The 44,634-nt window shown below is 40.9% G+C and carries 42 protein-coding genes, 1 tRNA gene, 3 pseudogenes and 1 riboswitch (1 of these 47 cut by a window edge); of the genes and pseudogenes, 10 read left to right on the top strand and 36 right to left on the bottom strand.

Features of this window, described 5'->3' with window-relative positions; genetic code table 11:
• Positions 1 to 353: the 3' portion of a helix-turn-helix domain-containing protein gene (locus tag G7Y42_RS11250; protein WP_165006104.1), read on the top strand. It extends 1,216 nt beyond the left edge of the window; 353 of the gene's 1,569 nt are visible here — the last part of the coding sequence; its start codon lies beyond the left edge, outside the window; it ends in the stop codon at positions 351 to 353.
• 177 nt (positions 354 to 530) lie between these two features.
• Here G7Y42_RS11250 and G7Y42_RS11255 read toward each other — a convergent pair.
• A pseudogene (locus tag G7Y42_RS11255) lies at positions 531 to 653 on the bottom strand (aldo/keto reductase family oxidoreductase); the annotation flags it as partial.
• 540 nt (positions 654 to 1,193) lie between these two features.
• On the opposite strand from G7Y42_RS11255, the gene G7Y42_RS11260 reads away from it, so the two are divergent.
• Together G7Y42_RS11260 and G7Y42_RS11265 are read left to right on the top strand one after the other, a co-directional pair.
• Positions 1,194 to 1,559, top strand: coding sequence for a hypothetical protein (locus tag G7Y42_RS11260; protein ID WP_165038197.1), 366 nt, complete (start codon positions 1,194 to 1,196; stop codon positions 1,557 to 1,559).
• Between the two features lie 59 nt (positions 1,560 to 1,618).
• Positions 1,619 to 3,013, top strand: a complete 1,395-nt coding sequence (locus G7Y42_RS11265; RefSeq protein ID WP_165006102.1) for a recombinase family protein — start codon at positions 1,619 to 1,621, stop codon at positions 3,011 to 3,013.
• An 11-nt stretch (positions 3,014 to 3,024) separates the two neighbouring features.
• Here the strand turns inward: G7Y42_RS11265 and G7Y42_RS11270 are convergent.
• From G7Y42_RS11270 to purC, 10 genes and pseudogenes are all read right to left on the bottom strand, one after another.
• Positions 3,025 to 3,825 (bottom strand): annotated as a pseudogene (locus G7Y42_RS11270) (aldo/keto reductase); the annotation flags it as partial.
• Between the two features lie 105 nt (positions 3,826 to 3,930).
• A complete protein-coding gene (gene purD, locus G7Y42_RS11275; RefSeq protein ID WP_165006100.1) occupies positions 3,931 to 5,211 on the bottom strand; it encodes a phosphoribosylamine--glycine ligase in 1,281 nt (426 codons plus the stop codon).
• Between the two features lie 19 nt (positions 5,212 to 5,230).
• On the bottom strand, positions 5,231 to 6,766 hold the full coding sequence (gene purH, locus G7Y42_RS11280) for a bifunctional phosphoribosylaminoimidazolecarboxamide formyltransferase/IMP cyclohydrolase (RefSeq protein ID WP_165006099.1): 1,536 nt from the start codon (positions 6,764 to 6,766) through the stop codon (positions 5,231 to 5,233).
• Positions 6,763 to 7,341 (bottom strand): phosphoribosylglycinamide formyltransferase, encoded by a 579-nt coding sequence (gene purN / locus G7Y42_RS11285; protein WP_165006098.1) that lies wholly within the window; start codon positions 7,339 to 7,341, stop codon positions 6,763 to 6,765. Before purN ends, purH begins: the two co-directional genes overlap by 4 nt.
• Positions 7,338 to 8,381, bottom strand: coding sequence for a phosphoribosylformylglycinamidine cyclo-ligase (gene purM / locus G7Y42_RS11290; RefSeq protein ID WP_165006097.1), 1,044 nt, complete (start codon positions 8,379 to 8,381; stop codon positions 7,338 to 7,340). Before purM ends, purN begins: the two co-directional genes overlap by 4 nt.
• 27 nt (positions 8,382 to 8,408) lie before the next feature.
• The gene (gene purF / locus G7Y42_RS11295; protein WP_165006096.1) at positions 8,409 to 9,848 is read right to left on the bottom strand and encodes an amidophosphoribosyltransferase; all 1,440 of its coding nucleotides are present in this window, start codon (positions 9,846 to 9,848) and stop codon (positions 8,409 to 8,411) included.
• Entirely contained in the window at positions 9,833 to 12,055 is a 2,223-nt protein-coding gene (purL, locus tag G7Y42_RS11300) for a phosphoribosylformylglycinamidine synthase subunit PurL (RefSeq protein ID WP_165006095.1), read from the bottom strand. Before purL ends, purF begins: the two co-directional genes overlap by 16 nt.
• Entirely contained in the window at positions 12,056 to 12,730 is a 675-nt protein-coding gene (purQ, locus tag G7Y42_RS11305; protein ID WP_165006094.1) for a phosphoribosylformylglycinamidine synthase subunit PurQ, read from the bottom strand. It abuts the gene before it with no gap.
• Between the two features lies 1 nt (position 12,731).
• Complete coding sequence (gene purS, locus G7Y42_RS11310; protein ID WP_165006093.1) at positions 12,732 to 12,986, bottom strand: phosphoribosylformylglycinamidine synthase subunit PurS; 255 nt, start codon at positions 12,984 to 12,986, stop codon at positions 12,732 to 12,734.
• Between the two features lie 15 nt (positions 12,987 to 13,001).
• The gene (gene purC / locus G7Y42_RS11315; RefSeq protein WP_165006092.1) at positions 13,002 to 13,718 is read right to left on the bottom strand and encodes a phosphoribosylaminoimidazolesuccinocarboxamide synthase; all 717 of its coding nucleotides are present in this window, start codon (positions 13,716 to 13,718) and stop codon (positions 13,002 to 13,004) included.
• A 252-nt stretch (positions 13,719 to 13,970) separates the two neighbouring features.
• On the opposite strand from purC, the gene G7Y42_RS11320 reads away from it, so the two are divergent.
• Positions 13,971 to 14,348 carry a hypothetical protein gene (locus G7Y42_RS11320; protein ID WP_165006091.1) on the top strand — a complete coding sequence of 126 codons (378 nt, stop codon included), beginning with the start codon at positions 13,971 to 13,973 and terminating at the stop codon, positions 14,346 to 14,348.
• A gap of 410 nt (positions 14,349 to 14,758) precedes the next feature.
• Here the strand turns inward: G7Y42_RS11320 and G7Y42_RS11325 are convergent, their stop codons facing one another.
• The gene (locus G7Y42_RS11325) at positions 14,759 to 16,555 is read right to left on the bottom strand and encodes an ABC transporter ATP-binding protein (RefSeq protein ID WP_165006090.1); all 1,797 of its coding nucleotides are present in this window, start codon (positions 16,553 to 16,555) and stop codon (positions 14,759 to 14,761) included.
• Positions 16,555 to 17,151, bottom strand: a complete 597-nt coding sequence (locus G7Y42_RS11330) for a MarR family winged helix-turn-helix transcriptional regulator (protein ID WP_165006089.1) — start codon at positions 17,149 to 17,151, stop codon at positions 16,555 to 16,557. Before G7Y42_RS11330 ends, G7Y42_RS11325 begins: the two co-directional genes overlap by 1 nt.
• Before the next feature lie 313 nt (positions 17,152 to 17,464).
• On the opposite strand from G7Y42_RS11330, the pseudogene G7Y42_RS11335 reads away from it, so the two are divergent.
• A pseudogene (locus G7Y42_RS11335) lies at positions 17,465 to 17,578 on the top strand (helix-turn-helix domain-containing protein); the annotation flags it as partial.
• A gap of 118 nt (positions 17,579 to 17,696) precedes the next feature.
• Here the strand turns inward: G7Y42_RS11335 and purB are convergent.
• The 14 genes from purB to G7Y42_RS11405 all read right to left on the bottom strand — a co-directional run bounded on the left by purB (position 17,697) and on the right by G7Y42_RS11405 (position 31,582).
• Positions 17,697 to 18,995: an adenylosuccinate lyase gene (gene purB / locus G7Y42_RS11340; RefSeq protein WP_165006088.1), complete on the bottom strand. Its 1,299-nt coding sequence runs from the start codon at positions 18,993 to 18,995 to the stop codon at positions 17,697 to 17,699.
• 13 nt (positions 18,996 to 19,008) lie between these two features.
• Positions 19,009 to 20,133, bottom strand: coding sequence for a 5-(carboxyamino)imidazole ribonucleotide synthase (gene purK, locus G7Y42_RS11345; protein ID WP_206215461.1), 1,125 nt, complete (start codon positions 20,131 to 20,133; stop codon positions 19,009 to 19,011).
• Positions 20,126 to 20,614: a 5-(carboxyamino)imidazole ribonucleotide mutase gene (purE, locus tag G7Y42_RS11350; protein ID WP_165006086.1), complete on the bottom strand. Its 489-nt coding sequence runs from the start codon at positions 20,612 to 20,614 to the stop codon at positions 20,126 to 20,128. Before purE ends, purK begins: the two co-directional genes overlap by 8 nt.
• Positions 20,615 to 20,774: 160 nt before the next feature.
• Positions 20,775 to 22,082 carry a nucleobase:cation symporter-2 family protein gene (locus G7Y42_RS11355; protein ID WP_165006085.1) on the bottom strand — a complete coding sequence of 436 codons (1,308 nt, stop codon included), beginning with the start codon at positions 22,080 to 22,082 and terminating at the stop codon, positions 20,775 to 20,777.
• Positions 22,083 to 22,084: 2 nt separating this feature from the next.
• Positions 22,085 to 22,666 (bottom strand): xanthine phosphoribosyltransferase, encoded by a 582-nt coding sequence (locus G7Y42_RS11360; RefSeq protein WP_165006084.1) that lies wholly within the window; start codon positions 22,664 to 22,666, stop codon positions 22,085 to 22,087.
• 133 nt (positions 22,667 to 22,799) lie between these two features.
• Positions 22,800 to 22,897, bottom strand: a riboswitch (purine riboswitch).
• Between the two features lie 273 nt (positions 22,898 to 23,170).
• On the bottom strand, positions 23,171 to 24,460 hold the full coding sequence (locus G7Y42_RS11365) for a Gfo/Idh/MocA family oxidoreductase (RefSeq protein ID WP_165006083.1): 1,290 nt from the start codon (positions 24,458 to 24,460) through the stop codon (positions 23,171 to 23,173).
• Positions 24,457 to 25,080: a hypothetical protein gene (locus tag G7Y42_RS11370; protein WP_165006082.1), complete on the bottom strand. Its 624-nt coding sequence runs from the start codon at positions 25,078 to 25,080 to the stop codon at positions 24,457 to 24,459. Before G7Y42_RS11370 ends, G7Y42_RS11365 begins: the two co-directional genes overlap by 4 nt.
• A gap of 7 nt (positions 25,081 to 25,087) precedes the next feature.
• Positions 25,088 to 25,924 carry a carbohydrate ABC transporter permease gene (locus G7Y42_RS11375; RefSeq protein ID WP_165006081.1) on the bottom strand — a complete coding sequence of 279 codons (837 nt, stop codon included), beginning with the start codon at positions 25,922 to 25,924 and terminating at the stop codon, positions 25,088 to 25,090.
• A gap of 15 nt (positions 25,925 to 25,939) precedes the next feature.
• Positions 25,940 to 26,824 (bottom strand): sugar ABC transporter permease, encoded by an 885-nt coding sequence (locus G7Y42_RS11380; RefSeq protein WP_165006080.1) that lies wholly within the window; start codon positions 26,822 to 26,824, stop codon positions 25,940 to 25,942.
• A gap of 18 nt (positions 26,825 to 26,842) precedes the next feature.
• Positions 26,843 to 28,123, bottom strand: coding sequence for an extracellular solute-binding protein (locus G7Y42_RS11385; RefSeq protein WP_165006079.1), 1,281 nt, complete (start codon positions 28,121 to 28,123; stop codon positions 26,843 to 26,845).
• 754 nt (positions 28,124 to 28,877) lie between these two features.
• Positions 28,878 to 29,564, bottom strand: coding sequence for a hydrolase (locus G7Y42_RS11390; RefSeq protein WP_165006078.1), 687 nt, complete (start codon positions 29,562 to 29,564; stop codon positions 28,878 to 28,880).
• A gap of 19 nt (positions 29,565 to 29,583) precedes the next feature.
• A complete protein-coding gene (locus tag G7Y42_RS11395) occupies positions 29,584 to 30,201 on the bottom strand; it encodes a glycoside hydrolase family 73 protein (protein ID WP_165006077.1) in 618 nt (205 codons plus the stop codon).
• A 9-nt stretch (positions 30,202 to 30,210) separates the two neighbouring features.
• Positions 30,211 to 31,032 (bottom strand): M15 family metallopeptidase, encoded by an 822-nt coding sequence (locus G7Y42_RS11400; protein ID WP_165006076.1) that lies wholly within the window; start codon positions 31,030 to 31,032, stop codon positions 30,211 to 30,213.
• Between the two features lie 13 nt (positions 31,033 to 31,045).
• Positions 31,046 to 31,582 carry a hypothetical protein gene (locus tag G7Y42_RS11405; RefSeq protein ID WP_165006075.1) on the bottom strand — a complete coding sequence of 179 codons (537 nt, stop codon included), beginning with the start codon at positions 31,580 to 31,582 and terminating at the stop codon, positions 31,046 to 31,048.
• Between the two features lie 193 nt (positions 31,583 to 31,775).
• On the opposite strand from G7Y42_RS11405, the gene G7Y42_RS11410 reads away from it, so the two are divergent.
• On the top strand, positions 31,776 to 32,738 hold the full coding sequence (locus G7Y42_RS11410; RefSeq protein ID WP_165006074.1) for a Gfo/Idh/MocA family oxidoreductase: 963 nt from the start codon (positions 31,776 to 31,778) through the stop codon (positions 32,736 to 32,738).
• Between the two features lie 66 nt (positions 32,739 to 32,804).
• Here G7Y42_RS11410 and G7Y42_RS11415 read toward each other — a convergent pair whose 3' ends face one another.
• Positions 32,805 to 33,761 (bottom strand): aromatic acid exporter family protein, encoded by a 957-nt coding sequence (locus G7Y42_RS11415; protein WP_165006073.1) that lies wholly within the window; start codon positions 33,759 to 33,761, stop codon positions 32,805 to 32,807.
• A 113-nt stretch (positions 33,762 to 33,874) separates the two neighbouring features.
• On the opposite strand from G7Y42_RS11415, the gene G7Y42_RS11420 reads away from it, so the two are divergent.
• Positions 33,875 to 34,474 (top strand): aromatic acid exporter family protein, encoded by a 600-nt coding sequence (locus tag G7Y42_RS11420; protein WP_165006072.1) that lies wholly within the window; start codon positions 33,875 to 33,877, stop codon positions 34,472 to 34,474.
• A gap of 78 nt (positions 34,475 to 34,552) precedes the next feature.
• Here the strand turns inward: G7Y42_RS11420 and G7Y42_RS11425 are convergent, their stop codons facing one another.
• Complete coding sequence (locus tag G7Y42_RS11425; RefSeq protein ID WP_165006071.1) at positions 34,553 to 36,055, bottom strand: flotillin family protein; 1,503 nt, start codon at positions 36,053 to 36,055, stop codon at positions 34,553 to 34,555.
• Between the two features lie 13 nt (positions 36,056 to 36,068).
• Positions 36,069 to 36,593: a hypothetical protein gene (locus G7Y42_RS11430; protein ID WP_165006070.1), complete on the bottom strand. Its 525-nt coding sequence runs from the start codon at positions 36,591 to 36,593 to the stop codon at positions 36,069 to 36,071.
• A gap of 165 nt (positions 36,594 to 36,758) precedes the next feature.
• On the opposite strand from G7Y42_RS11430, the gene G7Y42_RS11435 reads away from it, so the two are divergent.
• Positions 36,759 to 37,439 (top strand): DNA/RNA non-specific endonuclease, encoded by a 681-nt coding sequence (locus G7Y42_RS11435; protein WP_165006069.1) that lies wholly within the window; start codon positions 36,759 to 36,761, stop codon positions 37,437 to 37,439.
• A 9-nt stretch (positions 37,440 to 37,448) separates the two neighbouring features.
• On the top strand, positions 37,449 to 37,820 hold the full coding sequence (locus G7Y42_RS11440; protein ID WP_165006068.1) for a hypothetical protein: 372 nt from the start codon (positions 37,449 to 37,451) through the stop codon (positions 37,818 to 37,820).
• A gap of 172 nt (positions 37,821 to 37,992) precedes the next feature.
• On the opposite strand, the gene nagA is transcribed toward G7Y42_RS11440, so the two are convergent.
• The 4 genes from nagA to G7Y42_RS11460 form a co-directional block, all read right to left on the bottom strand.
• Positions 37,993 to 39,141, bottom strand: a complete 1,149-nt coding sequence (gene nagA, locus G7Y42_RS11445) for an N-acetylglucosamine-6-phosphate deacetylase (RefSeq protein ID WP_165006067.1) — start codon at positions 39,139 to 39,141, stop codon at positions 37,993 to 37,995.
• Between the two features lie 74 nt (positions 39,142 to 39,215).
• The gene (locus tag G7Y42_RS11450; RefSeq protein ID WP_165006066.1) at positions 39,216 to 40,052 is read right to left on the bottom strand and encodes a helix-turn-helix transcriptional regulator; all 837 of its coding nucleotides are present in this window, start codon (positions 40,050 to 40,052) and stop codon (positions 39,216 to 39,218) included.
• Positions 40,053 to 40,306: 254 nt separating this feature from the next.
• Positions 40,307 to 41,524: a pyridoxal phosphate-dependent aminotransferase gene (locus G7Y42_RS11455; protein ID WP_165006065.1), complete on the bottom strand. Its 1,218-nt coding sequence runs from the start codon at positions 41,522 to 41,524 to the stop codon at positions 40,307 to 40,309.
• A gap of 171 nt (positions 41,525 to 41,695) precedes the next feature.
• On the bottom strand, positions 41,696 to 41,857 hold the full coding sequence (locus G7Y42_RS11460; protein ID WP_165006064.1) for a hypothetical protein: 162 nt from the start codon (positions 41,855 to 41,857) through the stop codon (positions 41,696 to 41,698).
• A 74-nt stretch (positions 41,858 to 41,931) separates the two neighbouring features.
• Between G7Y42_RS11460 and G7Y42_RS11465 the strand changes: the two genes are divergently transcribed.
• Positions 41,932 to 42,014 (top strand) — tRNA-Leu (locus G7Y42_RS11465).
• Between the two features lie 41 nt (positions 42,015 to 42,055).
• Here the strand turns inward: G7Y42_RS11465 and G7Y42_RS11470 are convergent.
• Together G7Y42_RS11470 and G7Y42_RS11475 are read right to left on the bottom strand one after the other, a co-directional pair.
• Complete coding sequence (locus G7Y42_RS11470) at positions 42,056 to 42,307, bottom strand: hypothetical protein (RefSeq protein WP_165006063.1); 252 nt, start codon at positions 42,305 to 42,307, stop codon at positions 42,056 to 42,058.
• A 334-nt stretch (positions 42,308 to 42,641) separates the two neighbouring features.
• Positions 42,642 to 44,258 carry a hypothetical protein gene (locus G7Y42_RS11475; RefSeq protein WP_165006062.1) on the bottom strand — a complete coding sequence of 539 codons (1,617 nt, stop codon included), beginning with the start codon at positions 44,256 to 44,258 and terminating at the stop codon, positions 42,642 to 42,644.
• Between the last annotated feature and the right edge of the window lie 376 nt (positions 44,259 to 44,634).

Here is a 44,634-nt window from a genome sequence, read left to right on the forward strand (position 1 = left end):
TGACAAAATATCGAAATGTGATCAATCATGCTTTGGATTTTATTAAAGATAACTTTACCGATCCAGACATGTCATTGAATATGGTTGCACAAGAAGTTGCTCTTAGCCCTTCGCATTTCAGTACGGTTTTCTCTCAGTCCCTCGATCAGACCTTTATCGATTATCTGACCGAGCAAAGAGTCGAACGAGCAAAAGAACTTCTCGAACAAACCAATCAGCGACTTTCTGATATTGCCTTTGAGATCGGATACAATGACCCGAATTATTTCAGTTATTTATTCAAAAAGAAACAAGGGGTATCCCCAAAAGAATATCGGAGAAGCGTGACGGAAAAAGAGACGCCGGGTTTATAAACACGAAAAAAGGGACTGTGACAAAAGTCTTGTTACAGTCCCTTCTTTCCGAATAAACGGTGTTCTCCTGCCAACTCCTTGTGCCTCAGAGTTAAACGGCAGGCTCATAACCTCTGATTCACGGTGATCAAACTGCTTGATGCAGAGCAGCTTTTTCCCAACCTCTTCTCTTTATTTTTAAGGCAGGATATTGCCTGCTGCACGGTACAATTCATACCAGTCTTCTCTTGACAGTTCGATTTCTGAAGCATGGGCGATTTCTTCGATTCTTCCCACATTCATCGTCCCTGCGATTACTTGAGCATACGATAAAATAGTCTATGAAAATAAAGGTTTGACACAATTTATTTATCAGGTATAATAATACTTGAAAGTGAATTTAAACAAATATACACCATAAACACAACGTACCTGCGAATACGTTGTGTTTTTTCTTTTTCAAAAAAAGACGCTTACCGCTGCGAAACAGTAAGCGCCATGTCGGCTCTAATGTTTATCTAGCCAATGACTAAATAATGCCAAAGTTAAACCAATTAACAATGGCAAGAGCACGTGCTCTAAAGTGAATTCAAACAAATTATACACCTCCTTCCACAAAAATATCTGTGGAAGCGACGAGCCGACATTTTATTATAGCATAAAAAAAGAAGCGCCCGAAGGCGCTCTGCTGTTTAAAGTTGTAAAAAAGGGGGAGAAGCTACCATAACGTGTATTATAATCCGATTTTGTAAAAAATCAACAGTAAATAAGACTACTCTTTCGAGTAGCCCAAAACGGATGTCATCATCTTGTGGGTTTCAGGAAAAATTCATTTTTATAGATTGTGTAAGATAACGACAAATGTATTTTACAATATTTATTTTCATAGTGTCTATCAATTTTTTTCATTTAAATACAGAAGTAGTTGTTATAAATTCCGCAGAAGGATTCATTATTAATTATAATGATGGCTCTGCTACTACAACAAATAATACAAAAACTACTGAAACATCAGTTACAAATTCTTCAATTGATAATAATTCAATATCACAAAATACAAATAATAATTGGACCATTGCTGAACCTGGTATGGTATTTGTTTCTAAAAAAGGGAAATATTATTCGAGGGTAACTAATCCTCAAAATTATCAATATATGTCTCAATCTGAGGCTGATAATGCTGGATATACTCGTGCTAAAAGAGGAAATGAAAATGCTCAACCATAAAAAAGCCTTCGGGCTTTTCTTTTACAATCATAAGAACATACATTCGAAAGGAGAAAAACATGAAACGAGTAGCATTATATATACGAGTTTCAACGCCAGAACAAGAGAAACACGGCTATTCAATCCAAGCACAAACTGAAAAACTTACCGCATATGCAAAAGCGAAAGATTACTCGATCTACAAAATCTATACTGATGCTGCACAATCAGGAGCCAAATTAGAACGCCCTGCATTGCAAGAAATGATAGAAGATATCGAAAATAAAAAAATAGATGTAGTTATTGTATATAAGCTAGACCGAATTTCTCGCTCACAAAAAAATACAATGTACCTTATTGAAGATATTTTCCTTAAAAACAATGTTGATTTTATTTCTATGCAAGAAAGTTTTGATACAACAACCTCTTTCGGTCGAGCTATGATTGGTATACTTTCTGTTTTTGCGCAACTTGAAAGAGACAATATAACCGAACGTATGTCTATGGGAAGACTAGAACGTGTTAAAAAAGGATATTATATGGGAGGCGGAAATATCCCTTTTGGTTATGAATATAACGAACTTACAAATGTATTAGAACCAGTTGAACCTCAAGCTAACATAGTTAAAAGAATGTTTGAACTAGCTAGTCTAGAACAAAGTATGACAGGAATTGCCAATATTTTATTAGAAGAATACCCCCAATTCAGAACATCGATTAATGATACCACTATTCGTCGTCGGTTAGTTAATCCTGTTTATTTAGGAAAACAAAAATTCAACGGAGAATATCATCAGGCAAATCATCGAGCAATTATTTCAGAAGAAGTATTTTATAAAGTGCAAAATATCTTAGCAACTAGAGCCCATGGTAATGCATTTAGACGTAGTTACCTTTTGTCAGGGATAATTTATTGTGGAGTATGTGGCAATCGATACAGCGCTTATGAAAGCCGTTCTAAACATAATGGTATTATTTACAAAAATAAATACTATCGTTGCAATGCTAGAACATGGAAATACAAGAAAAAAACTGGACACTCTTGTAGCAATCGTTCAATAAAATGTGAGGAATTGGAGAAACATGTAATTGAAATTGTAAAAAATTATGCCTATTCGTATGAAAAGAAAAAACAAAAACAAGTGATTAATATTGAACCGTTAAAACAAGAAATCAAAAAACTTCAAATCAAGCAATCAAAACTATTAGATATGTACTTAGCTGATAAGTTAAATACTGATCTATATGAAAACAAAAATGAGGAATTGGATTCACATATCAAAGAACTGCAAAAACAATTAGAACGTCTCCAAATAAAAAAAGCGAAGGAAGATATTGAAGTACCCATTCAAATAATAAAAAGCACTGACTTTGATCATTCAACACCTGAAGAAATAAAGAAATTGCTACATTCAGTAATTGCAAGAATTGAGGTGACTCTAACTGATGTGCTTGTCTTCTTTTACGATTCATAGACTATTCACACAATCACTTGCATATTGGCAGGATGTCGCAAAATCCAAGCAGAAGCAAGTCCTGTCGGCGTCGTCTGATATTTTTCCGCCATTTTTTCTAAGGTTTGGTTTAGTTCAGGGAATTTTTCATTCCCGATAAATACCCCTTCAAAATGGCCGTATTGGTACGGGGACCATGCTTGGATCGTCATGTCATTCAAGCGAGAATAATCCATTACACTCCCATCATGATCGATACTTGCAGTATCTGTCATATTGACATGGATTCCCTGATCGACCATTTCTGAATGTTTCAGCCCAAACTGCAGTTGGTTGGCGATCAATGGCTGGCGTACATGTTTTTTCAGTAATTCGATCTGCATCGGTTTTTGATTGCTGACTCCGAAAAAGCGCACTTTCCCTGATTTTTCCAGCTCGTCAAACGCTTCGGCTACTTCTTCAGGCTCGACTAGCGTGTCTGGGCGATGAAGCAACAATGCATCTACATAATCCATGTTCAAGCGGCGAAGGCTACCTTCGACTGATTCGATGATGTGTTTTTTCGAGAAATCAAACATGATCCCCGGAACGATCCCGCACTTTGTTTGAATAAATAAATCTTCTCTTTTCAAACTCGTCTTCGCTAAAGCATCCGCAAAGATCTCTTCGCATTCACCGTTCCCGTAGATATCTGCATGATCAAAAAAGTTGATCCCATTCTCATAAGCTGTTTCGATCACTTTGACTGGGTCTTTTGCTCCATTCATACGCATACAGCCTAAGATAACAGAAGAGACCAATTGACCGGTTGTTCCTAATTGTATCTGTTTCATCTTCATTCCTCCTATTTATACATAAAAAGTGTACCACACTATTTATGAAAAGGCTTCACAAAAATATCTTACGCTCTTTTTATTCAGCTGAACAATTAGGATGATTTAAATTCTTTCGCGTACGCATAAATGCTCAATCGCTTTTTCACCGATATCGTTTCGATAGAAGGTGTTTTCTGTATCCTTTTCAGCTAAGGCAGAGTAGATCGTTTGACGCGCTTCCTCAAGTGTCTCACCATAGGCTTCGACTAAATAAATCCGGCCACCTGCACCAACAAGGACATCATCGCGTTCTTTCACTCCAGCATAATATACTGAAAGTCCCTCTTTGGAAAAATCAGGAAGAATCATTCCAGTCTGGTATGCCATGGGATAACCTTTGGCTGCAACAACGACTCCGAGATTGTATCCTTCTTCTTTCCAATCTAATTCAATCGGACGATCATTCAGCAGATCATCGATCACTTGCGCCAGATCACTATTCAGTCTCGGCAAAACCACCTGTGTTTCAGGATCGCCGAATCTAGCATTGAATTCGATGACTTTCGGTCCTTCATCTGTAGCGATCAGTCCAGCGTAAAGAATCCCTGTAAACGAACGACCTGATTCTTTCATACCAAAGGCAGCTGGCTTCAAAATCTTTTCTACGGCTTCATCCACCATGGTCTGAGGGATTTGCGGAACAGGAGAATATGCTCCCATCCCGCCAGTATTAGGTCCTTTGTCTCCATCAAAAGCTCGTTTGTGATCTTGTGAGATCACCATAGGATACACTTCTTCTCCTCGTACAAAAGCCAGCAAAGAAAATTCTTCTCCTGCTAGAAAATCTTCTACCACGATCGTACTGCTACTCTCGCCGAATTGCCGTTCTTTCAGCATCTGTTCCGCTGATCGAAGTGCTTCTTCCACAGTCAGCGCTACGACGACCCCTTTACCTGCTGCCAGACCATCTGCTTTGATTACGATAGGCGCTCCTTTTTCCTCAATATAAGACTTCGCAGCTGCATAAGACTGGAACGTTTGCGCATCTGCTGTTGGTATCTGGTAATCTTCCATCAATTCTTTCGCGAAGCTTTTCGACCCTTCGATCAAAGCCGCCGCTTTCGTTGGCCCGAATATCTTCAGCCCTTCCTGAGAAAAATCATCCACGATTCCGTTCAAAAGAGGAACTTCTGGTCCGACGAAGCTCCAGTCGATCTGCTCTTTTTTTGCGAATTCGATCAGCGCCTGATGGTCTGATTCGCTGATTCCCACAGGTTGGATACCGCTCGTACGCATGCCGGGATTTCCGGGTGCGCAATAAACTGTTTCGACTTTTTCGCTTTCCAGCAATTTTTTCCCGATTGCATGTTCACGTCCGCCAGCACCGATAATCAATAGTTTCATAAGCCGCTCCTTTCTTTGCTCAATGTCTGAAATGTCTTACGCCTGTAAAGATCATCGTCATTCCGTATTTGTTTGCCATATCGATGGAATCTTGGTCTTTGATGCTTCCGCCAGGCTGGATCACCGCTTTTATCCCATGTTTTGCTGCATATTCCACTGAATCGTCCATTGGGAAATAAGCATCACTAGCTAATACAGCATCTTTAGTCTTCGCCCCTGCTTGTTCAATCGCGATCTTGACTGAGCCTACTCGATTCATCTGTCCTGCGCCGATCCCTACAGTTTGATGCTGGTTCGCTAAAACGATCGCATTGGATTTTACATGCTTCACTGCTTTCCAGGCAAAAGCCAAGGCTTTTTTCTCTTCTGCAGTCGGTTGACGGTCTGTGACGACTTTCCACGTCTCTTCTTGTTCCATCGCAAGATCCTGGTTTTGGACAAGCAACCCGCCCAAGACAGTGACTGCTTCATCGGCAATAGTTGCTTCTTGCTGAGAAAAATCGACAGTCATCAGACGAATATTCTTTTTCCCTTTCAGTATCTCTAAGGCTTCTGAGGTGTAAGAAGGTGCAATGATGATTTCTAAAAAGAGCTTATGCATCTCTTCGGCCGTCGATGCATCTACTTCCCGGTTCAACACGATGATCCCACCGAAAATCGAGATCGGATCCGCCTCGTATGCTGCCTGCCAAGCTCCGAGAATCGTATCAGCTGAACCGATCCCGCATGGATTCATGTGTTTCAACGCTACTACTGTAGGTTCCTGATACTCTTTCATGATACGCAGTGCAGCGTCAGCATCTCGGATATTATTGAAAGAGAGTTCTTTCCCGTGAAGCTGTTTCGCTGCTGCAATCGAATAGTTTTCCGGTAATGCTGACTGGTAAAAGGCAGCCTGCTGATGGCTGTTTTCTCCATAACGCAGATTTTGCTTGCGTTCATAGGTCAGCGTCAGTTTTTCTGGTTCTTTTTCTTCAGTCAACTCAGTGAGGTATTGTGCGATCAAGGCATCATATGCCGCTGTATGCCGAAAGACTTTTGCTGCTAATCTTTGACGAGTCGCAAGCGTAGTATGGCCGTTTTCTTTCCATTCGGCTACTATCTCTTCATAGTCTGCCGGGTCTGCTATCACTGTGACGAATTCATGGTTTTTAGCTGCACTACGTAGCATGCTCGGCCCACCGATATCGATATTTTCAATCGCTTCATTCATTGTGACACCTGGTTTCATGATCGTTTCTTTAAATGGATAAAGGTTGACACAGACAATGTCGATCGGCTCGATCCCTTCCGTTTCCATTGCTTGAAGATGGTCTGGAACATCTCTTCGTCCTAGAAGCCCGCCGTGAATTTTCGGATGAAGTGTTTTGACACGACCATCCATCATCTCAGGAAACCCTGTGACGTCTTCGATAGAGATCGTTGTGATTCCTGCTTGATCCAACGCGCGCTTTGTCCCGCCAGTCGAGATGATATCGATCCCGCAATCAACCAATCCTTTGGCAAAGTCGATGATTCCTGTCTTGTCTGATACGCTTATTAATGCTCTTGTCATTTCCTGTATCCCCCATTTTTGATAATCTCTTCGATCACTTCTGGATAGAGTCGATGTTCTACCCTATGGATTTTTTCTTCTAAAGAAGCCAGTGTATCCTGCTGGCTGATTTTTACTTTTTCCTGACGAATGATCGGTCCTGTATCTACACCTCGGTCGATATAATGGATCGTCACACCTGTTTCCGTTACCCCAGCTTCGAATGCGTCTCTGATACCATGTAAGCCTGGAAAAGCTGGAAGCAAAGAAGGATGGATATTGATGATCCGATTTTCGTAAACATCTAGCAAAGTCGACCCGATGATTCGCATGTATCCGGCTAAAAGAATCAAGTCTATCTGTTTTTCTTCCAAAAAATGCAATATCCGCTGTTCATATTCTTTTTTTGAGGCAAATTGCTTAGGAGAAAAACAGTCTGAAACGATCCCTAATCTTTTCGCTCGTTCTAAGACGAAGGCATCTGGCTGATCACAAAACAGCCAGTCGATCTTCGCTGGCAACTGGCGATCTTTAATAAAATCAGCTAACACTTGAAAATTGCTGCCATTTCCTGAAGCAAAAACAGCTAATCTCATTTGCTTTCTCCAGCAAATACGACTTTCTCGTCCCTCATCGGAATAACTTCTCCGATTCGATAAACAGCTTCCCCTGTTTCTTTTATGGTTTGCATCACCTGATCTGCTTCTGAAGCATCCACTGCTAAGACCATCCCGATTCCCATATTGAAAATCTCGTACATTTCATTTTCTGGGATATCTCCATGATTTTGCAGACAGGAAAAGATAGCAGGAATGGGCCAAGTCCCTAATTGTATCTGGGCTGCTGTCTCTTCAGGAAGCATTCTAGGAATATTTTCGATGAACCCGCCGCCGGTAATATGTGCAGCTCCTTTGATTTTTCTTCCCTTCACAAGTGGAAGCAATGCAGAAACATAGATCTTGGTCGGTTCAAGTAACACTTCAGCCAGTGGAGCATCTAACCCTTCGATCACTGATGACAGCCCAAATTGATGCTGTTCAAAGAATATTTTTCTAACTAGCGAGTAACCGTTAGAATGGATTCCGCTTGAGGGCAATCCTAATAAAACATCACCGGGCTGGATATTTTGACCTGTCACTAATTGCGATTTTTCGGCTATCCCTACAGCAAATCCAGCAAGATCATAGTCGTTCCCAGCGTACATTCCCGGCATTTCTGCTGTCTCTCCGCCGATCAAAGCCATCTTTGCTTCTACGCAACCGTTTGCGACCCCTGCAACGACTTTTTCCAGCCTTTCCGGATCGTTTTTCCCTGTTGCCAGATAATCAAGAAAATATAGCGGCTCTGCTCCTTGGGCTAGAATATCATTGACGCACATAGCGACACAATCGATCCCGATCGTATCATGCTTGTCTGCTTCGATCGCAACGGCTAATTTCGTCCCTACGCCATCTGTCCCGGAAACAAGCACTGGCTCTTTTAAGTTAAAAGGCGTCAGATCGAAACAGCCACCAAAGCCGCCTAATGATCCCATCACACCTAAGCGTTCTGTTTTTTTCACATGTTTTTTGATCCGTTCTACCACTTCATAACCGGCTTTCACGTCTACGCCCGCTTTTGCATAAGCATTTTCCATTGGTAAGAATTCTCCTTTCAAAGCTACTTAGAAAAATGATACTTTTTCTTTCAGCGATTCTCGATATTTCTCTTCATAATCGTACAAAGGTGTCGGATAATCCCCATTGAAATAAGCCATACACAAACCAGAATACGGCGCATCCCGATCTAATCCGATGGCATCGATCAATCCATCCTCGCTCAAAAACTCAAGTGAGTCGGCTCCGATACATTGTCTGATCTCTTCTACACTATGGTTCGCCGCAATCAGTTCTTTGCGTGTCTGAATATCGATGCCGTAAAAACAAGGATATTTCAGTGGGGGAGAAGCGATCCTGACATGTACTTCTTTTGCTCCTGCTTCCTTCAATAACTGAACGATACGGCGACTTGTCGTTCCGCGGACGATGGAATCATCGACCATGATGACTTTCTTTCCTTCTACGACACCACGTACCGCTGACAGTTTCATCCGAACGCCCTGCTCGCGCAACTCAGGCGTTGGCTGGATGAATGTACGAGCGATATACTGGTTCTTGACCAAACCGATCTCATACGGAATACCACTTGCCTCAGCATAGCCACTCGCCGCAGATAACGAGGAATTCGGGACGCCTACGACTATATCCGCCGCGATAGGTGCTTCTTCTGCGAGATTTCTTCCCATGTTTTTACGCGCAGTATGGACATTGACTCCCGCAATATCCGAATCTGGTCTGGCAAAATAGATGTATTCCATCGAACAGATCGCCAGCTGCGTGTCTTTCGTATAATGATCAATCGTGAATCCTTCATCATCGATGATCACTAACTCACCAGGACGGACATCACGGACAAAACGTGCCCCGATCACTTCTAAAGCACAAGTTTCAGAGGCGATGACGTATGCTCCGTTTTTCATTTGACCGATCGCTAGTGGGCGGAAACCATTTGGATCAAGCGCGGCGATCATGGAATCTTCAGTAATCAGAAGATAAGCAAAACCGCCTTTCACTTCATTCAGCGCTTCCTTCAATTTGTCCAAGAACACTGGTTGTTCACTTCGTCTGATCAAATGCATCAAGATCTCTGTGTCTGAATTCGAATGGAAGATCGCACCATTTTCTTCTAGTTCTTTCCTTAAAGAACGGGCATTGGTCAAATTGCCGTTATGTGCAAGTCCGATCGATTGATCATAGAATTTGAACAAAAACGGCTGGATATTGTCCACACTGCCATTTCCTGCTGTCGCATATCTCACATGACCGATAGCCGCTTCTCCTGTTAGCTGCTGCAGCTTTCTCTGATCCTTGAAAACCTCAGAAAGCAATCCAAGATCTCGATGCCCTGAGAGCTTGCCACGATCATTTGAAACGATCCCTGCTCCTTCTTGCCCGCGGTGCTGCAAGCTATGAAGACCGAAATACGCTACACTGGAAGCATCAGGATGCCCCCACACGCCGAATATCCCGCATTCTTCATTCAGGCTTTTCACTTCATAAGACATACGATCGCTTCCTCCCAGCATCTTTTAGCCGATTCTGTACTCAAACAGATTTCTCCATCCATTGCGCGCATCGTGAGTGTCTGATCATTCGTTACTTGACCAGCATAGACTGCTTTGTCTCCCATCAACTGTTCGAGTGCTGCCTGATTTTCGGGCGTTACCGACAAGACGAATCTTGATTGTGTTTCTGAAAATAGCTGTGCTGTAGACACATCTAGATGGATCGACAACCCTAGATCGCGAGCGAATGCACTTTCTGCTAAGGCGATGGCTAATCCGCCTTCTGAGCAATCATGAGCACTTTCGATCCAGCCTTTTTTGATAGCTTCTAGCACAAGTTGCTGATTTTCTTTTTCGATTGCCAGATCAAAGTGTTCGATGCGTCCTTCGATCCGTCCCATCTGCATTTTTTGCAGTTCACTACCATTAAAATCATCATAAGTGTCACCTAGAATATAGATAAGATCGCCTGCTTGTTTAAATTCCTGAGTGGTGATATGTGCATGGTCTTCGATCAAACCGACCATCCCGATCACAGGGGTCGGATAAATCGCTTTTCCATCTGTTTCATTATACAAAGAGACGTTTCCTGAGATCACTGGAGTCTCCAGCATCTCACACGCAGCTGAGATCCCGTCTGCTGATGTAGACAATTCCCAGAACACTTCTGGTTTGTCAGGTGATCCGTAATTCAGACAATCAGTAATCGCTAGCGGTCTCCCGCCACTTGCGACGATGTTTCTTGCCGCTTCTGCCACAGCGATCTGTCCACCGATTTCAGGGTCCAGATATAAATAACGGGCATTGCAGTCGGTCGTCATGGCTAAAGCTTTTCTTGTACCGCGCACACGTAATACGGCAGCGTCACTTCCCGGACAGACAACGGTATTTGTCTGGACTTGTGAATCATACGTTTCATAGATCGATCGTTTGGAGGCGATTGTCGGCTGCTTCAACAAATCCAGTAACACTTGGTTCGGATCATCTATAACAGGTTGATAATTCATCATGTTCCGGAATCTAGCGATACGATCTGGTTCTTTCATTTCTTTATGGTAAACAGGCGCATCTTCTGCTAAAGCATCTACCGGCAGATTTGCTACTTCTTCACCCTGATGATATAAGCGATATTGTCCGTCATCTGTTACTTTTCCGATAGTGACAGCATCCAGATCATATTTTTTGAATAGTGTCCGCACCTCGTCTTCCGCACCTGCTTTGACACAGATCAGCATACGTTCCTGCGATTCCGACAGCATCATTTCGTAAGGCGTCATACCCGATTCACGCTGTGGCACGTCGTCTAAGGACAATACGAGACCAGATCCTGCCTTTGAAGCCATTTCCGAGCTTGAAGAAACCAGACCAGCTGCGCCCATGTCTTGGATGCCGACTAAGATATCGGGGTATGTCAAAATCAGTTCCAAACAAGCTTCGAGCAGCAGTTTTTCCATAAAAGGATCGCCGACTTGGACAGCAGAACGCTGCTGCTCTTCTTCCTGACTGAATTCTTCAGAAGCAAACGTGGCTCCATGAATCCCGTCACGACCAGTTTTTGCCCCAACATACATGATCGAATTCCCGACACCTGATGCCTGACCTTTTTGGATATCCTTATGCTCGATCAGACCAACACACATCGCGTTGACTAACGGATTTCCTTCATAACATGGATCAAAATCGATCTCCCCGCCAACAGTCGGGATACCGATACAATTGCCATACCCTCCGATTCCAGCGACTACTTCTTCCAGCAGATATTTCGTACGAGGATTATCCAGTTCGCCGAATCTCAATGAATCAAGCAACGCAATCGGACGTGCGCCCATGCTGAAAATATCGCGGATGATCCCACCTACACCAGTTGCTGCTCCTTCGTATGGTTCGACTGCAGAAGGATGATTGTGGCTTTCTGCTTTGAAAACGACAGCTTGTCCGTCTCCGATATCGACAATTCCAGCTCCTTCTCCCGGACCTTGCAGAACATGTGGCCCATTGGTAGGAAATTTGCGCAGAACCGGCTTGGAGTTCTTATAAGAACAGTGCTCGCTCCACATGACTGAAAAAAGACCTGTTTCCGTGTAGTTCGGCATTCTACCTAGGATATCTTCTTCGATCATCCGATATTCTTCATCGGTCAGCCCCCATTCCGCATAGATTTTCTTCTCTTTGATTTCTAGCGCTGTCGGTTCACTCAATGTTTTCATCTATACAGTCACCTTTCCAAAGTTCTTCAAAATAGAAGCAAAGAATCGTTTCCCGTCTTCTGAGCCAAGCAGTTTTTCCATCGCACGTTCCGGATGTGGCATCATACCGAGTACATTGCCTTCTTTATTCGTGATCCCTGCGATACGTTCGATACTTCCATTGATGTTTTCTTCTTCGTAAGTAAAAACGATTTGATTGTTTTCTTTCAGTTCCTGAAGTGTTTTTTCGTCACAAAAGTAATTGCCTTCGCCATGTGCGACAGGCAGCTGGATGATTTCATCAGATTCATAATCAGAGGTGAACGATGTCTGGTTGTTCACCTTCAGAGGAACGGTTTTACAAATGAAATGCAAGGAGTCATTCCGTCGCAAGACACCCGGTAATAGACCCGCTTCTGTTAAAATCTGAAATCCGTTACAAGTTCCAAAAACAGGCTTTCCTTCTTTCGCAAAACGGACGACTTCTTCCATGATTGCGGAAAAACGAGCGATCGCCCCGCATCTTAAGTAATCCCCATAAGAAAAACCGCCTGGCAGCAGCACGCCATCAAAACCTTCAAGGGAATCTTCGTCATAGCGAACAAATTCCGCCTCCGCATGCATGATTTCACGAATCGCCCATAGCATGTCTGCATCACAATTCGATCCTGGAAAAACAATGACTGCAAATCTCATGCTACGCTTCCTCCATTTTTTCGATTTCGTAACGATAAGTCTCCATATTGACATTTGCCAGCAATTTGTCGCAGATCGCTTCGATCATGTCTTCCACTGCTTCTTCCGTTTCTTCAAGACGGATCTCAAAATACTTTCCGATACGAATGTCTTCAATGGCTTGATAGCCCATTCGATGCACCGCTTTTTTCACAGCTTCTCCTTGAGGGTCTAGAACTGAATCTTTGTAGGTTACATAAACTTTAACAAAATACATCTTTGTCGCTCCTTTTTATAAAGTGATTTTATTCAAACGGTCCAACACTTCCTGATATACCGGAACCAAGTCTCCGATCTGTCTGCGGTAGACGTCTTTATCCATATGTTCATTTGTTTTTTTATCCCATAAGCGGCATGTATCAGGAGAGATCTCGTCTGCAAGAAGGATTCGTCCTTCAGAGGAACGGCCAAATTCCAGTTTGAAATCCACCAGTTGGAGCCCGATTTCATCGAATAACCGGATCAGCAGCTGATCAATCTGCAATGCTTGTTTCTTCAATTCAGAAATTTCGTCATCTGAAGCAAGATCCAAGAAACGGATATGATCATGATTGATGAACGGATCGTCCAAATGATCGTTTTTATAATAAAATTCAACGATCGGCTGCTTCAATTCTTGACCTTCTGGAATAGCAAGTCGTTTTGAAAAGCTTCCGGCAGCGATATTTCGGACAACGACTTCAAGAGGAATAATTTGAACTTCTTCTACCAATTGTTCGGTTTTTGATATCTTTTTGATAAAGTGGTTTTCTATCCCCTGCAAAGTCAGATATTGGAAAATCATGCTTGTGATCTGATTGTTCAGTTCTGCTTTCCCTTTGATCTGATCTTTCATCCCACCATTGAGCGCAGTTGCCTGATCGAGATATTCTACCCATACTGCTGATTCTTCACTGGTACGATATATTTTTTTTGCTTTTCCTTCATACAGCATGTCTTTCTTTTCCATTCCGACATCTCCTTGTTTGTTTACATTTTAATCCTATCAGTCTTTTTTTGTTCGCCTTTTCACTTTTGATTCTAACAACCATCGAAAATCAAATCAACACAAAACTGTACATTAACCACATTAAAATTATCTAATGTTCGTGTTTAAAGCAAAAGGAGCTTCTTTAGACTGATCGCGAAGCGTTTACACTTCAAAATAAACATGCTATAGTAAAAACAAAAGACGAAGAATCGAATAAGGAGGCACTCGTTCATGGCGGATGTACTAGATCAAGCACAGCTTTTTTTGACAGAACTGTCAACAGATGAAAAATCCCGTTTGTATAACGACCTGTTAGCGATCAAAGATGTTTACTTATGTAATAAAGACACTAGTTTCTATACTTTTCGAAAAATCTGGCGTGCAGCTAGACGTTCGACAGAATGCCGGAAAAGGACCTTTCACTATCAAACCGAGAACAACCAGGAGCTGACGATCCATCAGATCCATGAACAACGATTATTCAAGAATCACTATCGCATCCAGATTTTATTCAATCAGCAAGAATTCGACTATCACTTCATCGAGCAATTACTGCAGCAGCTTTATGCACAGCATTTCAGCTACAGCAGTCAAATCTCTTATGCTTGACTCATACAAACCAAAAAGGATCGACGCAGCTCACGAATGAGCACGTCGATCCTTTTTTAGTTTCAAGCAGCAGATAATCTGCCATTGACATTTATTCTGTCATTTTTCTTTTTAGATGACATTTCATTCAATCATGTTCAGAAAATCGTTATTTTCTGTAAGGATGTCCCAGTGACACCTTATTCTAGACGGAATTGGAAAGATAGCCCATCTGATGCACCTCTTGTGTTATCTGCAAGTTTAGTTAGTTTTGTGTTGACATCTTTAGTCTTGTCACCTTTTTTAATGTAAGCCGTCCAACTGTTGAAGTATCTGTAGTAATAGCGCCTATTCTACCTATTTTTTCTTTATCATCTAAGAACCGAAACCAAGCCATCACTAGTTTATTCTAGTGTTTCATCCACTAAATATTAAGCAGTTCTAAGTTCGTTTACCTTAAATTGTTCAGAAACGTATTTAGCATACGTATTATGTTTACTTACTAATTCATCATGCTTTCCTGAACCAGTTACTTTCCCTTTTTCAACAAAGTATATACTATCAGCATCAACAATTGTGGCCAATCTATGGGCAATAACCAGAGTGGTTCTCCCTTTCATTAAATTAGATAGTGCCTCTTGAACCTTCATCTCAGATTCTGAATCTAAGCTAGCGGTAGCTTCATCTAACATCAGTATTTTTGGATCCCGTAAGAAGGCACGTGCAATTGCAATACGTTGTCTTTGACCTCCAGAAATTTTAACCCCACGTTCCCCAACTTCAGTATTCAATTTATCTGGCATTTCTTCTACAAATTGACGAGCATATGCTAATTCCAGCACGTTCCATAATTGTTCATCTGAAAAATCCTCTTCTAAACCATACGTCAAATTATCTCTGATTGTTCCCGCCATAATCGCAGAATCCTGTGATACATAACCTATTTGACGTCGATAATCAGATAATTTGATATCTTTTATATTGATATCTCCAAATTTAATCAGACCTTCTGTGGGTTCATAAAATCGTTCAAGCAAACTAAAAATTGTTGATTTTCCACCACCTGAAGGACCAGCAAAAGCGATCACTTGATTTGGTTTAGCAGTAAAAGAAATATCTGTTAAAACAGTTTCATCTGGTGCGTCTTCATAAGAAAATTTTACATTTCTAACAGTTAATATCTCCCCAGATAAATCAATCTCTTTCCCACTTTTAAAATCTTCTGGGTCTCTAGATAATAATTCTTGAACTCGTCGAGTAGACCCAGCTGCTTTAGCTACTTCTGAAAATAAAGTTGCAATGATTGGCATTGAACCAATAAGATTAAATAGATACATTAAAAAACTCATCAACGTTCCAATTGTCATAACACCAATAGCAATTCGATGCATACCATATGCTAAAATTCCGAACACCATACTCATAAAGACCATCATCATAATTGGTTGCATGGACGCATCAAATATGGCTTCTTTTTTTCCTACATTAAATAAACGATCCACTTCATTTGCTGCGCGAACCTGTGCTTGTTTTTCTGCATTAGATGTTTTGACTAGGCGAATCTCACTCAATGTTTCAGTAGCAATCCCATTAAATTGACTCATCGCATCTTGTCGAATATGACTAACTTTCGAACCAAACGCCATCACTGGAATCATGAAAAGAATGACAATTGGAACAGCAATCACCATAGCGAGTGACATATGCCAATCCATTTTAATCATCATATATACTGTACCAATAACTGTAATAATGCTGGCCACTGTTTGAGGAAAAGTCACAGCTAACAATTGCTTGACTTGATTAGTATCATTTACTACTCGACTGGACATTTCACCAGCTTTAACGGAATCAAAGTAGGAAACCTTTAGAGTAGTTAGTTTGTTCCACAACCGTTTACGCATATTTTGTATTACATTTTCTCCAAAAATCCCTAAGATCGTTCCTCCTAAAGCAGAAATAAGCGCCGAAAGTACAAATAATCCCACAACTTTACCTAATAAATTGTAATCTACTCCCTTTTGAAAATTATTAACTAAACTTGAAGCAAGTTTTGGAACATAAACTTGTACACTAGAAGAAATTACAAGAAATATCATTCCTATTACAAGTAGTAAATATTTAGGTTCTGTTAGCTTAATTAATCCTAAAAATTCTTTCAATGAAAATTTTGTATTGTCCACTCTTACAGAAACATCAACAGGTCTTCCGCCTCCACTTACTGCCATTACTTTCTACGCCCTTTCTTCCATCCTTCAAAACCACCGTATTCCCCATTGAATCCACCGAATCCGCCAAATCTATGTCCCATCATCTGTTCTCTCGCTCTGCCAAATCTGGCGGACATTTTTCCAAAATGTTCCCAATTTTTATCATCGCCAAAAATAGCTTCAATTTTATTTAGAAATTTTTCACTAGAAATATTGTTTTCTAGGCGTTCTAAATATTCATTTAGAGAATCGAGTTCTTCATCTGAAAAGCCATTAAACATTTCATCTTTAAATCCGTTAGAAATATTTCCTTGAGCGTTTAAACTTTCTCTTCCGTTATCGGTTAATACAACTATTGTGACACGAGCATCTGAATCAGACTTCACTCTCTTGACTGCTTCAACAGACTCTAGCTTTTTTATGATCTGTGTAACACTAGATGGTTTTATATCTAAGTATTCAGCAATTCTCCCAGCAGTTACCTCATCTTCGGAAGCAAGTAATTTTAATGTTTCAAAAGTATTATCTGGTTTTTCTTCTAGACTAGAGGCAAAAATTAAATATGGTTGTTGAGCAATTTTTAATAGCTTGTCTAAAATATCAGTTTTTTTCATGATTTCCTCCAATAAACAACTTAATTAATTTAGTTTCACTAAAAACTAACAAAACAAATAATAAACTATTTAATTTCTTTTGTAAATAGTAAAATAAATAGTTTTTTATAGAGATAAGATAATAAAAAAGAACGTGTACATAAAATGGTCCATTTCTAGATACTCTCTTTTTTGCTCTATTTTTCAAAAAATCAATTCATTTTGTGTTCATAAACTTATAACAAAATCTATGTTCAGTTAAGCCGTATTGATAAAGTTATATTACAATATAATTAATGAAGGAGTGATTTTTTTGAAAATAGGATACGCCCAATTATCCAATGGAACACCCATTAAGGCAATTGCAGAACGTTGGAATGTTTCAAGAACAACAATTTATAGATATATTGACAAGATAGAGAAAACAAAAACAACAACTTCCAGTTAAATGCTGAGAAACTGTATACAGAATAAAAAAAGATAGCATGGCCAACGAATAACAGTTGTCCATGCTACTTTTATTATCTGCTCAACTTTAATGATCTACCAAATAAAGTTCCGTCGATTTATTCATCCAATCCTACACGTTTGAAGATCACGTCGACATTTTTCAAATGATGATGATAATCAAATGCATCTGCCAGATCTTCTTTTGTCAAAACGGATGTGATCGCAGGATCTTCTTCCAGCAATGGACGGAAAGGTACTTGATGATCCCAAGCATAAGCAGTTTTAGGCTGCACCAAGTCATAGGCTCCTTCTCTAGACATCCCTTTATCGATCAGTTTCAGCATGACACGCTGACTATAGATCAGGCCAAATGTCGCATCCATGTTCCGTTTCATATTTTCAGGGAAAACAGTCAGATTCTTCACGATGTTCCCGAAACGATTCAGCATATAATTCAATAAGATCGTCGTGTCTGGTAAAATAATACGTTCAGTAGACGAATGCGAAATATCCCGCTCATGCCATAGCGAAACATTTTCGTATGCTGTGATCATGTGCCCGCGGATCACTCTCGCTAAGCCAGCCATATTTTCCGAGCCGATCGGATTTCTTTTATGCGGCATGGCAGAAGACCCTTTTTGTCCTTTTGCAAAAAATTCTTCTACTTCGCGCGTTTCTGATTTCTGCAGACCGCGAATCTCAGTTGCGAACCGTTCGATACTTGTCGCAATCAAGGCCATTGTAGCGAAATATTCCGCATGAAGGTCCCGGGGAAGGACTTGCGTAGAGATTTCTTGCGGACGGATTCCTAGATGTTCACAAACATATTCTTCGATAAAAGGCGGGATGTTGGCAAATGTTCCTACTGCACCGGAAATCTTGCCTGCCTCTACACCTTTAGCAGCATGTTCGAAGCGTTCGATATTGCGTTTCATCTCAGAATACCACGTGGCAAGCTTCAATCCAAAAGTAGTTGGTTCAGCATGGACGCCATGCGTCCGCCCCATCATCACCGTGTATTTATGTTCTTTTGCTTTTTCGCCGACGATTTTCGTGAAACGACGAAGGTCTTCTCTCAAAATATCGTTTGCCTGCTTGATTTGATAACCATATGCCGTATCCACGACATCCGTACTTGTCAGACCGTAATGGACCCACTTGCGTTCTTCACCTAATGTCTCGGAAACCGCACGTGTGAATGCCACGACATCGTGCCGCGTTGATTGTTCGATTTCCAGGATACGATCGATGTCGAATGATGCGTTCTCACGGATTTTTTTTACGTCTTCTTTCGAGATCTCTCCTAGTTCAGCCCAAGCTTCATCTGCCAGGATTTCTACTTCTAGCCAAGCTCGGTATTTGTTTTCTTCTGTCCAGATCCGGCCCATCTCAGGTCGTGTGTAACGTTCTAACATGCTTTTTTCTCCTTTAATCCCAGATATTCGTTTGTCTGATTTCTTCCAAGGTCTTCGGTATATCTTCTGTCAAAATCGTGATATGACCCATTTTACGCCCTTTTTTCGCTTCTTTTTTACCATAGAAATGAAATTGCCAAGCAGGTTTTTTCTCGATCAGATGATAACTTTCCAATAGTTGTTCACCTAAAACATTCACCATCACAGCATTGCTCAACAGTCGAACGTTTGGTTCTAACGGCCAGCCGCAGATACCGCGGATATGCGCATCGAATTGGCTCATCGCGCAGGCTTCGATCGAAAAATGACCAGAATTATGAGGACGCGGTGCTAATTCATTGACATATAATCCCCCAGCCTTCGTTAAGAACATCTCTACTCCTAAAACGCCTGATAAGCTGACAGCCTCGGCAATCACGCGAGCAATCCTCTCTGCTTCTTCGATGACTTCACTTGCGACTGCGGCAGGTGCGATCGTTTCATGAAGGATATTGTTTCGATGGATATTTTCGACAACAGGGAACGTGGTATATTCTCCTTGGCCATTCCCTGCAACCATGATGGAGATTTCCTTTTCGAAAGGAATCCAAGCTTCAAGTACACAAGTCCCTTCTCTTAACAAATCCATGGCTGGTGCAAGGTCTGCACGGCTCTTCAACACATATTGCCCTTTGCCGTCGTACCCGCCTCTAGTGGTTTTCAGGACACATGGATAACCGATTCCATCGATCGCATCTTGAATATCAGTAGGACTCACGATTGTCGCATAAGGCGCGATCACGATATTGTTCGTTTCTAAAAAAGATTTTTCCAGCAGCCGATCTTGTGTGATCGCCAAAAGATCCGTCCCTTGCGGAATAAATGACATTGGCAGGATAGCATTCAGCGCTTCAACACTTACATTCTCAAATTCATAAGTAATTACTTCTGTTCTTCTAGCGAGTTCTTCTAGTGCAAAAGTGTCGTCGTAAGCACCTTCGATATGCCAGTCTGCAACTTGTGCGGCCGGGCAGCCGTTCACTGGGTCCAGCACTCCCACTTTGAAGCCCATTTCCTTTGCACTAATCGCCATCATCCGACCTAACTGACCGCCACCGACGATCCCGATCGTTGATCCAGGCAACAATGGTTTAACCAAGTTGATCACTACTTTCTATAACAGTTTCAGCCAACATTGAACGTCTTTCAGACAATTTAGCCTCCAATTCTAAATCATACATTGAAAGCATCTCTATCGCAAGTAGTCCAGCGTTAATTGCACCAGCTTTTCCGATCGCTGTCGTTGCTACTGGAACTCCTCCAGGCATCTGTACGATCGACAATAAAGAATCAAGTCCGTTCAATGTTCGTGATTGGACCGGTACACCAATGACAGGCAATGTTGTTTTGGCAGCGACCATCCCGGGAAGATGTGCGGCCCCTCCAGCTCCTGCGATGATGACTTTGATCCCTCTTCCTCGTGCCTCTTGAGCGTACTGGAACATCAAATCAGGTGTGCGGTGGGCAGATACTACCTTTTTTTCGTAGGATACATGGAATTCTTCCAATATTTCGCAAGCAGATTTCATGGTCTCCCAATCAGATGTACTTCCCATAATGACAGAAACTTTTGCAGTCATGTGTTTCTCCTCTCAGATTTTCTACATCCATATTCTAACAATCTGTGTTTTTCATGTCAAAGAATTTTCGAATATTATCCCGAAACAAACGATTATCGTTCGTGTTTAATGAAAAAACAAAAAAAGCCGCGAGTTGTCTCTCACGACTTTTTTCTCTATCTTATTTCTTGAATGCTTCTTCGATGATCTCTTCGTCTTTTTTCAAGCCATTGAATACTAGATTCAAAATGATCGCTGTGATACTACTCATCACGATCCCATTCCCAGTAAACATTTGGACGGTTTGAGGCAGCTGGCTGAACAATGTCGGCATGATATTGAATCCTAGACCAAAACCGATAGAAACAGCTGCGATCAGAAGATTTTTATCATTTGTGAAATCGACTTCTAACAACATGCGAATCCCTTGGACAGCAACCATCCCGAACATCACTAACATCCCGCCACCAAGAACAGGTTCTGGAATAATCTGTGCTAATGCACCGATTTTAGGAAACAATCCTAACACGATCAAGAAGAAGGCAGAAAAATAAATCGGCTTTCTTGTTTTGATTCCTGAAAGTTGGACTAAACCCACATTTTGAGAAAATCCTGTATAAGGAAATGTGTTGAATATCCCGCCAAGGATCACAGCTAATCCTTCTGCGCGATACCCTTTTTTCAGTTCTTCTTCGCCCACATGCTTGCCAGTGATATCTCCAAGCGCAAAATACACGCCTGTCGATTCTACCATGCTGACCATAGAGATGATGATCATCAAGAGGATGGACCAGATATCGAATGTTGGTTTACCGAAATAAAAGGGTTGGGGAACGTGGAATAATGGTGCATCGCCAATCGCACTCAAATCGATCATCCCCATGAAAGCAGCTAAGATACTACCGCCGACTAACCCGATCAATACAGCAATCGAACGGATAAATCCTTTCGCAAGCATTTGGACACCGACGATCAGTAAAATCGTCACAAACGCAAGTAGAAGATTGGTCTTGTCACCGAAATTGGCGGCAGAGGCATCTCCTCCACCCATTTTTTCGATCGCCACGGGAATCAATGTGAGCCCGATCACCGTGATCACTGTTCCTGTCACGATTGGTGGAAACAGTTTTTTGATTTTTGAAAAGAAACCTGCGATCAGCACAACGAACACACCTGATGCAATGATCGAACCGTAAATAGCGCCGACTCCTTCATTTGTTCCGATCAAGATCAGCGGAGCCACCGCTTGAATCGCACACCCTAATACGACCGGAAGACCGATCCCGAAAAAGCGATTCACGGTCAGCTGCAGCAGCGTAGCGAGACCACACATAAAGATATCGATCGAAATCAGATACGTCATCTGCTCTTGATTAAACCCAAGTCCAGTACCGATCAAAAGTGGTACTGCTACTGCACCGGCATACATTGCTAATAAATGCTGGAGCCCCAGTACAGCGGCTTTTCCATTTTGTGTCTCTTTCTCCACGATTATGCGTCCTCCTCAAGAAACTCCACACGTCCGTTTGACAAAGAAGCGATCCGTGCAAGAGAGACTACTTTCAAGCCCATTTCTTCTAGAAGCTGACGGCCGTCTTGGAAAGATTTTTCGATCACGATACCGATACCTTCTACTTCTGCGCCTGCTTGCTGGCATAATTCGATCAGCCCTTTAGCAGCTTGCCCATTTGCCAGGAAGTCATCGATGATCAGTACTTTATCATCTGCTGAAAGAAACTTACGGGAAATCGAGATCGTACTAGTCACTTGTTTCGTAAAGGAATAAACAGAAGCTGTCAATAATTCTTCATCCATCGTCAAACTCTTTGCTTTTCTTGCAAAAATCATCGGTACATTCAATTCTTTTGCGGCAAATAAAGCCGGAGCTATACCAGAAGCTTCGATTGTCACTACTTTCGTAATCCCTTGTTCTTGGAATACTTCAGCAAAGCGTTTCCCCATCTGTTCCATCAAGAAAGGATCTACTTGGTGTGTGACAAAGTTGTCGACTTTCAATACACCTTCACCTAATACACGTCCGTCTTTTTGTATACGTTCAACTAATTCTTTCACTTTATCTGCTCCTTTTCATTTATTGATACCTAACTTTTTCAAAGAAAGTCTGTTGTTTCCTGCTAGTAAGGCGAAAACTGCTTTCTCTAACGAAAAAACACCCTTTCACTCTATAATAAGTAAAAAAGGGTGTAATAGCCACTCTTTTACTTATAGTCCAGCATTTACGGCACTGGCTAGAAACTGTCATCCTTATCATGACGATATATAAGTAGTTATGTAAAACTAAATAACAATGTCAAAAAATGGTGCGTTCACAGGCTGTTGTTCGTCTATTTGAATAAGTAGTGTTGTTTCAAATATTGAAAATAGTCTAACACTACTTTCTGAAACTGACAACTTAGTTTCACTTATTTTTTTTAAAATCTAATATTTTTAATCTTTTTGTCTGGTTTGTTCGGTATTTTCTAAAAAGAAAAGGAAAGACGGGAAAAATAAATCCCCGTCCTTCCTCTATTCCTACGCTTGAACAAATAGCGCTCAACTGTAACTGTCTCTTTAAGGCTATGGACATATCGTCAGCAGATCTTTGACAGTAACCGCCTGCCCTGATGCGATCGAACGGTTTGCCGCTATCCCTGTCAGGATCGACATCGTCCCATCGATATGCGTGGCTGCACGTTGCCATGGGTCAAATTCCGGTATCCCGAACAGATCATTCAATAAAATCGGGTCGCCGCCGCCATGACCGCCTTCGCGCTGTTCGATCGCTAATTCATAAGGTTTGCCGAACATCGGATGGACGACGATAGCATGCACTTCCAGCGCTCCTTCGTCTTCTTTGCTCCCTCCGGCATTTATATAGGATTTCTCTACGACCTTCATTTCGATCCGCCCTTTACTGCCGTTAAAGGAAACATTGAATCCTTCCCAAGGCATGTAGGCGTTCAATGAATAAGTGAGGATCGTCCCGGATTCGTATTTCACTGTTACCCCTAACGTGTCTTCAATAGATACCTCGTCAGAAAAGACGCTTCGATCCCGGATATAACCGCTATCTTTCTCTGCCTTCAGATACATTTCCCGAAGCTCTTCATTAGCTTCCAGATCTATAGCGAAAGGATCAGCTGACTTTGCAGGATCTTCTAAGTTTCTGCTGTAAAAACGTTCTTCTCCACGTTTTTCTGCATTGTGCATGCCATAAAAATTCAAATCACCAAAAGCGAACACTTTCTTCGGCTGGCTATCGAGCCAAAAATTGACTAGATCGAAATGATGGGTGGATTTATGCACCAACAATCCGCCGCTATTGTATTTGTTCCGATGCCACCTTCTGAAGTAGTCTGCACCGTGCTGCGTGTTCAATAGCCATTCGAAATGGATGGAATAGACTTCTCCGATCACGCCTTCATGCAATAGTTCCTTGATTTTCGTATTATGGGGCGCATACCGATAATTGAACGTGACGCGCAAGGAACAACCCGTTCTTTTTTGTACGTCCAAGATCGCTTCTGCTTTTTCTTCATCGATCGTCAATGGTTTTTCGCAAATGACATCATAACCTTTTTCCATTGAGCGTATGATATAGTCATGATGGACACGATCGACCGCTGTGATAATCACACAATCTGGATCGATTTCGTCCAGCATTTTTTCAAATTCGAAATGTTTATAGGTCGGGACTTTTGCCTGTCCGTATTTTTCTGAAATCAGACGATTCGCATAGTCCATTCTTGTTTGCGAGATGTCGCAAAACCCTGCTAATTCACTGGTCTGGCTATACGTTGAAGCAATGGATTCATAAAAGAATCTCGCGCGTCCGCCAACACCGACTTGTACATATCTTTTTTTCATTCTGGTCTCTTCTCCCTTGAGTTTATTTTATAGGCTGCAACGAACGGCAGGCCCGGATACAAAAGCAGCAGTAAAAACGGATGATACTCATACAGCCATAAAAAAATGGCTGTCATTCCTACATAACAGAGGTTCCCTTTGATATCTTTTGTCAATAAATGGAGATTCTTCAGCAGTTTACGATGGATAGATTCCTGTTCATCTCCTTCATAGACTTCGAACATCGTCGTACTACAACTGTGAAACGACAAAATAGCCAAGTAAAGAAACATCGGCAAAGACAAAGGAAATTGCAAGATCTTCACAAAATAATACATATCTAGTAGTAAGAGAAACGCACTCAACTGAAAAACCACATTCACTTTTGTTAGTTGTTTCACTAATTTTTTAGTGATGTCTCTTTTCACTTCAGATAGATAAGCGACGATGAGATACGAACAGAGAAACATCGAAAGAGCGTAAATAAACAGAGCAAGCCACACTGGAATCTCCATCCCATACATCCATAAGCCTGCGATAAGAACAAGGAACACACTATTACCTATCAGGCTTGCCACCAGTACTTTACACATCAGCTCATTCAGTTTATACAAGAATAATTCTTCAATCGGCTTCTTCATTTTTTACCTAATCCTTCAATCCGCTTGTACTGATCCCTTGAACCAGATATTTATTGAAGAACAAGAAGATCAGGAAAACAGGCAGCAGTGACAAAGTCGACATCGCGAACATACTGGCGTAAGTCGTGCTTGATCCAGCATCCGCGAATAATTTGATTGCGATCGAAACAGTATAGGTTCTTGGTCTGTTCAAATAAATCAGCGGACCCATGAAATCATCCCATTTCCAGTAAAACTGAATGATGATCGTGGTAATGATCGCTGGTTTCAGCAACGGAAAGATGATCTTCGTGAATACACTGTACTTGCTACATCCATCAATGATCGCCGATTCATCAAGTTCTTTCGGAATGCTGATCATGAACTGCATGATCTGATAGATAAAGAACGCTTGACCAAAGAAATGCGGCAGGATCAATGGAATATAAGTACCTACTAAATTCAACTGGTTATAAATAATGAATTGAGGGATCAGAATCACTTGAGTAGGGATCATCATCGTCACAAGCATCACGATGAACCAGAAACGTCTTCCTTTAAAATCGATCCTTGATAGAGCATATGCAATACAAGTCGAACTTAGTACCGTTGCAGCAGTTGCTGTCGCTGAGATGATAAAGGAATTTTTGAAAAACGTGAAAAAGGAGATCCCAGCAAAACCAGCCCAACCGTCCGCGTAGTTCTGCCATTGAAATTCTTGAGGTATCAAATTCAGCGAACCGCTTAATATCTCATTGTCTGTTTTAAATGAACCAGAGATCATCCACAAAACCGGATAGATCATAATCAGTCCTAAAAACAGGATGAAGGCGTATTGGATAGCTTTTCTTACATTTTTTTTCATCTGCTCCACTCCTCACTATACGACGACCCATTTTTTTGATGACTTGAAGATTAGAAATGTGACAAAACTCATGATGATCAGCATCACCCATGAGATCGCGCTCGCATAGCCCATCGAGTTGAAGGAGAATGCCTGATTGTAAACATATAGCGCGTAAAAATTAGTGGCATCATTCGGCCCACCCTGCGTGATGATATATGCCTGCGTAAACGACATGAAAGCCGCAATCGTCTGCATGATCAGATTGTATAAAATGATTGGAGACAGCATCGGCAGCGTAATCTTAAAAAACAACTGGAATTTATTCGCTCCATCGATTTCTGCCGCCTCATAGTAAGACATCGGAATCTCTTTGATCCCTGCTGCAAAAATGATCATCGCCGATCCAAACTGCCAAGCAGACATCAATACGAGCGGGATCATCACTAGTTTCTGGTCACCGAACCACGAAAGAGCCGGCATGCCTAGCTGGCCTAAAAAGATGTTTATCAGACCCTCTTTTGAAAAAAGTTCTTTCCATACCAATGCGATTGAAATGCTACCGCCAATCAGACTGGGGATATAATACAATGAGCGGAAAATCGTCGTCCCTTTGATATCCCTTGTCAATACGTAAGCAATCAGCAAACCGAAAATCAGCTTCGCAGGTACAGAAACCAAGACATAAAGAAAAGTCACCTTGATCGAATTGAGAAACCGTTCGTCATTGAACATCTTCAAATAATTATCTATCCCGATCCAAGAGACAGGATTCCCTAAGCGATAATCGGTAAAGGAATAATAAAGTGAAAGAGCCATAGGGATCACTGTGATCAACAAGAAACCGGCAATAAACGGAGAAGCGAATACATAGCCGACCACTTGATCCTTATAGATCATTTTCTTGAACTTCTCTTTCATTTTGTCGTCGCCTCCCGTTTATTCTAATAGGCGTGAAGCAAAATCAAACATGCTCTCTGCCGCTTCTTGTGCCGTCATTTCTTCGTAAATCACTTTATCGACCAAAAGATTGTACTGATCTTGGATCTCAGGGTTCAGCGGACTGTCGAACACATTGATCTCTCCATTGTCCAGTTCAGAAACCATTTCCAGATAATCAAATGTCGCTTGGAGCGTCTCGTCGCCGTCTTCTGCTAATTGTTCGCGTATCTTCGACATGATTGGTACCCCACGTTCACCTTTTAGGATCTGGTTTGCTTCTTCGCTATTCTGGAAGAAGTCGATGAATTTAGCTGCTTCTTCTTTATGTTTGGAATTTTTGGACACACTCAGCATTTGAGAAGACCGCAATGGGATACCTGATTCCCCATCTGTTTTTCTTCGAGGCGGGTTGATCAATCCGATTTCCATCTCTTCAGGTGCACCTGCTAAAATCTCCGTCAATTGATTGCTCGACAAGAAAACCATAGCAGCTTTCTCATCCCTCACCGCTTGAAAAGACAGATCTGTGGTACTTGCAAACCCGCCAGGTTCTGGATGTGCTCCTTTTTTCACAAGATTTTTACGCAATTCAAAGAAATCCTTGAGATGATCCGGTTCATCAAATCCTAGACTGCTGGACAAGTCCTTTCGATTATAAAAATTCAGTCCTTTTTCTACTTGCGGTATCTGGATGATGCATCCTACGATGAAATCTTCGAACCTGGAGATAGCATACATCCCTAGTTCCTCTCTTATCCGATAGCTGATCTGCTCAAATTCGTCCCATGTCCAATTCGACGATGGTTCAGGGATCCCTAGTTGAGTGAACACTTCTTTGTTGTAAGCGATCGCAAAAGAATTGACGCCGTTTGAAAGGCCGACGAGCTGATCATCATACGTGGTCGTAGCCAGATAAGTCTCATCTGTGTCCGAAACATCGATGATCCCTTTTTCCACATATTCATCCAGCGGTTCGATTTGATTGATATATTGCGGAAACTGGTTGTTCAACTGGAAAATGTCCCAAATGTCATTCGAAGCTGCTAAAGTCCCAAGTTTGGTATAGTAACCTTCATAATCATAAAATTCATATTCGATCGAGACATGCGGATTTTCTTTTTCATACATCTCGATGACTTGGACTGTCGCGTCATGGCGAACTTGCGAACCCCACCACGCCATGTTCAACTGGACTTTTTCCTCCTCCTTGTTTCCACATGCAGCCAAAAAACTTGAGACGAATACCACAGCTAAGAAAAGTTTTACTTTGTTTTTCATCCTCTTTCCCTCTTTCACATTCTTTTAGGCTCATATTTCCATCTAAAATTTGTATTTCTTTTCACATAACAGCGTGAAACACACTCTCGTCTGATTTGATTGCTTCGCTGTCCTCCAATCACCCTTGATGTAAAATAGAAACAAGGCTTGCCCGTTTATTTCGCCTCTCGATCAAGAATGGATGCTTTTTGCTTCAGAATATCAGTTGTTCTTCTTCCATTCGTCCACTTCGTAATCGTTTGGCAAATAACAAAAAAGGATATCGGACGGCTGTCCAATATCCTTGACATAGCTAAATAAGCACGCTTCGAAATGTACACTTCCCCTTTGAAAACATGACAAAAATGCCTAGTAATCCTGCATAAAATCAGGTACAATATACACGTCGATGCACAAGCATTGACTATGGCAACTTGATTGGTCAGTTCCCGCTGACTTATCAAGGCCCTGGCTCTTAGCTGCTACTAAGGATCAGGGTGCCTTTTTTTCGTTTCTATTTGTTTTTCATTTTATAGAAAGCGCTTTAACAAATCAAGCTTATTTTCGAAAAAAATAATTTAATAACAATACTATACTCTTGCTTTTAATATAGCCACTATAAAAAAACAAAAAATCTTTCATTCTCTCACCATTGGCTACTCGGTTTAGCTTCTTGGCTCTTCAAATAGAACAAAAAAAGAAAACTGGAACAAAAGAGCGAGCCTCTTTCCAGATTTCTTTTTTGCTGTTTTTACTTGTTCTATTTTATTTACTTTCATGCTCCATGATCGCTTTTTTCAGTCTTCCGGTATTTTTCCATTTTACGACTGAAAAGTTCGCCACTGCTAGGTGGTGTGTACGTGATCGCATTCGCCCCTGCTTCGATCGTTTCTAAAATACTTTCTTCAGTAGGTCCGCCTGTAGCGATAATCGGAAGTTCTGGATATTTTTGTCGAAAATAACGGACAGCAGCTGCTGTTTCTTTTCCTGCACTGATATTGATGATCGAGATCCCTGCTTCAAGCTTTTCATCGATTTTTGTGTACTTGGACGTCACTGTACTGATCACTGGAATATCGACCACCTGACAAACTTCTTGGACTGTTTCCAGAGGCGTTGGCCCATTCAAGACCACACCTAATGATCCTTGCGCTTCAGCAAACATACTCATATAAGAAGAACGCGCTCCTTGGGTCAGCCCGCCACCTACACCTGAGAAAACCGGTATATCCGCAGCTTCGATGATGCTTTTCGTGATTGCCGGGTGTGGTGTGAATGGATACACAGCAATAACTGCATTCGCATTGGTGTTCCTGATGATTGCGATATCTGTAGTGAAGATGATCGAACGGATCATCTTACCGAAAATCTTGATCCCGCTTGCTTTCAAAATGACTTCAGGAACTTTGACGATATCCTTGCGCAATTCTGTCATGATTTCCGGAATAAATTGTTCTGCCATGTTTCCACTCCTTTTTTATTTATCTGCGATCGTACTGATTCAGCTGATACGTTTCGATCACCTCAATGATTTTTTGTGCATACGTCGGGTCAGTCGCATAACCCGCATCCTGTAGTGCTTGGGCGGCTTCTTGATAATCAGCAGCTGTGATGACTTTCTCATAGAGTGCAGGATTCCAATCGACCCCTTGGATGAATAATCGAGTATGGTCATCCATCGATTGTTCCCATGAATCATAGACGCGAAAATCACCTTGGATCGTGATCCATTCCTGATTCACGAATTCTTTTGTTTCTAGACTGACTTTCTTTTGTCCCTCGTATGCTTTGATCCCGAATAGATTGTTGTATTCACTGGCTAAGGTGCTTTTTCCCCAATTCGATTCCAAGATCGCCTGCCCTAGAATAATACTCGGCAAGACACCATAAGCATCTTGCAATTCTTGTGCATGAGGAACTAACCGATCGATGAATTCTTGGTGCGATTGGGCTTCTTGCTCTTGGCTGTGATCTGAAAAAGGAGAAGATACGCTTCTCAATGAAAAAACAAAAGCAGTTGCGATCAGCAAGATACCTGCTATGACAGCTATCCCTCGTATATTCTTTCGTTTTTGCTTCTTCCATTTTTTCTTAGCCATATCGCCCGCCTACTTTTCGTTTAATTCGTCGAGATATTCTTCTAATGTTAATTGCTTGTTCGTGATATATTCTGCATTTTCCTTTCCTACATAGCGCAGATGCCATGGTTCATAGGTGATTTTGGTGATATCTTCACGTCCTTTTGGATAACGAACAATGAAGCCGTACTTTGCAGCATTTTCCGCGATCCATTTCGCACCGGGCTGTTCGCCGTAGTCTGCGTCCAACACCGTTTTAGGATAGTTCTGGTACCAGTTCTGGTCCACTACGTCCACTGCGAGACCAGTATGATGTTCGCTATAGTCAGGTTCAGTGATCGTTTCTTTCGTGATCTTCGTCGCCTCTTCTTCTGAGACACCTTGTCGACTCATCACTTCCTGTACATTTTGCGCAAAGACTTCCTGTTGTGAGGCAACAGACCGATAAGCAGATACCATGACTAAAGGAAAACCTGCAGTTTCTGCTGCTTTGGCAAATTCTTCATAGTCTGGCGCAATCCTTTTGTCTACCAAATAGCCATTGCTTAATGCAGCCAATTGTGTAGATTCATCGATTTCTTTTTCCAGTTTATGATCTGGCCCGACCAGGATCAGCTCCCAGTCACTAGAGCTGGCATCTGGCAAATCAGTACGCTTCTTTTCTGAAGAATGGTCTGTTTTTGTTTCCTTTTTTGTTTCTTTTTTTGTTGCATTTTTACTGCTTGTTGCTGTCTGTTCTGTTTTCTGGACATTTGCTTGAACTTCTGAGCGCATCGCGTGTTCACTCACAACGACATACCCCATAGCTGCGATCATGATAATGACCGAACCAAATCCTAAAAATTTATTCACTTCTAAAATCCTTTCATTTCTCTTCGCCTTCTATTCCTTCATGAACATATGTCTCTTCTAGATTTTCACTCACCCAATCCAAAAGTTCCACTTTATCTGCTTCGATTTGACGCTGGATATCTGCTGGAAGACGAAAATTCAAGATATCGTCATAGCCCCATTCATCATATTGGATACTTACTTTCAGGTCAAGAAACCGACTGGTGTGCGTATTGTTTTTCAAAGGGACGATCTCTACTTGTGCCGTACCGCTGCTTAACCATTTTTGTGCGATACGTGTTTTGATCTGTTTGTATTCCGCAACGGCGATCGTCCGTTTTTCTGGAAAAATGATGGTTTGCCGCAAGATTTTTTGCGTAAGCATCCATTCGTAATCAGTAAACAGATTTTTTACTTTCTGCATTGCTTCAGAAGGCAGATTTTTCTCGCCTTTTTTCCATTTCTGCCATTGTTCCTCACTAATCAGTAAGTATTCCTCTAAAAATACTTTTTCAGTTTCGAATTGTTCTAACAAGACACTCATTACCAGGTCAACATATACTTGATGCACGATAATCCCCTCCTGTTTTATTCTACTTAAGTTCTTTGGAAAAAGCATCTTTTAAATCATCGTTTTCATCTTTTTTAACGTTTTGATCAGTCTGTTCCAACGATGAGGATACTTTTTGATATAATAAGTACGGACATAGACAAGCATGTTTATAAATCCATTTCAAATATAACACGAAAAGGAGAGGATATATATGAAAAAGTATCAGTGGGGAATCATCGGACTAGGGTCGATCGCCCATGAATTCGCAGCGAGTTTCGATCAGGAAACAAGCGTGCTGGCTGCTGCTGCCTCAAGAAATTTGACAAAAGCTGAAACATTTGCCAAACGTTATGAGATTCCGAAAGCTTACGGCAGTTACGAGGAATTGCTGAATGACGATGCGATCGATATCATCTACATCGCTGTTCCCAATCGACAACATATCGAGCACATCCTGAAAGCACTGGAAGCAGGCAAACATGTCTTGTGCGAAAAAGCGATCACTATGAATAAAAAAGAATTGGCAGAAGCGATGAAGCTTGCTGAGGAAAAAGAACTGATCCTTGCAGAAGCCATGACGATTTTCAATATGCCGTTGTATCAACAATTACGTTCATTGATAGATACTGGAAAACTGGGCGCCTTGAAAATGATCCAAGCGCCCTTTGGCAGTTATAAAGAACCGGATCCTTCCAACCGCTTCTTCAATCCTGATTTGGCAGGCGGCGCGCTGTTAGATATCGGGACGTATGCTGTTTCCTTCGCACGTTTTTTCTTAAGCTCACAGCCAGAAGTCATCGCTTCTGATATGGTCCCTTTCAAAACGGGCGTGGATGAACAGTCTGTCACGATTTTACGCAATAAAGAACAGGAGATGGCTGCTGTCAGTTTGACCTTCCAGGCAAAAATGCCGAAAATCGGTATCGTTGCTTTTGAAAACGGCTACTTCACCATCGCTGATTATCCGCGAGCCGATCGGGCAGAAATCATCTACACCGATGGTACAAAAGAATTGATCGAAAGTGGAAGTACGATGAATGCGATGAATTATGAAATCGAGAATATGGTCAAAATGATCGAAGGCGAACTGCCGAACCGCTCTCTTTTCCTGACAAAAGATGTCATTGCTATCTTGGATGAAATGCAAGTTCAATGGGAGAAACAGGCGGATTGATCGATGTTTGCCTCTGAAATCAAATAAACCAGCTTATCCGCTTTATCAACATGCGGACAAGCTGGTTTATTTTTCCTCTTTCTGATGAAAAAACTCTGCTTTGATCTCTACAAAACTTTTAAAAGACTGTAAAAATTGGAAGAGTTCTGCACGGTCTTCAAATTCTGCACGGCTTTCGGGCAGAGCCATTTTCCTGTAACCATCATAGACTTCTTCGATACGCAGCAAAATTTGTTTCCCATCATTGGTTTCAGAAAAAGTTTCTGCCGTATAGATCAGCAAACCATAAATATGTTTTCCATACTGAGCGGGTTGTTGGATTCTTTCCAGATTTTCCAGCATATCTTTTATGACATTTGCTTGCGCCCTTCTCATAGCAAAATATGTCTCGTAATAAGCAGGTTGTCTCATCCAGTAGTTCTCCTGATGTTCTCTGGCATCTGTCTGGCTTTTGCGGATGAATGTCAATAGATCTTCACAGCTTATTTCTAAATCTTCTTTGTTTTCTGATAAAAGAAATCCTGCCATTTTTTTCAAGATCACGCGAAATTCTGTTTCGATTTCCATCTGGTTTTTCTGTAGCTGTCTTGTACGGTCCGGCATATAGATGTTCGCGACTAGAGCAAACACCAGCCCGATCGCCATCAGCGCTGCTTCATTGCTTATCAATTGCCATGACATCCTTGCCTCCACCAGATAATGTGTGACTAAGACGGCATTCACGACGATCCCTTCCGTCAATTTAAATCGAGCGGCAAACGGTATGAACAATAACAAAAAGAAGCCGAAACCGAGGATCGTATAACCGACAGCTGCAAAACTAACAAAAGCAGCGGCTGTTGCTAACAAAAAAGCTGCTATCCGATTGATTCCTGTTCGCAAAGTAGATTTTCTCGTATTCCCTACACTCAACAGAGCGATGATCCCAGCAGAAGGCCAATATAAAAGTGAAAGACTGCTGGCAGCTGCCATTGAAAAGATCACGCTGACTACTGTTTTTACTGTCCGCATCCCTATACGCATCTTCTTTTATTTTCCCCCTTCTTTTCTCTATTTATTATACTCGACTTATGAAAAACTGGCTATCCGGTGAAAGATTAGGTATGATAATAAAAAGACCAAAAAGGAGAACCTCTATGCAATTTGGCCGTTTTCGACTAGGTATGCGAACGATAAAAAGCGCTTTAGCCGTTTTTCTCTGTATTTTGTTTTTCCATTTGTTCCAACGAGGGATCCCTATGATTGCTGCGTTATCTGCTGTTTTTTCCTTACGGCAGGATCTGACTTCGACCGTATCTTTCGGGCGCTCTCGGATCATTGGAAACACGCTTGGCGGTACCCTAGCTATCGTTTATTTCTTCGTCAAAAGTTATTTCCATAACGATTTTCTTGTAGAGCTGTTTTTACTGCCTTGTTTAGTGATCGTCGTGATCGTTGTATCGGATGGCATCAACAATAATTCGGGCATCATTTCCGCGATTGCTACTTTGCTGCTGATCTCATTGAGCATCCCACAAGGTGAATCGGCTTTGTATGCCATCCAGCGGGTCCTAGATACATTTATCGGTACCTTCATCGCTATCGGCATCAATTTTTTCCTTCGTCCTCCCGAAATCGAGAAAAAAGAAGAACTGACAGAAGATCTCGAGGAATTGAAGAAAAAAGAACGATTGCTTCGGGAAAATTTACAAGAAATCGAAACTCAGATCCAGCGACATTCTGAGAAGAACGAGTAATGAATCTTTCCTTGTTTATCCTAAAGATACGAAAACGCCCTTATCTTTTCAAAGGGCGTTTTTGCATTTTCTTGCATCTTATTCGTTTTCTGAAACTGGTTGCTGCACGGATTCGTTCGGCGCTTCATACATATTGACTTGGCTCGTTGTTCCGCGTGTCGATAAATTCTCGACGATTTCTTTCAGATCAAGACCTGTCGTAGCCTTCAATGTTTCCTGAGTGGTCGAAAGGAGGTTCGTTGCGTAACTGGTCACCCGGTTGGCACCACCTGATTCACCTGAACTGTTCCCTGTATCGACAACCGAGATTTTTTCGATATTGCCTAAAGGCTGTGCTGCTTCACGCATCAGTTGAGGAAGCATGTCGATGACCATGCTCAAGACCGCAGCTTCACCATATTCCTTGAAGGCATCGGCGATTTTCTGTTTTGCTTCGGCTTCGGCTTTTCCTTTTGCTAATGTCGCTTCAGCTTCTGCTTGTCCAGCCAAACGAGTCTTGTTGGCTTCTGCCTCAGCTAATGCTTCGACACGGAAACGTTCAGCTTCGGCTTCAGTGACTTCCTTGACCTTTTGCGCTTGTGCTTCTTGCTCTTTGGCGTAACGATTGGCATCTGCTTTTTTCTTCACTTCAGAGTCATATTGTTTTTCGCGACGCGTGATTTCTTTTTCTTCTAATTCGATTTGTTTCTGTCGTTCGACGACTTTCACTTGCATTTCTTGTTCGATTACTTGTTGCTGTGCACGTGCACTCTCTAAGTTATAAGCTTGGTCTGCTTTCGCTTTAGCGACATCCTGCTCTTCTTTATAGGCTGCTAGCTTCAATTCTTTTTCTTTGAGAGATTCAGCGATTTCTGTCTGACGCTGTAACTCGGCTGCTTGTGATTCTTTTTCAGCTTGTGCTTTTTTGATCCGTGTTTCTTTCAATGCTTCCGCTTCTGCAATATCTGCATCCCGTTTTACTTGGGCAATCCTTGGTTTACCTAAAGAATCCAGATAGCCGTTTTTGTCCCGTACTTCTTTGATCGTAAATGAAACAATGATCAGTCCCATTTTCGCTAGATCGACAGATGCGACTTCCTGGACACTTTGACTGAATTTGTCTCGATTCTGATAGATCTCCTCTACGGTCATCGAACCTAGGATCGAACGCAAGTGACCTTCAAGGACTTCTCTTGCTTCATTTTCCAGTTCTTCTCTCGTTTTTCCTAAAAACTGCTCAGCTGCTGTTGCAATCTCTTCCACAGAAGAGCCGATCTTGATAATCGAAGTTCCATCACACATCACAGGGACACCTTGTTCTGTGTAGACCTCTGGCGTGGAAACATCTAATTTGCTTGACAGCAAACTGATACGATTCGACCGCTGAAAAACAGGCAGGACGAAAGCACCGCCGCCACGTACGATTTTAATCTTGTTATTGCTTTCGTCTATATGAACATTCTTACTGCCAAGATAGCTCCCGCTGATGATCAACGCTTCATCCGGCTTCGCTGTCTGGTACTTCGCTACAAAAACGATCAACAGCATCAACACAATCAGCGCTGCAATAGCAATCGCTACAAAAACTCCTGATATAACCATTCAAAACACTCCTTTACATTTTAATCATGCTCTCATAGGGCACGACATAACACACTCTTTCTCTTACCTCGATAATCAGTACTTTTGTCCCTTGGGCAGCTTCTGCTAGTTGCGGATCGTAAAAACATGCTGGGCGGCTGATGGAACCGGTCACACTTTTCAATTGGATCTCGCCCATCCCTTTGATCGGTATTGGCGTTACAACTACTGCCACTTGTCCTTCCAGCGACCTTTCTGATGAAGACAATGTGGATTCAGCGTGTTTCATCGGCATCAGAATATAGAAGTTCAGCAGAAAAACCAAAACGGTCGCGACCGCCCCGCTCGCAATAAAAATGAATAACGCCGATTGATCTGTCAGTTTCTCGCCCAAATAGCCGAATAAGCTGGTAAAAGTAAGCCATGGGATGACAAGCATTGGATCAACAGGTCCATCAAAGTCGAAAACGTCTCCAAATATAACAAGCAGCACGGCTAAAACGGCACAAACTAGCAAGGTATACCAATAGATTGTCTCTAGTGCAACTCCCCCTATCATTTAAGCGCCTCCTTTTATTTCTATGTCTATCATACCAATTATTAAAACCCCTGTATAGTTTATTTTGCGCCTTCAAAGCCATACTTTGAGAAGATGTTTTTTCTTTCTTCTAGACCTCTTCTTTATTATAATAAGCAATGAGCTTTTTAAGAAATGGGGAGAAAAATGAAAAAACTGAACAAATTATGGGGAATCTTGCTCACGTTGCTGCTTGCCGGCGCAGCTGGATGGTATGGGATCGATCAATCTGATCACCAAAAAGATGCGTCCATAGCAAAGAGCACCTATCCAACATCCAAACAGGCAGACGATCACAATGGACTGCCCACTGGCGAAGATCTTGCACCGACCGGTAAGAACCCCGGGCCTGAAAATCTAGGGACGGCTAGCTTCACATCTAAGGAACTGGCCGATCAGCAAAAAGGCTGGATCACCTATCATGAACTCGATTCTTTAGGCCGACCGACTGGAGCAGATGCCTTGCTGAAAAAAGAGATGATCAACACTGGTACTAGTGCAAATCGGGCGATCCGTCCACCCGGTTTTGTTTCGGGACCTAAATATGATCATTCACGCGGACACTTGATCGCTAAACAATTCGGCGGAAGTGGGGATGAACCGAGAAATCTTGTCACTTTATATCAGTTTCCAGTCAACGATCCATATATGAACTATTATGAACTGGAGATCCGACACGCGTTGAACAAAGGGGAAACAGTCCGCTACCGTGTCATCCCGGAATATGCTGGCGATCAGCTCATACCAGCAGATGTTTTGCTGGAGGCGAAGAGTCTTTCTGATCCTTCCTCTATCAATTTCAATGTGAAGATACCCAATATAAAGTAGGTGAAATAGATGTTTCAACCAGTAGACCAGCTGTCAACGAAAGAAACACTCAAATGGCTACACCAAAAACGGATCAGTCACTTTGACGAGCTTATCTTCTTTCCTTCTAAGGATCGATTGGCTATCAGTTTAACAGCAACGGAAAAATTCGGAGTGATCACTCGTGAGCAGCTTGATATCCTACTGATGTCTTATTATCCTGCTGCTCGAACGATCGATGGCGATTATCTGCTTGTGAACGAAAAGCAAGTCTTATTGTTCCCCCGCTCTCATATGAAAGAAGATGTCCTTTTCTATCCTAGCTCGTTCTCTGATCTATTGATAAGATACGAAAAAACAGCAGAATCTATTTATTCTTTTTTCAAAAAAGAGGAACATTGACGCAAAAAGAGGCTGTGACAAAAATCTTGTCACAGCCTTTTTTTTTCGAATAAATGGTGTTCAAAAGCTTGCATCTGCGGCACTAAGCCCAAATTTTACAAAAATTTGAGAAGCAATTTTCATCAATTCCTTCTTATTTCTTGAAGCTGTCCACTTCTGTCACAACCTTATCTTATGCGTGGTAACGTTCCACACCATCTAAATAAGTTGCTTCAAGCGTCATATCAGGATTCAATACGATAAAATCAGCATCTCTTCCTTTTGCGATTTTTCCGCATGTGTCATCGATCTTGCAGCTGACTGCTGGTACCAGACTAGCCATCATCACAGCTTGTTCAGGTGTAGCAAGTCCCCAGTCTACAACATTTTTGATCGCTTCTTTCAATTTCAGGATACTGCCGGCTAAATTACCGGATTCCAAACGTGCTGTCCCGTCTTTCACAACGACTGGGAATTCACCTAAATTATAATTTCCATCAGGCATCCCGCCAGCCATCATACAATCAGTGATCAATGCGACATGGTCATGACCAGCTTTTTCCATCAAAATCTCAGCTGCATTCGGATGTACATGATGACCATCACAGATCAGCTCTGAGAAGACATGTTCTAATGACAGTAATGCGCCTACCATACCAGGTTCACGATGGTTCAATCCACGCATTCCATTATACGCATGAACGAATACACTCGCTCCGGCTTCTACTGCTTTTTGTGCTTCTTCAAGCGTTGCATTACTATGTCCTAAAGCAACCACAACACCTTCTTCAGTCACTTGTTTCACAAACTCTTCTACACCTTTTCGTTCTGGTGCCAGAGCGATTTTTTTGATCAATCCGCCTGATGCTTCTTGCCATTCATGGAATGTATCCAAACTAGGATCACCGAAGTAGCTTGGGTTTTGCGCCCCTTTATGTTCTTCTGTAAAGAAAGGTCCTTCGAAATAGATTCCTTTGATTTTTGCGCCTGGTGCTTCTTTATACATTTTTCCGATGGTTTCAGCTACATCTTTCAAACGTTCTTTACTTGAAGTCAGCGTCGTTGGCAAGAAAGAAGTGACACCGCAAGAAAGCAATCCTTCTGACATCGCTTTGATGCCCTCAGCGTCATTATCCATTACATCATGGTTCATATAGCCATGGATGTGTGTATCGACTAATCCAGGAGCGATCCATTTGCCGCTTTGGTCAATTACGTTGATTTCTCCATCAGGTAATTCTTGGGTGTATTCACCAAAAAAACCATCTGTGATTTCAAGGTAACCTGCATTTTTCACACCTGACGTCAAAAAGAATTTGTCAGCATAGATAAAAGTTCTCATTCTATTCTCTCCTTTGGTTTTCTACCTTTAAGTTACTCTTATTTCGAAGAGAAGTCAAGAATGGTCTACACCATTTATAAGCTTTTTGAGATTTTTTTGACCGATTGAGCCAACTCTTCATAAAAAAGGGCTTTTTTCAGTTCACCTTTTCTTTTAAATATCAAACTTTTCAGAATAAACAGATCATTCAAATAGTAATAACTATTTTTTTCTTGTGCCCAATGGATCCCTTGGCTGACTTGTTCTAAAGCCGCCTCTATTTCATTCTGATGAAATAAAAAACTTCCGTAATTATAAAATATCTGCGAAAATTCGCTTTTTGTACGATCATTGATCGACTGATGAAAAAGCTGGATGCTCCGGCTCAGATAATATCTGGCTTCTGCTGTTCTTCCTGCTACTCCATAAATCTTTCCGATACAGCTGATCAGCTGTATCTCTGTATCCGAGACATGTGATCGGTCACTGGAATTGGAATAACTTAACGCTTCTTTCAGATAACACAATGCCTGGGTGATATTTTTACGAAGAGTGAATTCACAAACTCCTAAATAATAATAATAACGCTGACAATCCGCCGCCAGATAAAGATTTTCTGTTACTTCCGGTGATTTCAGTATTTGTTCCAATTTACGATAATCTCTTTTTTGAAAATAGACATCTAGCAGTTCGAATTCTTTCAATCCGCCTCGGATTGTTCCATTCGATAAACTCATGACATGATCAATCGTCACTCCTAAGCGCTGGCAAATCTGCGCCATCACCATGACATTGGGCAATTCTTCATTATTCTCAATTCTACTTAAAACACTTTGTGAACAAATATCCTGCGAAAGCATCTTTTGTGTCATCTTCTGTTCTTTTCGGATTTCTTTTATGATTGTCCCAAAGGAATCGACCAACGTTTCCATAAGTATCCTCCTCCAAAATATGCGTTTTCGCATTATATCCGTATTTTACTTTACGAAGAAAGAAACATCAAGAAAAGGGACATCTTTACATAGGAAAGTTTTTTTGTTTCTTTTCTTTTTCATGCTCTTTTTTAATCTCTTTTTTAACGAAAATCCGTTCATTTAAAAAGGAGCCGGGACGATTCGTCCCGCTCCCAAAACACGTGTGAAAATCCACTAATGGATATTCGCCATTTTTCTTTCAAAGATTCAATTTACTTTTGACGATAGGTAGACAGAAACTCCCGCATTTTATCCACTGTCACCTTCAGATCATCCATTTTCGGCAAATAGACGATTCTGAAATGATCTGGCTGATGCCAGTTGAATCCACCGCCATGTACAAGCAGGATATGGTGTTCATGCAAGAAATCCAATACGAATTGCTCATCATCTAAAATATTGAAGCGTTTCGTATCGATTTTAGGAAAGATATAAAAAGCTGCTTTCGGTTTGACGGCCGATAGACCAGGGATGTCGTTGATTGCCTGATAGATGTATTCTCTTTGTTCATAGATACGTCCGCCAGGCAGGAGCAGTTCATCCACACTTTGATAGCCGCCCAAAGCAGTTTGGATGATCTGCTGAGACAATACATTCGAGCATAGCCGCATGGAAGACAGCATGTTCAGTCCTTCAATGTAGCCTTTCACTCGGGATTTGTCACCACTCAACACCATCCATCCTACACGAAAACCTGCAACTCGATGTGATTTAGACAAGCCATTCAAGGTCACGACAAACAAATCCGGGGCTAATGTCGCGATCGGTATATGTTCCAAACCATCCATCACTAGACGGTCATAAATCTCATCTGAATAGATGATCAAGTCATTCTGACGTGCGACTTCCGCTATCTCTTCCAAGAGCTCTTTAGGATAAAGTGCACCTGTCGGGTTATTCGGATTGATGATAACGATCGCTTTTGTCCGGCTGGTCACTTTCGATTTGATATCCTCAATATCAGGATACCATTCTGCTTCTTCATCGCATATATAATGGACCGGCTTTCCGCCTGCTAAAGAAATCGAGGCAGTCCACAACGGATAATCAGGCATCGGGACTAATACTTCGTCGCCGTTGTCAAGCAATCCCTGCATACACATTGTGATCAATTCACTCACACCGTTCCCAGTGTAGATATCATTGATCGTCACATTAGGGAATTTTTTCAATTGGCAATACTGCTCAATAGCTTTTCGCGCAGAAAAAATCCCCTTTGAGTCGGAATAACCTTCTGAATCCCGTGCATTCATGATCAAGTCGCGTATCACTTCATTTGGTGCTTCGAAACCAAATGGTGCTGGATTACCGGTATTCAACTTCAGGATACTGATCCCTTCTTCTTGCATCCTTTCCGCTTCTTCAAGAACAGGGCCGCGGACATCGTAGCTGACACCTTCTAATTTGTTGGATTTTTCAAATTCTCTCATAATATGATCCGATCCCTCATTTCGAAAAGTTAGAAATTTCTGATTTTTTGTTATTCACTTATTTCAATATCATACTCTATCCTTCTCTATTTTGCCACTCATTTTATAGATGCAAGGAAGGAAATAGTTGCAAGTTTGGCTAAAGGCCTTTGTCTGCTAGATGATCATGCTTTATTTGTTTTGCCAATCATTCCATAGATTTGCCGCCCAGTCCATGGCGATACCAAAAACAACTCCTAGCATCAGTCCGCCTGAAAAACTGCCAAAAGCCAAACCAACTAGAAGTCCAGCAACCATTCCTAGTCCAGCAAATTCCCCATCGTATTTTTTCATCGCTTTCCTCACTAATTCATCTTGACATCTCGTGAAATACTCGCTATCATTATTATGTTATTGTTAATTCTTATGCAGACGTGATGGAACGGCAGACATGCAAGATTGAGGGTCTTGTGAGCGTATGCTCGTGTGGGTTCAAATCCCATCGTCTGCATCGTAGCTTGTGAAGTTTATTTACTTCATGAGCTTTTTTATTTATACAGCGTTTTTTCTATCTTCCTCTATAAATTTTTGAGGAGATATTTTTCTTGTACGTATTTTATTATACGCTTTAAAAGATAAAAATATATCACATAACTTCGTATCGCTCCATATTTCTTGTCCGGTCACTCTTTCATAAGCTCTACAAAACAGAGGTGTACTTTTAAGCTCTGACATTCGTCTTTGATAAGTTGAAGCAGAATAATTATAGGCTTTCATAAATTCTTTTTTTCTCATTTTTTTCATTTGGTTACCCCTTTATTTTATTTATATATTTATATTCTACTCTTTACAACGAGAACTCTTGTTCGCATACTCTTTTTGAGGTGACCTTTATGTTAATGGAAGAAAAAACACAATTATATTTTAACACCCTCATGTAATACCTTGCTTCTACAAGTATTTTAATACAAATAAAAAACCACCTCCTAAGAGGCGGTTAATATTCAAGATTAATTAACTATATTTATTACTTGAAGGTAAAGATAATTTTCTCGAATTCAATAAAAAACCATCCCGACCTATATTTAGACTAAAAACAAGAAGTAAATATTTCTGGGAAATATTCACATGCATTAGTCTAGTTAGTATGTTCTTTTTTTAGCATTATGCAATAAAAAAGAAGTAAAATTAACGTAGTTATAGAAATAAATAGTGATATTTTTGAAAAATATGTGTATGAGTATTTGATCAATACTTTATTTATTCCATTTTCACCTTTTATAGTAATTAAGGGTCCACTTTGTTTAGGTATTTTAATATCCTTGGAATTGACACTAATCCTTAACCCCTTGTAATGAAATACAGGAAGTACTATCGTTTTATCTTTTGATGATTCAAAAGTAAATATAATTTCATCTTTGTTTGGAGAAAAACTACTATCAATAATTTGTCCATTTTCTGTGACCTGGTGATTTTTCAAAAGTAATTGCTGTTTTTGATAACCCTCAGGAACATAGTCAAAGTTTTCAAAAGTAGCAAGTTTATCTACCATCTGTGAATTAGAATAAGTCCCCTGAAAGTTCATTTCTTTTACCATATTAACTACAGATGAGTAATTTAAAGTAGAGACAGCTAGTATTAATATTAGTATGGTATCTCTTTTCTTTGTATGTGAAATTTTTTCTAGCCATGGAGAAATAAATAAGACTCCTGAAAAAGATATAAACAATGTTGAAAATATCATAAACCGCCAAGGTGCTTGAATAATATTTAAAGGAGTATTTTGTAATGCAAACCATGGAAATATTTTCGTGCATAGTAAAATAGATATTATGCCCATAGAATAAGTGAATTTAGATAAAAATCCTAATTTTTTAAAGTTTATTGTTAATATAACTATACAAATAAACAAGACTAAACCAATACCAAACGATAGTAAATCTGAATCTATACTTCCGATCAAAAACTGTTTACCTAGATAAATTGCTCTTTTTTGTAATATATCTACGTAAGGACGATTCAAATCTTGGTACAATGTTTGTTCAAGCATAGGACCTATAAATGCTAGCGAAAGGAGCAATGTAACAACAGCTGCTTTTATTAATTTAATTACTATAGAAATTTCCATCTTCTTCTTTCGATAGAATTGAAGGATTAACGCAAGTACAATCATTACTACAGTCATTGCCACAGAAAGAACGTGTGTATAAATCAACAAAGTCATGCTCATTGTCAGCATAATCCATGATTCCTTTTTAGAGTCGTAAAGTTTTATAAATCCGAGTAAAACTAGAGGAATGATTGACATCGCGAGTAGTTCTCCTAGTGCTCCACGAAGAAATATTTCTACACTTCTAAATGAAGATGTTGTGTATATAATAGCAAAAACCAAACTAGTAAAATGTCTTTTACTAATTTCAAACATTACATAATGACATATAAATAGTGTAATCATTGTAACAGCGTAAAGGAAAAGATTATAACCTATAGCTAAATTAGTAAACTTAATTAACAAAAATAAAGGATATATAGTCAGCCATGGATAAAAGTTATTTACTTGCATGCCATATGATCTAAATGTATCAAAATTAATAGGAGAACTAAAAATAGACTCTAAACTTAAAGCACGATTGATATGAAACGCAGTATCATAAAAACCAAAAATTTCCATATTTTTAAATGCCGGAACTAAATACAGTAAGCTAACAAATGCATAAACTATAAATATTCTGATAAAATCATTCTTTTTAATCATATACCTACCCCATCATTTTTATGTTATAAATAATATCAGTTTTTTCTTAATAATACCAGTTAAATAAAGGAATTATATACCACTTCTCGGAAAACAACAGAAGGGTTATTTTATTTACAGTACCAAATAAATATAAGAAAAGCGAACCTATTTAGCTCAATACTACACCGCTCGTGGTTTCATTAGAAATAAGGCTACACTTGAGGATCTAGAGGAATTAGAAAAGTTAATTGCAGAACGAAAAAAAGAGGCTCTATAATTTCTAGGACTGATAGAATTTTCTGTCGGTCCTAGATTTTTTTGTAAAAAAACAAACAGACATACAAAAATTCCGATAGAATAGAGTCGTCTAAAACATCAATCTGAAAGGAAGTTT

Origin of the sequence: Enterococcus sp. ZJ1622, assembly GCF_011038845.1 — a bacterium.
Classification (GTDB): Bacteria; Bacillota; Bacilli; order Lactobacillales; family Enterococcaceae; genus Enterococcus_B.

Bases quoted from the DNA above. Each gene is read 5' to 3' on its own strand.
- G7Y42_RS11430 (WP_165006070.1), bottom strand. From the start codon at position 36,593: ATGATAGGGGGAGTTGCACTAGAGACAATCTATTGGTATACCTTGCTA.
- G7Y42_RS11260 (WP_165038197.1), top strand. From the start codon at position 1,194: ATGTATTTTACAATATTTATTTTCATAGTGTCTATCAATTTTTTTCAT.
- G7Y42_RS11365 (WP_165006083.1), bottom strand. From the start codon at position 24,460: ATGAAAAAAAGATATGTACAAGTCGGTGTTGGCGGACGCGCGAGATTC.
- G7Y42_RS11390 (WP_165006078.1), bottom strand. From the start codon at position 29,564: ATGGCAGAACAATTTATTCCGGAAATCATGACAGAATTGCGCAAGGAT.
- purB (WP_165006088.1), bottom strand. From the start codon at position 18,995: ATGTTAGAACGTTACACACGACCTGAGATGGGCCGGATCTGGACAGAA.
- purH (WP_165006099.1), bottom strand. From the start codon at position 6,766: ATGACAAGAGCATTAATAAGCGTATCAGACAAGACAGGAATCATCGAC.
- G7Y42_RS11455 (WP_165006065.1), bottom strand. From the start codon at position 41,524: ATGAGAGAATTTGAAAAATCCAACAAATTAGAAGGTGTCAGCTACGAT.
- purF (WP_165006096.1), bottom strand. From the start codon at position 9,848: ATGTCTTATGAAGTGAAAAGCCTGAATGAAGAATGCGGGATATTCGGC.
- purD (WP_165006100.1), bottom strand. From the start codon at position 5,211: ATGAAACTATTGATTATCGGTGCTGGCGGACGTGAACATGCAATCGGG.
- G7Y42_RS11370 (WP_165006082.1), bottom strand. From the start codon at position 25,080: ATGAAGAAGCCGATTGAAGAATTATTCTTGTATAAACTGAATGAGCTG.
- G7Y42_RS11460 (WP_165006064.1), bottom strand. From the start codon at position 41,857: ATGAAAAAATACGATGGGGAATTTGCTGGACTAGGAATGGTTGCTGGA.
- G7Y42_RS11380 (WP_165006080.1), bottom strand. From the start codon at position 26,824: ATGAAAGAGAAGTTCAAGAAAATGATCTATAAGGATCAAGTGGTCGGC.
- G7Y42_RS11450 (WP_165006066.1), bottom strand. From the start codon at position 40,052: ATGGAAACGTTGGTCGATTCCTTTGGGACAATCATAAAAGAAATCCGA.
- G7Y42_RS11265 (WP_165006102.1), top strand. From the start codon at position 1,619: ATGAAACGAGTAGCATTATATATACGAGTTTCAACGCCAGAACAAGAG.
- purS (WP_165006093.1), bottom strand. From the start codon at position 12,986: ATGTATTTTGTTAAAGTTTATGTAACCTACAAAGATTCAGTTCTAGAC.
- purN (WP_165006098.1), bottom strand. From the start codon at position 7,341: ATGAGATTAGCTGTTTTTGCTTCAGGAAATGGCAGCAATTTTCAAGTG.
- G7Y42_RS11410 (WP_165006074.1), top strand. From the start codon at position 31,776: ATGAAAAAGTATCAGTGGGGAATCATCGGACTAGGGTCGATCGCCCAT.
- purM (WP_165006097.1), bottom strand. From the start codon at position 8,381: ATGGAAAATGCTTATGCAAAAGCGGGCGTAGACGTGAAAGCCGGTTAT.
- G7Y42_RS11330 (WP_165006089.1), bottom strand. From the start codon at position 17,151: ATGAAAAAAACTGATATTTTAGACAAGCTATTAAAAATTGCTCAACAA.
- G7Y42_RS11375 (WP_165006081.1), bottom strand. From the start codon at position 25,924: ATGAAAAAAAATGTAAGAAAAGCTATCCAATACGCCTTCATCCTGTTT.
- purQ (WP_165006094.1), bottom strand. From the start codon at position 12,730: ATGAGATTTGCAGTCATTGTTTTTCCAGGATCGAATTGTGATGCAGAC.
- G7Y42_RS11475 (WP_165006062.1), bottom strand. From the start codon at position 44,258: ATGATTAAAAAGAATGATTTTATCAGAATATTTATAGTTTATGCATTT.
- purC (WP_165006092.1), bottom strand. From the start codon at position 13,718: ATGGAAAAGAAAGACATGCTGTATGAAGGAAAAGCAAAAAAAATATAT.
- G7Y42_RS11425 (WP_165006071.1), bottom strand. From the start codon at position 36,055: ATGGTTATATCAGGAGTTTTTGTAGCGATTGCTATTGCAGCGCTGATT.
- G7Y42_RS11395 (WP_165006077.1), bottom strand. From the start codon at position 30,201: ATGGCTAAGAAAAAATGGAAGAAGCAAAAACGAAAGAATATACGAGGG.
- G7Y42_RS11440 (WP_165006068.1), top strand. From the start codon at position 37,449: ATGTTTCAACCAGTAGACCAGCTGTCAACGAAAGAAACACTCAAATGG.
- G7Y42_RS11420 (WP_165006072.1), top strand. From the start codon at position 33,875: ATGCAATTTGGCCGTTTTCGACTAGGTATGCGAACGATAAAAAGCGCT.
- nagA (WP_165006067.1), bottom strand. From the start codon at position 39,141: ATGAGAACTTTTATCTATGCTGACAAATTCTTTTTGACGTCAGGTGTG.
- G7Y42_RS11470 (WP_165006063.1), bottom strand. From the start codon at position 42,307: ATGAAAAAAATGAGAAAAAAAGAATTTATGAAAGCCTATAATTATTCT.
- G7Y42_RS11415 (WP_165006073.1), bottom strand. From the start codon at position 33,761: ATGCGTATAGGGATGCGGACAGTAAAAACAGTAGTCAGCGTGATCTTT.
- G7Y42_RS11385 (WP_165006079.1), bottom strand. From the start codon at position 28,123: ATGAAAAACAAAGTAAAACTTTTCTTAGCTGTGGTATTCGTCTCAAGT.
- G7Y42_RS11435 (WP_165006069.1), top strand. From the start codon at position 36,759: ATGAAAAAACTGAACAAATTATGGGGAATCTTGCTCACGTTGCTGCTT.
- purE (WP_165006086.1), bottom strand. From the start codon at position 20,614: ATGACTGCAAAAGTTTCTGTCATTATGGGAAGTACATCTGATTGGGAG.
- G7Y42_RS11325 (WP_165006090.1), bottom strand. From the start codon at position 16,555: ATGGCAGTAAGTGGAGGCGGAAGACCTGTTGATGTTTCTGTAAGAGTG.
- G7Y42_RS11320 (WP_165006091.1), top strand. From the start codon at position 13,971: ATGGCGGATGTACTAGATCAAGCACAGCTTTTTTTGACAGAACTGTCA.
- purL (WP_165006095.1), bottom strand. From the start codon at position 12,055: ATGAAAACATTGAGTGAACCGACAGCGCTAGAAATCAAAGAGAAGAAA.